Raw genomic sequence first — 57,671 nt, forward strand, 5'->3', positions numbered from 1 at the left:
TTAAAGGTTATGAAGAGATCGTCTGTTCTCTGTTATTTATATCGTATTTATCAGTGTTAAAGCCCGGTTCCTGATATCGCCTGAGCAGCATAATCATGATGGCCTTCCAACTATTCCCTTGAAATTCGAATTTAAGTAATACTTTCTCATTCTTCAATTTCTAAACTTAAAATTACACGGAAATAGAAATCTCAATAAATAATTCCGATTATCAGTTTCCTTGCATTATTATTGCATAGAGCGAATAAGAAACGATTTCAATTTTTAATGGCGCACAGAATATACTTATACAACTTAAATAAAGACCTGCTTCCTGAAAAGATGTCTACCACCACAGCAGACCAGGACTTTTTAGCAAACATCCTGGCTGGAATAGGTAGCAATACTGAAGACAATCTGCTTATGGTAGAATGGAATTATGAATTTCCAGTCTTTTTACACCCTTTATTTGCTCATCAGCCCCTGATTTCAACACCTGTATTTAATGGAACTGATGGCGGAATCTATGCACCCGCAGCGTTGGGAATTCAGCGCATTAAAGCATTTTATGAATTTATAGACAAGCATAAAGCACAGCTCATCGATGACAAGCCGGCTTTTGACATCGCAAAACAACGCATCTTTAAATTTCTTGAGGAAAGGGTTATTCATGATTTTTTTCATCTTGATGCCTGGGATGTCTTTAATATGGATGATGTTCCACATAAAATACAGGCCATTCAGCTATTGAATGACATCAATACCACCAATGCCATTCTACAAGAAGCAATGGAACGGGATGACCCCTCCTTGCTGGACAACTGCCCGGAATTTAACCAGGGTCCGCTTCAATTTCAAAGCTTCAAACCTTACCTAAACCACTCTGGTTATGACTATGGCTGGGAGGTCATCAGTTCCGGTATATACGACGAAGACGAAACGGAAGACAATGAGTTTCCAGATCAGATTTTCTACATGGAAAACGGCTGCAAAGGAATGAAAGATGATTCCGGACAAATTCTGATTCCCGCACGTTACGACGAAGTCTATTATTTTCCAGAGGGAGAATCGCTCGCGCTCGTGCAAAAGGAGGATAAATACGGATACGTTAACCGTCGGGGAGAAGAATGTGTTCCCCTTCAATATGATGATGCCTTCGATCTGAGCAAAGGAGTAGCCATTGTAAAATTGAACGACAAATACGGTTTCCTTCAGCCAGACCAAAATATGGAGGTAGCCTTTCTCTACGACGACATTACCGATCTCAGTCTCGAGCCTCACTATTTTAACGTGTGCAAAGAAGAAACCTGGGGAGTAGCCAATGCCAGCAATGAGATCTTATTGCCTTTTGAATATATACAGGAAATCATTTGCCACGAATTTGATGGTTATAACTATTACTCCGGTGTTCTCAAATCAAGCAAACAAAAGCATTTCTTTTTACAGGATTTCAAAAAAATAGGAACAAATAAAGTTATTGAGGTACAATGGGCCGGCTTTGAGCAACAACAACATTTTTTCGTACCAACCGAGATCCTGTCTGCAGGCGATAAAAAAAAACTAAAACTACAATCACTAATCAGACAGGACGGAGAGATCATCCTACCTGCTGAATATGAAGAGATCAGCTATTGTAGTGGAAGCCAGGTGTACATCCTGAAACAAAAAGGAAAATTCGGATTGTTCCGCATCACCGGAGGCACCTTACTCCCCTGTATCTATAACCGCATAGATGAGCTCAATGAGGCTTGTTTCCGTATTTTTCAATCCGGAAAAGTTGGCTTTTTTGACAGTATGGATGGAAGAAACATTTTCATCAGTCCGCAGTTTGACTCCATGCGGGATGATGTCCGTAGAAATAAGAACGGCAGTTGGGAGATTCTGGGTTTCCTTGAAAACAGCGCATTCCTCATATCCAGCGATCAGACAACAAAGCCTGTAGACCATGAAATTGCTGCCAAACAGCTCTCCATAGGTTATTATCCGGAAAGCCTTGCTGAGGAGCAAAGGAAAATACTGGCTGACCTGGCAGGAACAAATGCGCCGGCACTTGACCTTTACCGCAAAGGATCAAAAGCACTGGATGAAGGAGATCTGGACAATGCCTTAAAATACCACTTGCTCGCAGCAGAAAAAGGAGATGCCGACTCCATGAACGATCTGGGTTTTATTTACAGCAGTAATGGCCCCCACTACGATGCCAACAAAGCTTATTTTTGGTATCGAAGCGGACAAAAAGCTGGCTCCATAGATGCCATGAATGGATTCGCCATCTGTCACCTGAATGGGATAGGTGTGAAACAGAATATTGATCAGGCCATCCGCTGGTACGAAAGGGCCGCAGAATATGGAAATGGCAGGGCACATGCAAATCTCGCCGACCTTTACCTGGATGGCATATGGGTCCAGCAAAATCTGGACAAAGCATTAAAACATTATCAGCGGGCGGAGCAGCTCAATTTCCCCAGTTATGGCAGGCATGGCTATGTACTTTTCCTGAAGGAAGACTATGAACCGGCGATCAATTATTACAAAGCAAGTGCAAAAGAAGGTGATGGTCAATCCGCCTATAACCTCGCCACCATGTACGAACTTGGGCAGGGCTGCAGGCCGGATATCCATAAAGCACTATCATTTTATCATCGGGCGCTGGAACTTGCTCAGACAGACAGTTATCTGGAACTAATCAGGCTCTACCGCCATAATGATGAAGTAAAAGACGAGGCGAAAGCGCTGGAAATGATAGCGCTGGCCAAGGCAGCGGGGATTGATCCTCCGGATGAGGACCCTCCAAAAAAACGGGGATGGTTCAGTTAATTTCTAAAGAATCCAGATAATCATTAACAATAGGAATATCCGCAGCTGCCCAGTCGCAAGCCGGCAGCGCGGATGTTTCCAACCAGCTATAGGAAGCATGTTCCCTTAAAACCACATCGCCGGCAATAATCCGGCAAACAAAGGGAATCAGGCGAATAGAAAATTCGGGATATACATGTTGGTGAGCTGCTCTTTCAGACAGAATCTGAATCTCGACATTCAGTTCTTCTTTTATCTCCCTGATCAGACAAGCCTCGGCACTTTCTCCCGGCTCGATTTTCCCTCCTGGAAACTCCATCTTCAGCGGCAATAACATCCTTGCACTCCGCTGAGCAACCAGGATTTTTCCTTCTTCACTAACAATAATCGCACAACAAACATCAATCATAGCCGAAGATAATTTTTTATCCCTACATTCGCTTCATATTACTTCTTAATACATATCTAAACAGGATTTTTAAAAACCCGACCTTGTAGACAGGAAAGCTACTAAGCCAGTCAAAAAAGCTGGCAGTAAATTGCTATACCCTTTTTTTTCCTGTCTTAAATTTTTCAATAATTAATTAGATGTAATCAATTTTGTCATTAAGAACAATATGAATGTTCCTATAAAAGTCGCCCTGATCGGCGCAACAGGTAAGGTAGGAAAACCCCTGCTTAATCAATTACTAGCGCAAGGATATCAGGTAAAATCCCTGATCAGAAAACCACAATCTTACCCCATTACACATCCTTCCATGGAAATTGTAGCGGGAGACATTAAGGACCTGGAAACCGCCATCGAACTCGTTAAAGGCTGTGATGTTGTAATCAGTGTGATCGGACAGCTCAAAGATGAACCCTTGATTTCCAGCCTTTCCGCATCCAATCTGATCCATGCGATGAACCAGGAGCAGATCAGCCGGTATATCTTCTTAACGGGATTAACCCTGGATATACCGGGAGATGAAAAAAGCGCAGCCAACCAACAAGGCTCAGCATGGATGAAACAAACCTTCCCCATCGTGGTTGCCGATAAAGAAAAGGCAGTTGAACTGTTACAACAGAGCAATATCGACTGGACCATTGTAAGGCTTCCATGGATCGAAGAAACGGAACAAAAGAAACAGCTGTTGGTTGACCTTCAGGATTGCCCGGGAGAGAAAGTAAGCACCACCGGACTTGCCACCTTCCTGATTGAACAAATCAGTGATCCTACGTTTATCAAAAAAGCACCCTTTGTGGCGAGTATCTAAAATAATCCGGATCTAAAACAAAAGGAGTCTGTTGCGAAACAGGCTCCTTTTTACATCAGGTATATACAGAAGCTAAGCCATTTCAAACAATCCCGGATAGGAACTGACCAGGTCAAATCCATCAAACTCTATCAATGCCTTAAAATCGTTTTCCGTATTTTCATATTTATACCGGTGTTCCGCTAACCTGGTATATACTTGTTCTACCCGTCTTACCTCAAATTTCAGCAGGTCAAAATACAACACGCTGATGTGCTGACTTTCTCCCAGCTTCATTCCTAACCGTTTTACCGGAAGCGAGTTGGTAAAAGGACTGAGCATGATATCGATTTCAATGCATCCTTTAAAGTTACTAAGTTCCAGCCCCTCTGCATCGAACCAGTTCCCTGCGCCATCGCTCGTATAGACCAATTGTTTAAAATCCCTCCCCATCCTGTTCTGTACGGATACCTCTAAAGTTCTCCAATTGGTATCGACATGGATTCGGTAAGAAAAATCCACTTCCCTCCCATCTACTGTACCTTCAATTACGGCAGATACGATCGTCTGATCCTTCTCCAGCAGCAACTCGCAATATTCAATGGTTTGGAGGCTGTTTAATCCTTTCCAAATGATGCTTTTCTTCATTACAACTCTAACTAATCACGATTTCACCCCGGTGATGGGTAACCTCTCCTACTGTATGCTGGATCATTTCATATCTCGACATCTGAAAATCTCCATGTCCGGGAATATCAAATGTAACCTTTTCTTTTAACCGCTCTTCTGATAATTCAGATACATAATCAAGTAGATTTTCAGATTGAATTACCAGGTCTTTAAGCAAGGCATCAATGGCTCCTTCAAATACTTTTTCTTCGGGAGAGCGGTCTTCCCGGCATTGTATTTTTTCCATCCATTGTGCTTCCGCAGTTAAGAGCTTCGATAGTTTTTGGTTGATATGGGGCAGTTCAGGAGAAACAGCTGCAGTTCCTTCCTTTCTTTCTGTCAGCCGGATAACCAGCTCATTATTTGCCCATAAATTATAGGCACATAAGTCTTTTGTCAGGGTTTGCAAATTCATCTTCATTTTGTTATTTGTTTATGAATCAAATTTCAATACCGACACTGACAACCCTATGGCAGTCCAAAAAATTATAATACTATCTTTGAAAAAAAGACAACTATGCCGATTACTTTCAGAACCATCGAGGCCCGCGACAATGAGCAACTTGCCAAAATCATCCGTACTTCTTTAGAAGAATTTAAGGTCTCTAAAATAGGAACAGTATATTCTGACCCCACAACGGACAACTTATATAAGTTATTTCAAACGGAAAGAAGCATCTATTTTATAGCTGAGGAAGACGGTCAGCTGCTTGGAGGAAGTGGCATATATCCTACAGAAGGACTGCCGGAAGGTTGTGCAGAGCTGGTAAAATTCTACTTATCAGGAAATGCAAGAGGAAAAGGAATTGGCAAACAACTTTTGGAAAAATGTTTTGAATCGGCTGAAGAGCTGGGTTATAGCGAGCTGTATCTGGAAACATTCCCGGAGTTGGCACAGGCGGTGGGTATGTATGAAAAGGCCGGGTTCAAGGCATTGGATGCTGCACTGGGAAACTCCGGCCATTTTGCCTGTAATATCTGGATGCTTAAAACACTGGATTAATCCAAAGAAACGAATAACTCCGACTGTGTGAGCCAAACGCCGTTAATTTTTCGCCACATGGCGGAGTAATTTCCTCTGAAAGCCTCAGTCTTATAACTCCAGCTGCCACTTTCCCAGGCCAGAATACCGCTATCACCAATCACAATCGAACTAGGTAAACGCTCAAATGAGGGTGCTTTTTTCGAAAACATCTCTTTCCATACTTTCAATAACTTTGCTTTTCCGGAATACTGGCCTCCTTCGCCGGAAATCACCACAATATCTTCCATCCAGTATTTGGCTACTCCAGCCACGTCCTGATTTGAGATCGCCATATTTGAATCCATCCTTGACAGGCGGATTGCTTCTTCTTCTTGTCTTTTAAAAAATGAGGTATTGTTCAATGAATTCATATAAAATCAGGTACCGGTTAGGGGTCAATTACTGGTTGCTAATATGAGAAAAAATTTGGGATTTACGCTCCAATAATGTTCTCCAGGCAATCATCAACAGGGCCATCAGCCCAAAACACATCCCTACCCAGGGGCTCTGTTTCACACCCATATCCGCAATCACCCAACCACTTAACATCGTTCCGACAGATACGCCGAGGTTCCCGAAAGAAGTAGACAAACTGTTGGCAAATTCCAGCGCATGAGGGGCTGCTGAAATCAGGTAAGCAGAAGCATTGAGAAAGGTTGGCGCATACAGAAAGCCCCAGATGGCGATCACCAGAATCGTACTCCAGCCATTCCCTCCGGAGTACTCCAGCATAAAAGGAACAAGCACCGTTCCGGCAAGAAAGAAAGCGGTGGTTCCAGGAATACTGATACTCAGCATTTTTCCAGCCAGCCAGTTTGCGAAAACACCGGTTATACCAAATAAAAACAACATATAACTGATCATTTCCGTATCCATTCCTTTTACCTTTCCAAGGTAGTCAGCAAAATAGCTATAGGTAGAAAACCAGGCAGCCACCATTAGGAAATTCATCGTTGCACTGATCAGAAAAGCAGGCTTTTTCAGGATTTTCAATTGACTGCCATACGACTTCTTTTCCCTGACCGGCATCGGGGGCATTCCCTTAAATATGGCGAGCAGTGCCAGGCCACTAACCAGCCCCTGCACGACAAATGAAGCCTGCCAGTTAAACACACTGGCCATATAAGTGGCAAAGGGTACGGTCGTCACCATCGCAATTGCAATCCCACCCAACACGATTCCCATCAGTTGGTGTGCTTTATTCTGCTCTGCATGGGCAAGGGCCGCTGCGATCGCGGTAGAGATGTAAACCGGCTGTAAAAAGGCCGGCAATAAACGCACAAGCATCAGTAGCCAGAAAGGTGGGGCCAATGAAGAGACCACACCGGTTAATAAAAAAATAGCAATGCTGAGCATCATGATCTTTTTGCGGTCAAATCCGGAAGACAGGAGCGTCATAAATGGCCCCGTTAACGCAATGACCAATGCAAATGCACTTAGGAGGATCCCTGCTTTGTCGATGCTGATCTGATAATGTTCCGCGACCTGAGGTAAAATCCCAATAACACCAAATTCCGTACTGATGATACCAATCATTCCGAGGCATCCGATATAGGCAATTTTCTTCATCTATGTATAATATGAGCAGCAAAAGTAAAAGCTAAGCATTAGATTTGTCCGCCGTACTACCCATTGTACGGAACTAACAAAAAAGTAAGTATGGCCGAAAGAAAAGAAAACTCCACCAACAGCCTGAACAGGAAGTGCATTGTCGAAAGCAATGACCTCAGTTATGCGATAGATATGGTTGGCGGTCGCTGGAAGCTACTCATTCTCGTCAATCTGGAAAAGAAAAAGCTAAGGTTCAATGAAATCCAGAAAGCGATGTCCAACATTACCGAGCGGATGTTGACCCTACAATTGCGGGAACTGGAAAATGATGGGCTAATCAGCAGAACAGTATATGCGGAGGTTCCTCCGAGGGTAGAATATGAATTGACAGAAATCAGCACAGAACTCATTCCAATATGGAAAAAGCTCTGTGCCTGGGGAGCAAAACACAGAAAGACGAGGGTTTAATTATTTACCCTGTTTTTTTCGGCTTCTGCACCGGTTTGGTTGTGTTTCCGCAGATCAGAGAAGGTTTTACCGAAACGATAGCTAAAACTCAGCAACACTGTCCTGGAGTCGGAACGGTTGCGCCAGCCTGCCGTAGTCAATGCCAGGTTATTAATTTCTCCGTTGATGATCCTGGTATAAAAGATATCACTGGCATTCAGTTTCAGCGTGGTACTAGGAGATAATTTCTTTTGGATACCCGCATTTACCGCATAAAGTTTGCCGATGGTAAACTGGGCATCATTGATCTTTGTACGGTACATCCCTCCAAGCTCGGTGCTCCAGCTCTGACTCAGCTTAAATTGAAAAGTATTGGTCGAAAAGAAAAAAGTGCCTTTGCTATTTAATACGCCATTGTAGAAGTCACTGCTCTTTGAATTTAAATTGGTCAGCTCTCCATAAAACTGCCAGTTCAACCAAGAAGTAAGGTCAAGACCTGCATTTACACTCAGGCTCTTCACAATCTTGCGGCCAATATTACCCGGCCTGCTGTAGTAAAGTCCGTTTTTGATTTCAATCGTTTCATTCACTTCATCCTTGGTGTCACTATAGCTAAAGGTGGTCGTAATCTTATTTTTAAAAGTATGAGAAAGCTCGATGCTATGGGTAAACGAAGGGTTCAGAAAGGGGTTTCCAAGATAGTAGGTAAACTTATCCAGGGGCGAAATAAAAGGATTCAATTGCTGAAAGTAAGGACGGTCTACCCTTCTGCCATAGTTTAAACCGATCTGATTATTGCCTGCTGTATCGAGTTTATAGGAAAGGTACAACGTCGGAAACAGATTGGTATAACTCCTGTTGAAAGCAGAGTCAGGCTTTAGCGGGTTCCCCATCTGGTGCCCATCTGAATTGGTATGCTCCAGACGCAGTCCCATTTGAAATGACCATTTCCCTGCCTCCTTATTCATATTCAGATAACCTGAATTGATGTTCTCCTTGTATATAAAATGATTGCTCTTTTCGTAGTCAGGTTTGGTCACCTGATTAATCGTATAGCTATAGTCCCCAACATTGTCGGTCTTTGTATAACTTGTCTTAGCGCCCAGCTCCATTTTCCAGTTGTTTTTAAAAGGCTTACTGTAATCGGCTTTCAACGTATAGATTTTAATATTAGAAGGCAATTTTCCCATCAGGATATCTTCCGATTTTAAACTTTGATCCGGTAAATAGGAAGAATTGCTGATCACCTGGTCATTCTTCGTATTGTACACGAGATAATCGGCATCAACAGTTAACTGCTGACCTTTTTTATCAAACTGATGCCGGTAATTCAGGTTAACCCCCAGGTTCTTAAAGATCTCGTTCTCCTTAGTCAGCGCTTTCACAATAGAATCCAGTCCGCGTTGCGCATTTAAAAGATTGCTGACATTGTTATTTGTTTCCGGTGAGGTTCTGTGCATTCCTGTAAGTACCACTCCCCAGGTTGTTTTTTCTGTCTGGTAATAATCCATCCCTACTTTACCATTAAAACCTGTGCCTTTTCTGCGGATATAACTGTTTTGTTCAAAATAGGATTTCGTACTTCCATCTTCGTTTTTATACTTGCGGAAAAGGTCCAGATCAGTAAAATTATTCTGAAAGGTATTGCTCAGGCTTCCAAAGAAATTCAGTTTATTATGGCGGTAGTTCAGGTTAAAACTATTGTTGCTTCTGGCGAGTTCTCCCTGGGTATAAGCGAGGTTCAATCCTCCGTTAAACCCTCTGGAATTGGTCTTTTTTGTCTTGATGTTGATCACCCCTGCTTTTCCCGCAGCATCGTACCTTGCCGGTGGGTTGGTCATCAGTTCTATCTGGTCCAATGAAGCCGAAGGCAGGGAACGCAGGTAACTTTCCAGATCCGCACCCGACAAATACGTAGGTTTATCGTCAATAAATATGGTGACCCCCTGTTTTCCTTTCAGGCTGATTACCCCGTTCTGATCCACAGACACACCTGGAGATTTTTCGAGCACATCCATAGCTGTGGTTCCTGAATTGGCAATCAATGCATCAACGTTGACTACCGTTCTGTCGATTTTTCGTTCTACAAAAGCTTTCTGTCCGACAATAGAAACTTCTTTCAGGTTTTTTGTTGTCGCCATCAGGCTGATGTCGGGAAGTAGCAGACCCGGATTCATCGCAGTGATGTGAAGCACTTCTGTCTGGTAATTCTGATAACCCATCGCAGAAATTTTTATACGGTAATCTCCTTCCTTCAATTGCTCAAAAACAAATTTGCCGTCCTGTTCTGTAAAACTGCTCTTCAGCAAGGTACTGTCCTGAACCCTGAATAAGCCTACTGTAGCGAGGTCAAAAGCTTGTTTTTGTTCGTTTAACACTTTACCTGAGATCTGTCCTTTGCCTGTACTTTTAGGCGTTACAGCGGACTGAGCAAAGGCAAAATTTGAGGCAATAGCTGCCCATGTGACTAAAATAGCCACGATATGTAGTTTCATTAATTTAGGTTTAGGGGCGTTAGGAGATCAGGCTAAAGTATTTCTGATTATTTAATTTCATAGTTATAGGCCAGGATCCAGTCGGGACGCTTCAGGTATTTCTTTGCGTATTTTTTATGGGTAGCCTCCGGTAAGGTTTTTCCATTCACCACAAATTCGTTCTTATCGATTCTAAAAGAAAGTTTTTCATTTTTCCAGATCAGGCCATCTTTGGTTAAATCGTTGGCGATATAGGTAGAAGTATTGTCATCAAACTCCCCTTTGTTCAGATAATCCGCCGTAATTCCAGTCTTTAAGGTTACTTTCCTTTTTTCAGGATTGTCGTCACTCTCCCTGACTATAGTTCTGGTCGTCTTGCTGCTCGAGGTTTTTACTTTTGAATCTTCTTCCGCTCTCAACCGATCCCTTTCTGCAGCAGATTTATCTCTTTCCGAAGCCAACTTATCCCTTTCCAAAGCAGATTTATCCCTTTCCGCAGCCAGCCTGTCCCTTTCCGAAGCCCATGCATCCTGGCCTTTCGCTAAGCGGTCTTTCTTTTGCGCCTGCAGGTCCCGTAAAGCAGCCTGTTTATTCAGCAAGATTGCTTGCTGGTCCCGCAAAGCAGCCTGCTGGTCACGTAGACTGGCTTCCCGATCACGTAAGGCAGCTTGTTGATCACGTATCGCAGCCTCCTTGTCTTCCAGCGTCTCCTGCTCATTGCCAGGACGATTTTCAACAGGAACAAGCCCCTTATCGGTTTTAACCGAATGCTGCTCTGATTTTGTTAACGAACTCTTCTGAACGGTAGAGTTCAGCTGTTTCTTCTTAACCCGTGTTGTATCTTGCAAAGCAACATTATTTTTCGGTTCCTTTCCTGCAGGTTGCGGCCCTGAAAAGGCAGCGGTTAAAGTAACTGCAGCAACCAACCCTACTGCAAGTATCCCTTTCTCAATCCTATTCAAACTGGGATTATCATTGGAAACCATTCTTTTCACCCGTTGCACCAAATGATCGTTCTTTCCCGAAATCGCCATGGCATACTCCGGATTTCCTGGCTGAAACTCCTGGCAGGAAATTAATGCACTGATGTAATTGACTTTATCATGAGTGCTGGAAATCGTCATGTCATCGCAGCAGCTCTCTCTTTCTTCCCGGATCAGCCTGCTAATCCACAATACCGCAGGGTTAAAGAAGAAGACAATCTCCATCAGGCTTTGTAAAATATTGACCAGGTAATCCCTTCTTTTGATGTGCGCCAGCTCATGGCAAATGATGGCTTCCACTTCTTTTTCTGACAGGCCATTGATCAGTCCTACTGGAATCAGGATTAATGGTTTAAGATGCCCGACCACCATAGGTACCTTTACAATCCCCGACTGGACAATCTGTACCACCTGGGTAATTCCAAACTGAAGCGCCAATGCTTTCAGCCTGTTTTCCCAGTATGCTCCAGCCGGGCTGATCTGTGTATTTCTGATTCTCTTAATGCTGTAGAGTCCCGCAAAAAGCTGGATACTTCTGGCGCAGATGACCAGGAACCAGATCAGCACGATGGTAGAAGCGTAACTGCTAAAATAACCAACCGTTTTTTGAAGCAAATTTACCGGCTCCGCTCCGTTAAGGGAAACATTTGCCTGAATTTGTTGATCATGCACAAATGGCGCAACTACACTCAGGGTTTCAAAATCGGTCTGTGCTGATTTCTGCCATTCGTAGGCAAAGGAAAAACTGCTGCTGAGTGCAAACAACATCAAACATGAAATGAGCAGGTTATAACGCAGTTTAGCACTGGATTTACTGGTAAATACCAGAATCAATGCCGTAATTAAAGCAAGTACAAGTCCTTGCCAAAGCGAGTGTAATAAGGTTTTAAAAATGATCGTTTCCATTCCTGTGGTTCTTTAAGGATGAATTATTTTTGTTCCAATTGATTCAATAGAGATTTAATCGTTTCCAGATCTTCTTTCGAAGTTTTTTTATTGCCCATCAGCTGCATCATCAACCTGCTGGCAGAACCATTGTACATGGTATCAATAAACTTCTCCAATAAAAAATCCTTGGTGGTCTGCTCCTTCTCTGCAACATGATAAATGTGCTTCATCTGACTTTCATCCCGGGTAAGGATTCCTTTATCTGTCATGATCTGCATGAGCTTTAGCGTGGAGGTATAATTTACCTCGCGGTTTTCATTTAACTTATCGTTCACAAGGCGAACTGTTAGCGGTCCCTGCTCCCACAATACCTGTAAGATCTCCAGCTCGGATTTCGTAGGTTCTATTTGTCTGTTATTTTCAGTACTCTGCGCTTTCATAACCTAAAGGTAGGAAACTTTTCGTACGAAACAATACTTAGGTTAATTATTTTTATTTATTTCTCCATAAACGCGCTTAAAACCACCTATCATACTGATTAATAAAGATTAACAAAAGCGATATCACTATATAAAATTACCCTCAAAAAATACAATATCATTATTATATCAAAATTATTACTAAAAACATAATGTATTTTATAGCTATCTTTCGTTATAATTATTAACGTTTTTTATGAAGGATAATGGCTTTATGATAGATTCGGATGGAATCTGCCTATTCATCACCCTCACACTCAGAACCTCTTTAGCCGGGAGGCTGGTCCTTATTTTCCTGAACATGATGTGTACAGGTATTATTGTTCTGGCTGCAGCAGAAAGAATTACGGCACTGATTCTGGCATCAACGGTGATCTTTTTATTGCTGATCAGGTACTCTCTATGGAACTTTTACGGTAAAGAATACCTGACCATCAATACAAAATCCATACGTTACCAGCACGATTACGGATTCTTCAAAACTACTCCTCAAATCAATAAGATTGGCACAAGCCTGATGGTGCAGGCACAAAACATTTACCAAACGGGAAAACCGAAACAAGTCCGCCTGGTTTTCATCTCACATAATGAGCTTGACTTCCCGGAGGAGGTGTATCATGTTGCGATCCCCATCACACAAAAAAATGCCAATGCTGTGATCAGGGGGATCAATCTCCTTTATCTGGACAAAGTAACTGACGATTATTCCTTACCGCCAATACACATGAATTAATGTTTACGCGCTAAAATTGCACGATAAGCACCATCCCACAGTCCGATTCGTTTTCTTAAAGATGCCATGCTCATCTCTTCCGCTGCTTTCCAGTGAGCTTCATTGTCGCCGCAAAGGTCTGCTGTCATTTCTAAAGCCAAATGGCTATGGTGATCACCATCTACCTCAATATGCCTGTCCAGATAATACTTAAATAAAGAGATCTGCTCAGGGAATTTCTTATTCAGGTCGCTTACGATGGATAAAAACATATTGGGAATCAGGTCTTCTCTTCCGAAAGTAAAGGTGCTTGCCTGTACATGATGTTGCCCGCTGTTAATCACACTGAAAGTAAAATCAACAAAGTCCATCGCTTCCTGAGGAGTTCCTGCCGCCTGATATGCTGCATTCAAATCTGCTCCGTTTTGTAAAGCATTAATGAACCTGCCGATCTCCCTGGTATCTGCGCCACATTGTTCCATGGCATCCAGGTACATCTCAAAATGACTCTTCTTATTTCCATGTGCATCCACATCTGATTCCTCACCAGCCACAATCTCATTGATCAATGACCTGATGTTACCTGATCCTACCGGAAACCAGGGTAAACTCGTGCAGGTCAGGTTAATTTGAAGGGCTTTCAGTAATGACATAAAGTCCCATACCGCATAGATATGGTATTCCATAAAGATCCGGAGGTCTTCCAGGTCATTAATTACGGAATATACTTTATGGTTGATGATCTCCTGTCTTAAAGGCTCGATATCGTGTTGAATTTGTTCAAGGGTACTGCTTATTCTGTTATCCATTATCATAAAAATGCAAATGTAAACATTCAGTATGATTGAATATTGTTATCTTCCTCTAACTTATTTAAATATGACAATACTTATCATTACCGGTATCGCACTATTGCTCCTGATTGGCAGCATTTTAACTTACAATCAGCTGGTTAAAAAGAGAAACCTCATGAAAGAAGGCTGGAGTGGAATTGATGTTTATCTTAAAAAACGATACGACCTCATCCCAAATCTGATTGAAACGGTCAAAGGGTATGCTACACATGAGCAGCAGCTGATGGAAAACATTACCCGGTTGCGCAGCAATGCCATACAATCCGGCAGCAGCCAGGAGAAGATCCTTGCCGAAACGGGGTTGACACAATCCATCGGACAACTGATGATCGTTGCAGAAAACTATCCCGATTTAAAGGCAAACACCAATTTCCAACAGCTTCAGTCGCAATTGGAAACCATAGAATCAGAGATAGAAATGTCCAGAAGGTACTATAATGGAACGGTAAGAGAGAACAATATCCTCATTGAATCTTTTCCATCCAATCTTCTGGCCACTGCTTTTAACTTCCAGCAAGGCAGTTTCTTCGAAATACAACGCCCTGAAGAAAGGGAAAATCAAAAAGCATCCTTTTAAAATAACGTCATCATGATCCACAAGTTTTTCCGATACTTCAGTTTCCTGCTCTTCCTTATTCTGCTTCAGTTTTCTCAACAGCTATTTGCACAAACAGAGCGGATTCTTTCTTTCCATTCGGACATTAAGATTGACAGCTCAGGATTGGTCAGGATCACCGAGCTTATCAAAGTAAATGCCAACGGAGATCAGATCAAAAGAGGCCTGGTAAGAACCCTGCCCCTATATCGAAAAGATATTTACAGCACCAGGAAAAAAATGGACTTTTTAGTGGAACGTGTGATGAAAGATGGCGCCGAAGAACCTTTTTCCACGAAAGAAGCCGATGGCATGAGGTCAATTTATATCGGGCGCGAAAGCGTTTTGCTTGAACCCGGCATATACGAATATCAAATCGTTTACAGTACCAGAGGACAGGTCGGATTTTTTAAAGATTATGATGAATTGTATTGGAATGTAACCGGAAATGAATGGGCCTTCCCTATTGATGCCGCCTCAGCCAGCATTCACTTTCCTCTTGGCGCTAAAGGTGGAAACACGGTTTGCTATACAGGAATTGCAGGCGCTAAAGCCCATGATTGTACTTCTTTTAACGAGAGCGATGGCAGTGTCACCTTTAAAAGCAATCAGTCTCTTTCTCCAGGTGAAGGCTTTACGGTTGCCGCAGCCTTTAGCTCAGGATTCATCAAAAAACCATCATTTACAGAAAAGCTGTTTACAGAATATAAGGAAATAGCTATTACTGCATTACTTTTGATCGCGCTTGGGGGATATCTTTTCTACACCTGGCAGCGCTATGGAGTAGATCCGGAGAGCCCAACAGTAATCCCCAGCTTTAATGTTCCAGGTGATTTCTCGCCTGCCATGCTCCGCTACTTCAATAAAAGGAAACCAGACCAAAAAGGTTTTGCCACTTCTGTTGTCAATATGGCCGTTAAGAAAGTCATCAGGATTCGAAAAGAGGAAGGCGACTATGTATTGGAACGTGCTTCTGAAGACATTAGTGCACTTAGTCCCGAAGAACAGCAGCTCTATAAACACCTGCTGGGTACGAGGTCAAAAATTTCCATCGACCAATCCAATAACAATACCATATCTGCTGCAAGAAGAGCCTATGAAACCAGTGTAAAAGTAAAGCTGGACTTTGAGAAATACTTTGTTAAACATAGCAAACACCTCATCAAAGGCATCCTGGCAACCATCGCCGCATTTGCTTTATTTATGTATTTTGTTGGCGGAGGTTATCCCCTTGTTCTTCTTTTCTTTGCCCCCTTTCTTGGGGCCGGATTATTTTGCATTTATCTTGGAATTAAAGGGCTGCGCTCCACCTATGGGATCTCTTTTTTCTTAATTTTATTCGGACTTGGCTTTACAGGTGCACCGGGCTGGATGCTTTTCCAGTTCATCGGAAAAATGGAACCTACCAGCGCGGTTTTTATCATCCTCGCGACACTCCTGTTCCTGTCTTTTATTTACCTGATTAAAGCACCAACAGTCTATGGAGCAGCCATGCTCAGTGAAATAGCAGGATTTAAAATGTACCTGGAAACTGCAGAACAGCATCGCCTGAACCTGTTGAATCCACCGGAGCTCAGCCCGCAGCTTTTTGAAAAATTCCTGCCTTATGCCATGGCACTGGATGTAGAAAATGCCTGGGGAGCTAAGTTTGAACAGGTCTTTGATGGTACGGACTACCAACCCGAATGGTATTCCGGCGACAATTTCGCATACCGTTCCTTCGGCTCAGGATTCGCAAAACCTCTGAGCTCTGCCTTTGAAAATGCAACGCCATCGATCAGTACATCTTCAGGTTCAGGCTCTTCTTCCGGATCTTCCGGAAGTTCCAGCTGGAGTTCCGGAAGCAGCAGCAGCAGCGGATCTTCCGGTGGTGGCGGAGGCGGAGGTGGCGGCGGAGGCTGGTAATTACCTTAAGATTAATTCGTAACTTGCTCCCGGGATGCCCACAAACATATTTAATTAACTATCAACACTGTATGTTAATTCCCGGTATAGTGAGCAACTTATTTCATCATCCACCAGGAGTTAATTTAATAAAACAATGACAGGGTTAAATCAGTTGCTTTTCTTTTTTAGTGCATTAGGTGCTTTTAATGGTTTCATACTTTCCTTATATTTTGCGATACATGCTAAAAAGAAAATTTTTACCAACTATTTTTTATCCCTGCTCCTGCTGGTTTTAAGCATCAGGATTATCAAGTCTGTATTTCTGTATTTCAATCCCGGTTTGTCCAATATTTTTATTCAGATCGGACTTTCTGCCTGTGTCCTCATTGGTCCATTTCTCTTTTTATACCTGAAATCCTACACAGAAGATAAAAAACCAAACTGGACAAGACATGTGATCCCCTCTATGGCAATAGTTACCGTTTTAGGAATTCTCTATCCATATGTTGAATATCGTCCTGTTTGGAGCAGATGGATCATAAAAGCAATATATTTCCAATGGTTCATTTACCTTATTTTATCCCTAAAATGCCTTCAGCCGATTATTCAAAAAATCAAGGGAAAAGAAAGCCTGGCAAAAATTGACATCTGGTTACTGAGCATCTATCTGGGCGTTGCCCTGATATGGCTGTCGTATATGACCGCGGCTTACACTTCTTATATTGTCGGTGCTTTGTCCTTCACCTTTATTTTGTACGTCATCATATTGCTTTTAATCTTCAGGAACAGTAACGGGACGACTTTTTTTCAAGAAAAAGAGAAATATAAAAACAAAGAAATTGACCAAAGCACGCTGGACATCATTGAGCAAAAACTATCGATCATCATTGAAAAAGAGCTCTTTCTTAACCCAAATTTCACGCTTGAAGAAGCGGCAAAAGAGCTGAAGGTAACCAAGCACATCTTGTCTCAATATGTAAATGAGATATTGGGCAAATCTTTCTCAAATCTCATTAACGAATATAGAATTGAAAAGGCAAAAAGGCTATTGGAAACCGAGAAAAACTATACCATAGAAAGTTTAGGCTATGATAGCGGTTTTAACTCAAAATCGACCTTCTTTACCACGTTTAAAAAAATAACGGGCCTAACCCCTGCGGCCTATCAGAAATCATACTCCAAATGAGTTCGACATTATAGAATCAGACTTCTACTTTATAAACTAAATCCCTTATCATAAGGGCATCCCGGAAATTTACGCTTATTATCAAATTTAAAAAAAATGAGAAAAGCGTTTTTATCTATTGGAATCAATCTGTTACTGAGCCTCTCCTCTGCGGAGAGTTATGCGCAGAAAAAAATCTTATTTGTCACCTCAAACCAGGATTTTTATGGAAACACAAAAATAACCACGTCCAACCACTTTGGAGAAATCGTAGTTCCATATGATGCATTTACAAAGGCGGGATACACTGTTGATTTCATCAGTCCAAAGGGTGGTGCCATTCCCATTGGTTACATCAACTCGTCAGACAGTATTCAAAAAAAACATCTTTATGACGGCTGGTTTATGGACAAACTGGGGCATACAAAGAAACCAACCGAAATTATTGCCGGTAACTACCTAGCCATTTTTTATAGTGGCGGCGGTGCTGCAATGTATGGCGTGGCAGAAGACAAAGCCATTCAAAAAATTGCAAGGGAAATTTACAACAAAAACGGGGTGGTTTCAGCATTGTGTCACGGGACTGCCGGAATCGCATTTTTAAAAGATGAAAACGGCAATTCCTTATATAGGGGAAGGAAAATCACGGGTTACCCGGACAAATTTGAAAACAAAGAAATGGAGTATTACAAAGCATTTCCGTTTTCAATAGACAAAGCAATCAAAAACAATGATGGAAATTTTGTTTACGCTGAAAAAGGCGGAGATGGCTTCTATATTGTTGATGGCAGATTTGTAACCGGACAAGACCCGAGTTCCGCGTCCAAAGTAGCAAATGAAATCATTACCATTCTCGATACCAACTTTAAGGACAGGAACAAGACAGCTGAAGAAAGCGATTTAACTCAAATTACAGCAGTACTTTCTGACTACATAGAAGGTACAGCAAATGGACAACCTGAAAGACTACGCAAAGCCTTTCATCAGAATTTCAATCTGTACACCGTTGCAAAAGACACACTATGGATACGTTCAGGCGAGCAATACATTTCCAATATAAAGCGCGGTGAAAAGTTAAACAGAATAGGACGTATTGTTTCAATTGATATTGAGAAAGATGCTGCAATTGCAAAAGCAGAAATCGTAGTTCCCAATTCCCGAACTTTTACAGATTATTTTCTACTGCTCAAATACCAGGGCGCCTGGAAGATTGTACATAAAAGCTACAGCTGGCAGGAATTGCCGAAAGCAGAAAAAAGATAAAGACAGATCCGCCAATATGCGCTTTCGTGATGACGGGCCAACGAAACCTGCCCGGGCCTGCTCATCCGGAAGTTCCGGCTGGAGTCTGCAACAATCGCAGCACCAGTGGAGCTTCCGGAGCTGGCGGAGCCTGATTCAGGACTCCCGAGCTATTTTCCGGCAGCAACGATCACAATGTCCCGCTGCACCGCTGTCCCTAAATTACTTTGGGTATGGTCTTTTTCTTCGATAATATCAAGGATATGAAAACCAACCTCTTCCAGCAGCTGACTTAGCATCTGAGCGGTATAAAGTTGAAATTCCCATTTTGTAAAGGGCAATTGCTCCATAAATTCCTTAGCGGCAAATGCGATACAGAATCGGCCACCGGGCTTCAATACCTTGTAAATCTCGGCTGCATAAGCTTTAGGATCTTTCCAGAAATAGAGGGTATTCACCGTAAAGATCTTTTGAAAAGTATCCGCCGGAAAATCCAGATGCTCCCCGTCAGACAGCTCGAAAGAAACGCTTCCTGAATTAATAAGGGCCGCGTTAATCCTCTTTGCCTCCTCGATCATCGTCATAGAGATGTCCGTTCCGGTATACAGCAGATCCTTTGCCTTGTCCATCAGCAGCCCTACATGGCTGCCGTTCCCCTGCCCAATCTCCAGCACCTTTTCATCATCGCTAAGCGCCAAAGATTCGATCGTTCTGGTAATCATATTTTCATTCGAAAGTGCCATCCGCTCGCCGGTTTTTATCCCCGCTTTACCTTTAGGCTGGCTCAGCTGACTGGCCACTTCTTTCAATTCTTCTTCAGTCCATTCTTTTTTCATTATAAGTATGTTTTTATTTAGCATGAAACCTATATTTCTTACCTTCTGTAAGCGATGTTCCGATAGGAATGTAAATTTCCGAAAAATAACATCAGGTCTTCTTCTTCTCCGGAAATTTACATGATTAAAAAATCGTTAAGGCAAATAAATATGTCCGCTAAAAGATAAAATAGGCTTGGTATTTCCAGTACCCTTACCCAAAGAATAAAAAGCACCCATATCCGAACCTGCTACAAACAGAATTCCGCCATTGCTGTTTTTTCTGATCACAGAAAAGTTAAAACCAACTACGGCATCTGCTACAGAAGATTGCCCTGCAATTTGTACCGGACTAAGGATGGTTTCTGCCACCTCTGAACTGGGATTGATCTTTCCATTTCCAAGCTCACCGTAAACATTTTCTCCCCATCCCCATAGGCTGCCATCAGTTTTTGTCGCCAGTACCGTTCTGGCAAACAGACTTACCGTATTCCAGTTTTTATCGGTACCTACCTGCACCCAGTTGGCCTGGGTATCCATATTTCCGATGCCAAGTTCTCCACGGCTATTTCTTCCAACGGCCCATAAAGTTCCGTCCGTTTTGATGGCAAGTGTTCCCCTGGCCCTGCCATAACTCACCATTTTATATTTTGAGCTACCACCAACCAATACCGGGCTCAGCTGATTGCTGGTATTGCCATTGCCCAGCATTCCGTTCTGGTTTACACCCCAGGCGTATAAAGTTCCGTCTTTTTTGATCGCAAAAGAAGCTCCCCAGTTGTTACCGGTGAAGATCTTGTCCCAGTCGCTCTCTGCACCCACCTGAACCGGTGTTAAGGTTTCCCCTGTACTTTGTCCATTTCCCAGACGTCCGCTGCTATGGGTTCCCCAGCTCCATAACGTATTGTTATTTTTGATGGCGATGGTATAATTTCCACCTGCAAGAACCATTTTCCAGTCCGTATCATTGCCTACTCTTGTTGGAGTATTTACTGCCGTCCCTTTAGTGCCGATCCCCAGCTCTCCGGAAGTATTTTCTCCCCATGCCCATAAGGAACCATCAGTCTTAATGGCCACCGTATGCCCATAACCGGTATTGATAAATTTCCAGTCCCTTTCTGCGGACAATAATGCCGGCGTCGATATGCTGTTCGTATTACCTGTTCCCAATTGCCCTGTAGCATTATGGCCCCAGCCCCAGATGCTTCCATCGGAACCCAGTGCCACGGTATGTGATTGTCCGGTGCTCATCGACACCCATTTATTTTCTTTTACTTCAGGCGTTACCGTTTCGGTTGTAGTTTTTTCCTTTTTACAGGAACTGATTCCGAGCGATAAGGAGATCGCAAATAACCAAACACCTTGTGTCTTTAAGCGCTTATATTTTCTGTTCATTTCAAATAATAATTTAAATCGTTTCTTAATTAAGATTTACCTAAAAGACGTAAGCAGCAACAACTGGGGTGAAGAGCAGAGGAATTTATTTTATTTACACACTCATTATCAGTGAAATAAAAAAAATTAAGACGAATACTTCACCCTCTCCTGCTGCTTTCCCGTCATTCCTGTAAACAAGCGCTTAGCTTTATTTAGATCCCTTAAAAATTGGAAGAGCAGAACAACATTAACTTTGATCCCAAAAAAGGCTGGGAACGTTTCTCCGGCCGCGTGGAAAGAGAACAGCAGCTACAACAGCGAAGATCCAGATGGATCAAATATGCCGCTGCCCTATTCATTCCTGTCCTGCTGGTTTCAGGATTACTCCTAACGAGGCATTACCAGCAGGCCCCGGAGAATGAGGCCCTGGTTTTCATTTCCTCAGGTATCGGGGAGCAAAAGGAAGTACAACTCCCGGATGGATCCAGGGTATGGCTGAATGCGGCATCCGAAATCAGTTATAACTTTAAGAACAAAAAGGAAAGGGCAGTCAACCTGCTTAAAGGAGAAGCTTATTTTGAAGTGAGCCATGATCAGAAAAAGCCTTTCATGGTAAAGGTCAATGCGCTTTATATAAAAGTATATGGGACCGGGTTTAACATTAACAGTTATGATCCGACCGTAAAAACCACCCTTATCCATGGTAGCATTGGTGCCGGTTGCTCCGGTCAGCACCTGATGCTAAAGCCAGGGCAGGAAGCTTCATTTGATGCACAGACTAAGGCTTTCAAAGTCAAAAATGTGACTATAAATGATTTTGCAGCCTGGCGCAATGGTCTCCTGAATTTCGAAAATGCCAGTCTCCGGGAAATCGGAACAATTCTGGAAAGACAATATGGATACACCTTGTCTTTCTCTTCCAGTCAGATTGCAGAAATGCGTTTTACCGCAACAGCAAAGATAAAAGACGGGCTTCCTCAACTGCTCGGATTCCTGAATAAAGTATCAGGACTTCAGTTCAAAATCATCAACAAAACAGTATTGGTAAGTCCATAACCTGTTAAATCACCACCACATGTTAAGAAAATATTTAGTGATCTTCAGCTGTGTCCTCTGCAGCTTTTCTTTAATCAGTAACAGTTTTGCCCAGCAACTCGACCAAAAAGTCCCTTTGCTAAGCATCAATGTTAAAAACATCAGCCTGATCGAACTGCTGGCGCTCATCAAAAAACAAACCGGATTAAACACTGTATACAACAATGATCTGCTCAACAAACAGGAAAAAGTAAGCCTGAACGTCAGCAAACTTCCGGTAAATGAAGTGATGAAAAGGGTATTAATGTCCCGTCCCCTTTCTTTTAGCATTGAAAAAAACACGCTTTTCATTATTCCCGGAAAGAACAACATCACGACCAATCCGGTAGATATTCACCAAAAACAAACCGTAAATGGTGTCTTATATGATGCGGATGGCAGCAGCCTGCCTTTTGCCCGTATTACGGCACTGGAAACCGGACAAGCAATCTATACACAGAACAATGGAAGTTTCAGCATCAGCCTGGATAAGGTTCAGAGGAGTGCTTTAACCCTGCAGTTCAGCTACATTGGCAAGCAGAGTAAAAACCTGATGATCCATCCGGATTCTGTTTATAAAAACCTCAAGATCAGTTTATCCGACAATTCGCTGTACCTTTCTGAAGTGCAGGTAAATGCCAACAGGGCGATGTCCGGCAATTCCAACTCTTCGATCTTTTTTAACAGAGAGGCTATAGAACTAACCCAGGCCTTATCTCTGTCTGATGTCCTGAACATGCTGCCAGGAAAATCTGTAAATGCACCCAACATTACCAATCCAAATATCCTTACCCTCCGTTCTGTAGCGGGAGACAGCTGGAACAACGACGTGTTTAGTCGCAACAACGCTTTTGGCGTTACCTACATTATGGATGGTGTCCAGATGAGCAATGATGCAAATATGCAAAGTACAAATCCCGGAGTAAATGGCTTCCTGAGTCCTTACATCAAAGGAGAATATGGACTGGGATTAAACAACCGGAATACCACTACCGGCGACAATGCCTATTCCGGAATAGACATGAGACAAATCTCCGTAGACAACATCGAGAGCATAGAAGTCATCTCCGGAGTGGCATCAGCAAAATACGGAGACTATACCGACGGCGCAGTGATCATCAACAGACAGGCAGGAAAATCCCCGCTTTCCGCACGGGTATCCCTCAGAAACGGTACCACCCAATACAGTCTGAGCAAAGGCATCGCCTTAAAAAAGAATGGCTCCGGACTTAATTTCGACCTCAATTACCTGCGGGTCAATAACGACCCCAGAGACAACCTCAAGGCCTATTCCCGCATCAGTGGAAGGGTGATGCATACCAGTAATTTCGGAAAAGCGAATCAGTTCAGAAACAACCTCTCTATTGGAGGTTCGGCAAATCTGGATGGAACAAAACTGGACGTAGACGATAAAGCAGAGCGAAAAGCCAGGTTTGAATATACCAATCTGAACCTGACCAACCGGCTCTCCTATACTTTCCCGGAATCTTCCTTCTTCAGTAAGGCAGACTGGAGCCTGGGCTTAACCACCGGAAGACAATACTCTTCTATGCAGTATAAAGTGGCAGGAGAATCCTTCCCCTATGTAGATAGCGCAAATGAAGGCGTCAATGTAGGTGATTATGCCAATGGCTATTACCTCGGACAAACCATTGTTGAAGGAAAACCACTCACCGCAAACACCAATTTTAGCCTGTCAGCGGATTACCATACCGGAAAAATTGCGCACCGTATGAACCTCGGTGCGAACCTGTACTATTCAGATAATTTTGGAAGAGGCCAGATCATTGACCCGGCGCAGCCTCTTTTCTCTTCTAACAATGAACGTTCTTACGATTATAAACAACTGAAAGGCCTGCTAAACTACGGTGCTTTCCTGGAAAACAGTTTCGCCATTCCCATTTTTAACAGAGACCTGAACATCAGAACAGGGATCAGGCTGGATCAGCAAAGCGGCGCTGTTAACCTCTCCCCAAGGATCAATACCAATTACAGGCTGAACGATAAAATTACTTTTGGCGCTTCTTACGGCATCGCCACAAAATCGCCTTCGCTAGCCCACCTCTATCCAGGCCCGATCTATTTTAACACCCCACTCATCAGAGCCAATAACGAGGATCCGGATAAACGCCTTTATCTGGTCTATACCCATATCATCCGGCCGGACAATGCAGACCTGAAACCTTCCAAATCCAACACTTTTGAGCTTTCCTTTAATTACAACGGAAACGGAACCAATTTCTCTGCCTCCTACTACCGAAAAAACACTTCAGATGGCTTTTCCACCAAACGTCTGGTTAAAGAAATGATCGTACCAAATTACACTTATTTCATCGACGAGAATGGAAAAGCGGCCTATAAGGCAACCGGAGGAATCAGTAAAAAGCCGATCAGCTATTCTCAAATGATCAATAGCCAGAATACCAGCAATAACGGAATCGAGTTTATGGTCAGCACACCAAAGATCAGCGCCATTGCAACCTCATTCAACATCTCGGCAGGATATACCAATTCTTATTTCTACGATACGGCACCTTCCATGAACATCGTCAATCTGGACAACGTAGACTTTACACAGGAAGCTGTATTTGCCGTATTTCCTCCCGAAAACAGAAGAAATATTCAATGGAGAACCAGTCTTTCTTCCAGCACTCATATTCCTTCACTGGGCCTGATGATCAATTTGATCGGCGACCTTCCGGTGAAGACAAAGTCCATCTATTACCAGCGTTCTTCAACCCCTATCGGTTATTATGACCTCGCGTTTAACTACCATCCGATTGACAATTTTGACCCCAACAGCCCCGTTTACGGACACCTGGCCAATCTCCCTCAATCCTCTTACAGAGATACCGAAAGACACCCTATATTTTATGGAAATGTACACCTGAGGTTGAGTAAAGATGTCGCAAAAAAGCTTCGTTTCTCTTTCAATGCCTACAATATGCTCAACTGGAGACCCAGCTATACCGTTGCCAGTTCCGGCAATAAGGTCGTACTCAATGAACCGCCATCCTTTGGTGCCGAAATCAGTTTAAAACTCTAATCCTTTAAAACTCATGAATAAAAAATATACTTTTTTACTGGCTGCCTTATTCCTCAGCAGCCTCTGTGCCTGCAGAAAAGAGCTCATCACAGGCCTCAGGCCGGTTAATGTGACCGTTAAACTGGATTTTGATCCTGAAATTTCCGCTTTCAACATTCCCATGAACGACCTGGAAGTAAAACTCAAAAGCCTGGGAACCGGCGTAGAGACCCTGGTTAAAACCAATGCCAAAGGCGAGGCTGTGTTTGAGAAAATCAGCTCCGGAAGTTACGACTTCATGGTCAGCAAACGCTTCAGTCCACAGGAATATCAGCGCCTGACGGGGATCAGTGTAGAGAGTGATATGGTTTTCAATTCCGGAAAAACCAATTACACCATCAAAACCAATGAAGGAAATTACCAGATTCCAATGACCCTCAAGCGTGGTGTTCAGGGAAAATGGGTCATCAAGCAATTGTATTATGCAGGCTCAGACCTCTATGATGGTGCTTCCCTGAGGGATAATTTCTTCGAAGTGTACAACAATACAGGAGAGGTACTATATGCCGATTCACTCTGCATGATGTTCGTGTATGGCCGCTTATCCACCACCTATAACCGGACCGATTTATTACAACCGAACGGGCAGTTCGACTGGACAAAGGCGGCCGGAACGGAGCCCTCACCTGCCAATGCCAATGAGGATTACCTCTATGCTCAGGCGATTTATCGTTTCCCCGGAACAGGCAAACAATATCCGGTACAACCCGGACAAAGCCTTGTGGTGGCACGAAGTGCCATCAATCATCAGCAACCCTTTACCAATAAAAACGGGAAAGTATATGAAGTAAAAAGACCAGACCTGACCGTAGACCTTAGTAAAGCAGATTTTGAAGTTATCAGTACCCCTGCTCTTGCCCCCGGCGAAAAAGGTTCAGAGATCGACATTCCTACACCTGGAAAAACAAGCCTGGAGGTGATCCAGGTATTCGGAAAGAACATGATGATGGACAACATCGGCAGAGTCGGTTATGCTCTATTCAAAACATCCGAAGACATCCGCAAATGGCCTAAATATGCCGAAGTCAAAGAAACCAGTATCGAAGGAAAAACCCTGTATACCAGAGTTCCAAAAAAATACATCATTGATGCGGTAGAAACTCAGCCCAGCACTGCCGGAAGAAGAATTCCTAAAAAATTAAGTATGGAACTGGATGCCGGTTTTGGCTTTGTTCCCGGAGGTTCCTACAGCTCCCAGGCGCTGATCCGCAGGGTGGAAAGAATAGAAAACGGAAGAAAAATTTTAATGGATACCAATAACTCAAGTGTGGATTTCGAATGGATCATGCCAGCAATCCCCGGAGGTTTTAAACAATAATTATGCGTTTTAAAGCAATAAAAATATACAGTGCAGCTTTGCTCCTGACCGGCAGCTGTTTTTCTGTCATCGCCCAGGATTCCCTGAACGTATGGAACATTAACCGAACTGTCAGTCAGAAGCAGGATTATCAGCTGACCATTAGTTCCGGTCTGTTTCTTTTGCAAAGCCCGATAAAACGGACTTCTTTATCTACCATCAGTTACGAAAGTTTTGGAGGAGGCTTCAAACTGGCACAACAAGGGAAGAGCAACAACCGGATCAGCTTTCAGTCGGAAGGCATCAGGACCATAAAAAACCTGAAACTCTGGGGCAGTTTCAAATACCAGTCTGAACAGAATGAAAGCATCCGTTTCAGTCACCGGACAGACAATACCGACCCGGCCCCTTTTTATTATGGATCGGAAAAAGCTGTTCATTACAGTCGCACAGATTACCAGCTCAATGCACTTGCTGCCTATCCCCTGCTAAAAAACACCGCCATTGCCCTTGCCCTGGATTATGGAATGGGCGACCATTACAGCACCAACGACCCAAGAGCAGTGCTTAAACATTTCCGACTCATCCTGAAACCCGAACTGATCTACAGAAAACCAGGTTTTGCCATTGGCATCAATGGAACTTATGGCTACGGTCAAAACGAGTATCAGGTTGATTACAGAAACAAAGAATACTATGAATCAGACTCCTATCCGGAGTATGTCAATTACCTTGTAAATGGCTACGGGGTGATCAGAGATGCCCTGGACTTCTCTGACCGGGTTTTTATGATCAATAGAAAATGGAAAGGTGCAGGACTTCAGGGTACTGCAAAAGCCTTTGACGGAGAATTTAAAGGCAGTCTTTCTTATCTCCTGCGCGGGGAAAAATTTGAGCGGGGCAACTCTTCCGGAAAATATGCCAATAAAGAGAACTATGGAATATTCGATTTAAAAAAATGGGAAGCCATGCTCAGGTACATCAACGGTCAATGGGCTGCAGGCCTGTATTGGGAACAGGAAGAAGGAAAGGAATACAATGTCCGCCTGGGTGGCAACAACTATTTATACCATGCGCAAAAACTGCAGTTCAGCCTGATCAATACCCTGCTCCTTCAACAGAAAAAACTCGAACTGGGCATTCTCTTATCTGCCCGAAATGCCAATCAGGTAGATGGAAATTACGAAATCGGAAGAGACCGCTCCCTTGCCGGTGCTGGGATTCTTGTCGGCAGGGAATGGCTCCACAAAGCGCAGCAAAACTTCAGGACCCTCTTTTCTGCGAGTTACTATCTTCCCTACCAGACCCGGTTTGACTTTAACCCCTCAAAGACCAACAGCTTTATCAAACAAGTAATTGCTGCTGATGCCGCAATGGACCTGCAACATTACCTGGAACTCAGCGCATCCGCACATTATATGATTCGTTTAAAATCATTTAACTGGCAATTTGGGATTGAAGGTAAAGGGGTTCTTGCCAACGCTTCCCGTCCTCTGCCTTCCATTGACAGCTACCTTCCGGGAAGAACAGCTTACCGTGCAAACCTCAGCGCCTCCCTCTTTTTCTAAACACATTACCGATCATGAAATACAAAGTTATAAGCCTTCTTTTTTTGTCCTACATCCTGCTCATCAGCATTTCATTTAAGGCAGGGGTCCCGGAAGAATTTCTGAAGTCGCTGAGGGCCCAGTATGAGAAAGACCCGAAGGAATGGCCAAAGCCAGAAGTAGATTCAGGAATTGTCTGGAAAGAGCTTGCCGCGATGACTTATCCAGGAAACAGTGGCAGAGACAGCAGCAGCATAAAAAAAGCACAATTGGGCAAACTTTTATTCTTTGATCCCCGCCTCAGTTCCTCCAATCAGATTTCCTGCTCCAGCTGTCATGATCCGGAGATGAGCTGGACCGATGGCAGAAAACTGGCCATAGGGCACGACCATCAGTCTGGGATCAGGAACACCCCATCCATTCAGAATCTTGCTGAAAACCGTTTATTTTTATGGGATGGCCGCCGCAACACGCTTTCTGCTCAGGCCAGAGAAGCGATGGCAAATCCGGTAGAAATGCATGTAGACCTGGATCAGCTCCCTGCAAAGATCAGGAAGATCAAGGGCTATAAGGTTTATTTTGAACAAGCTTTTGGAAAAGGCAGCAAATACGGAGAAGAACAGATCCTGGAAAGTATTGCTGCCTTTGTGGCCGGGATCAGCAGCAGACCTACACGATTCGATAATTTTATGAAGGGCCGTAAAAGGGCCCTATCGGATCAGCAGATCTGGGGACTTCACCTCTTCCGGACCAAGGCCAGGTGTATCAACTGTCATAACGGGGCGATGTTTAACGATGGAGAATTTCACAACCTTGGTTTCAGCAACTATGGAAAGCCAAACCAGGACCTCGGCCTTTACAACATCAGCGGGAATCCGGCAGATATCGGCAAGTTCAAGACGCCTTCTCTTCGGGATGTGATGCGCACAAGCCCATGGTTTCATGATGGCCGTTTCAATGAGATGGAAGCATTGATCAATATGTATACTGCCGGAATGCCGCAGCCAAAACCACGAGTCGCACAGATCCAGGATCCAAACTACCCGAAATCTTCTCCCCACCTTAAAAAGCTGGACATCAACCTGGAAGAAAGGGCAGCCATCATTTCTTTTTTAACAGCAATTACAACTGCTCCTCTGGAATTTAAAAGACCAGAACTGCCCTCAAATGATCTAAAACAATAAAAACTTGTATAGTCAGCCCAGATACCGTAATATTGCATTTTATTTTTAATCAGTCTAAATAAGCTTACTATATGAAGGGGAATACTATAGAACTTAAAGACATCAGGCAGCTGTTTGATCAACATTACAGTTCTTTATGTAAGGTAGCTTATCATGTTGTTTCAGATGCGAATCTGGCAGAAGATATTGTACAGGATTTTTTCTTTGAAATCTGGAAGAAGAAATCGGCAATCCATCTGGAGGGAGAATTTTACCATTACGCCTGTCGTTCTGTAAAGAATGCAGCCATTAGTTATTACCGGGATAAGAAAAACTACCTGACCATTGTAACCGACGAACTGCCGGAAGAACGCACTGATGATCAGGCTTATAACCATGACATAGATGAGCGTGTAAAAAAGATTTACGCCATAGCAGAGCTAATGCCGACCAGGAGAAAGAAAATTTTCCTGCTTAATAATGACGATAAGCTAAAGTATTCCGATATTGCGGCTTTATTAGGCATCTCTGTAAATACCGTAAAGACACAGATCAAACTTGCCTATCAGTTTATCAGACAATACAACAATACGAACTAACAACAATGATATTTGCACTAGTCGCCATCAATACCTTAATCTTTATCTTCCTTTCTTTGTTGCACATTTATTGGGTTTTTGGAGGAACCTGGGCTTTAAAAAATGCTTTACCGGTAAGAGTTAGCGGTGAGCAGGCCATGAAGCCGGGTAAGTTTGGAACCCTGATCGTAGCATTGGGACTTGCCTTATTTGCGTTCATCACCCTCGCAAACATTGGCATTGCTGATTCGCTGGTCGACAGAAGGTATATTCACATTGGCACTTATGTGATTTCCGGAATTTTCTGCCTTCGTGCCATCGGAGATTTCAAATATATAGGGTTGATGAAAAGCATCAAGGGAACCAATTTCGCAAAAGAAGACACCAGGACTTATGTTCCGCTCTGCCTTGTGCTTTCTTTATTCAGCTTATCGATCCCATTGATGACCTGCGGACAATAAGCAGGTCCCTACCACCAGAACCCCTGTACTTTTACCGCAGCATCAAAATCCGGCAGGTTCCTTATTTTTTGTTTCAGGCCAACCACCATGGGTACATTTCCGGCGATGTATATCGCATTGCTTCCCCATTGCTGTTCTTTAAGCCAGTTGTGCAGGTTATCAATGTTACTGCTCAGCTTTTGAGGAATCGCTTCGAGTAAAGTATCAAAATAACTGGCAAATTCTGCACGGTGGTTTTCTTCTTTGATGACCAGTGCACCGGCCACATTTCCTTTCCCCACCAATTGCTCCAGGGCCAGAAAATGCCCCACACAGGAACTGTCTCCGAGACACAGGATTTGCTTTCCATCTACAGGTTTGGCATTCGTCCCTCCGATTCCAAGGTAACAGATCTGATCGCCTTTACGCAATTGAGCAACCCATTTGCTGCCATCTCCATCATGCGAAGCATCGATATAAAGGGTGCAGGTCTGTGTTTCCGCATCCCAGCTTGCAGGAGTATAATCCCTGTACACGTATTCCGCAACCTTTGTTTTCATATGTTGTACGGAAGTCCATTTGTCCATATCTACCCCCGGGAGGTGCAGGTCTACCTCGTAAAAGGTAGAAGGGTTCCAGCTTCTGACTTCCAGAACAATCCCTTTTTTACCCAATTGACGTTCGATTAATTGCAGTGCTTTCTTCTTTAGCATATTCATACCTCTATCATTTTATAATCCATTACAAAACAACAGCAAAAAGAAAACAACCACAATGCAGGATCAAGGGTAACTATTGGACGATTAACGGTAACTCTTCCTGAACTTCCCCGCAGAGATTCCGGAAACCTTGGTAAACAATCTCGAAAAATAGGTGTGATCGGCGAAACCCAATGAGAATGCAATCTCCTTCAAACTTAGATCAGTATGGTATAATAAACGTTTTGCTTCCAGTATAATCTCATGATGAATCCAGTAGCTCACCGGAAACCCGGTATTGGACTTTACGACTTCATTGAGGTAAGTGAGGGAAATATTAAGCCTGGCCGCATATTCAGCTGGTCCCTTAACCGTTTTAAACTCCTGAAGCAATAATGTTCTGAACTGCCGGGTCAGCTGCACCGGCCTGGTATTTAAGGCTTCACTTTTAGGCTTAGTCAGAAGGTAAGCTTCGGTCAGCATCCCGATATAGGAAGAAAGCAGGGAATGAACGATCTGTTTACTCAGCGGCTGATGCATATCCAGGAACCTTTCATGCACCAGATGGATACATTGCTTAAACTTATTGTTGCCGGTCTCGTCCAACAGCAGCGGTTCCTGCTCCAGAATCACATGCTCCAGAATCTGACGGTATTCTTCCGCAACCAGCAGCGTTTCCACTGCAAGAAACCAACCTGAGGAGTTTTTTGTATTCAGAATATGGTGTACCTGTCCGGGGATAATATACAGTAAGGCACAGCCCTCCACATCGATCGTCTTAAAATCGAGCATGACCTGCGTCGTCCCCTCTTCCTGAAAAATGAAAATATAATGATCATCCCGATGTGCCCCCAACAGGGTTGCACGGTTCTTATCTATGCTTCGGAAGTAAATCATTTCCAGGCCTATACCATTGCGTTCGGCCATTTTATGGACAGGTATATGTTGTTTCATTTGTGTTCTGTTAAATTATAACGCTCAATTAATCAAATATTCAGAGAAAAAAACATTAAGGGATTAAGGAAGCGATGATCTGGATTCCCCGTTCCAGTTCCGCTTCGTCCAGTGCTGCATAGCCCAGACGCAAGGCATTTAAAGCTTCTCCATTGAAAGAAAACCTTTCCGTAGAGATCACCTGGACACCATGTTTCAATAAAAGTTCTGAAAAGGCAACAGTGTCAACCGGCTTTTTAAAGCGCAGCCAAAAGGCCAGGCCTCCCTCAGGAAGCTGGTAATCCGCTTTTTCTTTTAAATAACGGTCCAGGTATTTACTCATCAGGGACCTTCTTTCTCGATAAATCCCCAATGCCCGTTTCGCATGTTTGTTGACAATCCCTTCTTCCATCAATTCCGCCACTGCATTTTCCATCACCGGATCGCCCTGCCGGTCTATGGTCATTCTCAAAGCTGCCAGGGAATCAATAAAAGAGGCCGGACCAGCGACATAGCCTACCCTTACCGCCGGAGCGATGAGTTTACTCAGGGAACTGATATAGATCACATTCTCTGCACGATCATAACTGGCCAGGGGCAACAAACTCCTCAGTCCAAAATGGTAATCATGGTCATAATCATCTTCTATAACTGCAAATCCATATTGATTGGACAGCGCCAGCAGTTGCAGCCTCCGGTCGGCTTTCATGCTAACTGTAGTGGGAAACTGATGATGTGGGGTAACATAAACCGCCTTTAGCGGACCTTTCTTACAAAGTTGCTCCAGCTTCGCAATTCGGATCCCCTGTTCATCAATCTCCACAGGTGCAATCGTTGCTCCTGCATGTTTGAATGCTTCAAAAGCGGGCCTGTATCCCGGTGTTTCCATCGCTACGATATCCCCAGGTTTGATCAGAATCTGAGCCGTAAGGTACAGTGCCATCTGGCTCCCCCGGGTAATACAGATCTGATGAATTCCAAAACTTAAGCCACGGTCCATAGTCAGCATGGTGGCAATAGCGGTACGCAGTCGCTCTTCCCCCCTTTCATTGGCATAACCCAGCATTCTCCACCTTGCCTTTTGCTGAAAAATCCGCTTATATGCACGGGCCAGTTCATCCAGGGGGGCCAATTTTACATCCGGTAATCCATCATTAAAAACAATCAAAGGAACTTCGGCATTTACAGTCGATGGCATTCCGGAGCCAAATGCAGTAAAGGAAAAATTCTTTACCGAAGAGATGCTTTCCTCATTTCTTTGTCGGCGCCGTTCTTTTTGTTTCGGCAGCTTTTCAGAAACAAAGGTTCCTTTCTTATAAGCGGTTTCCAACCAGCCCTCTGCCATCAGTTCCTCATAAGCAAGAACCACCGTTTTACGGTTTACACCAATGTCGGCAGCCAGGATCCGGCTTCCCGGCAAGGACATTCCCGGTTTTAGCCGTCCTTTTTTGATCTCTCCGATGATCCCGTCGGCAATCTGCTGGAACACAGATTTATGACTTCCTAATTCGATGTTCAATATGGTTTTCCAAGGTCTCAGCATCTGGCCCATTAGTTTTAGTAAAAACTGGATGATTTTAGTCAGCCAAAAATACACAAAATTTGTCCTGTCAAAAGGAATTGACATTTAATAATTTCTCCATATTTAAAATTCAATATCATGAAAACAACAGCAGAAAAAACAGCACAACTATCTTCAAAAGATTTCCATCAAACCTTTGCCCGCCCAAACTATGTAAGACCTGAGAAGTTCATACACAGGAATGTAGAACAGGCAGGTGTCCATAATCAGTTCTCTACTGAAAGAAAACATCCGGTGTTTTTTGTAGACCTTCCTACCAGAAATGTAAGCATGACCATCGGCGGACTTTTACCGGGACAACTGACCAATAAACACCGCCATACCTATGAAACCGTATTGTTCGTCATTGAAGGTAAAGGCTATACCGAGATCGAAGGTGAAAAAGTAGAATGGCAGGCAGGAGATGCGGTTTATATTCCGGTATGGGCATGGCACCGTCATCAAAACCTGAGTGATACTGAACCGGCAAAATACATCGCCTGTGAAAATGCACCACAATTACAACACCTGGGCGTAGCCTTAAGAGAAGAAGAAGGCAGAGACCTGTAAGCACGTTAACGCTCTCTTTTAAAAACGTTCTCTCTCTTTCATTTTTAATTCAAACTCCAATACACATGAATAACCATACATTTAAGGGCATCATCGCCTATCCAATTACCCCTTTCAATACACAGCAGCAGGTAGATCTTCCATTATTCAAAGCACTCGTAGAGCGCCTGGTTACGTCTGGTTCCCATGGTATCGCACCTCTTGGCAGCACAGGAGTGATGCCTTACCTCAATGACGAAGAAAAGGAAGCCATTACAGAAGCCACCATTCAGCAGGTAGCCGGAAGACTTCCCGTAATTACAGGGATATCCAATCTAACGACCGAAAGGACCATTTACCATGCTAAATTTGCAGAGAAAGCAGGAAGCAACGCAGTAATGATCATTCCAATGAGTTACTGGAAACTAACGGACAACGAGATTTTCAGTCATTATGAAGCCGTAGCAAAAGCGATCTCGATCCCGATCATGGCCTATAACAACCCGGCTACAGGTGGCGTGGACATGTCTCCGGCCTTACTGAAAAAGCTATTGGAAATCCCCAATGTGACGATGATCAAAGAAAGTTCGGGAGATCTGCAGCGCATGCATACCCTCCGCAGGGATTTGGGAGAAGACGTTGCTTTCTTTAACGGTTCCAATCCCCTAGCCCTGGGTGCTTTTGCAGCAGGAGCATTGGGATGGTGCACCGCAGCGGCGAACCTGATTCCTGAATTGAATATCGATTTATACGAGGCCATTCAAAAGAACGACTTACATGCCGCTCAAAATGTCTTTTACAAACAACTTAATTTGTTAAAGTATATTTTGGCAAAAGGTCTTCCAAGAGCCATTAAATCAGGGTTGGAAATTCTTGGTGAAGATGGCGGAGAACTGAGGGGGCCATTAAAACCACTAAACAGCCAGGAAGTAACAGAATTGGCTACTTTACTAAATGCACTAAAAGCATAGATCCGGGATTCTTAACCCGGGCCTCCCTGCCTGGGTTAAGAATTCTCATGAATTTCGATCAGCGGGATTACCATTGAAAATCTTTAAGACTTACAGTTCCACTCATATTAATGCTGCTCAGCTGAGTATAGCTGCATTCCAATGATTTCAGCTTTCTAAGCCCCGTCACATTCAGCGAAACAAGCGGATTCTCCCTCAAAGAGATTTCTTCTATTTGCTTAAATGCCGTTAAATCCAATGCGGACAATAAGTTTTCATCCATTCTCAACATCCGAAGTTCAGGACATCCCGTTAATTTAAAATCTGACATCATATTTCTTTGAAACTCCAGGGCTTTCAGATTAGGCATATTGCTGATCGCCAGCTTCCAGAGTGCATTGTCGTGCATCTTTATCTCTTCAAGCTTTACCAGTCCGGTCACATCCAATGCTTTGATCTTATTTTGGTGGAGGTACAATAGGGTCAAATTAGTTAATCCTTTAACATTGACGCTTTCAATAAGATTGCTGTAACCAAAAACCTGCTGTAAGTTTTTCATTCCCTCCAGGTCCAAAACCCTCACTTTGTTGTTCCAAAAGCTCAGTATCTGTAAATTTGTAAAGCTCTTAATACCGGTCAGAGACCCGATTTCAGCCTGATCAAGCTTCAACTCTGTCGCCTTTTGTGCTTCCGAAACCTGGATTTCCCCATCCCCGTTTAAATCCAGACCAAGGTAAATCAATTGCTTTTTAAAGTTCGGATCCGGAATTTTGACCGTTTGGGCTAGCGAATATTGAACTGAAAGTACCGCAGCCAGAACCAGGATAAGATATGTTGTTTTCATTTTTTTTCTTTTTTAATTGCTCAGCACTACGTTCGTCACTGCTCCTGCATCTTTAACCTCCACAAAAACACCCAATTCATTTTCAACATCTACATTGTATAAATAATCTTCATAAATTGGTGAGGAGCCAAGGGCATAACCATAGACATTGTAGGAAGTCACCGTTCCCGTTTGCACAGCCTTTGTCTTGGTTTTCTGGTAGCCGATCCAGGTCATGATATAATATTTACCCGGTTTGATATGGGCAAATTCAAAATGTCCCTGATCGTCGATATACCTTCCCTGGACCCGATAAGTAAAAGCATCATTGCTCATCGTCGCTTCTTTTTTTGAACCCCGGTACTTTTTCTTAAGTTCCAGAAATTCTGTAAAATAGGGCGTAACGGGAAACAAGATGATCTGTCCTCCTTTCCCGTTGAAGTGATCCTTTCCTTTCTTTTTAATGACACCAACACCACGAATGGTTGCAGTACCCGGTTCCATTAATTTTGAGGTTTCGGCTTCGTTAAAAGCTACAGTGGGGAAAATCCATTCTTTGGTTTTTTGAGCATGCGCAGGAAGGAATATGGCAGTTATGAATAGGAAACAAACCGATACCTTTAATATTTTATGGATCATGAAATTCTTTCTAAGCCCAAATAAAGCGAATAAAAAAAAGCAATACAATACCAGGAAACCGGTATTTTCTACAGAAGATCCGGAATTTTAAATCAGCTCAGGACTTAAGCAGGATCATTCTTTTTGCTGACATGTTCAGCGAGCTCATAGCCCCCTGACTCCCCTTTATCTTCCAGAAAAAGCAATATAATCAGGGAAATGATCGGAATCAGAAAGGAAATGAAAAACCAGAAAAAAAAGCTTCTACCCATGCTTTTCGCAAGAATTCCAGCCACGGTCTGTGGAATCAGCAATACACATATTAACAGCAATTCTGGCATATTTGAAACACGTGATTACAGGAAATTACGTGTTTCAAATATAACAATTAGTGGCTAAAAGAACAGAACGATTAGCGGCCTAAAGCTAAAAACTAATGATCATAACTGATCACCCTTGTCATTTTCCAAACGCCGTCTTTAAGTTCCCAAACCTGAACAAACTTAAAAATGCCGATTTCTTCTTTTCCATTCTCTGTATGGGTAAACTGATGTACCCCTACTTCTATCGCCCCAAAATCTTTAAGCGGATACACTTCAATGCTGCCAATCAGCTTTCTCTTCAGCGGAGAAGCGCTATTACTGGCAAACATCTTTTTAAAGCTCTCCATCGTCTGCTGGTAATTGGTCACCTTTCCACCATCGTTATAAAACTCTACGTTCTCTGCAAAAACATTGCTCAGTGTTTTCAAATCCTGGGTATTAAAAGCATCAAAGCAAACACTGTCCATATGTACAATAGCACGATACAGCTTCTCATCTTTCACCACATAGGCTTTCCCCTGAGCTTTCAGGCCGGAACTAAAAACAAGACTGCTGAACAACAGGACTGCTGCGCTAAAAAAATGAATGGAGGTTATTTTCATCGGTATATATTTTTCTTTTATTGGTTTAAGGTTGTTTCATTTCTATATCAATAATCTTTTGGTCTTTCTTTTCCGCGGATTGCCAAATAATGCCTGCATATGTTTTTGACTTTGACCTGTAGCGAGAGTCGAATGCAGTAAGCTCATTAGCAGCCAGCGAATTGCCTGTTAAATAAGTTCATCTTTATTCTGCTTTAAGACATTTAATCGGATCTGCAGCTGCAGCTTTTATCGATTGTATCGCGACCGTAAGCCAGGAGATCAGTAATGCCAGAAGACCGGCAGCAACAAAATACCAGACCTGCAATTCTATTCTGTAGGCAAATGTATTGAGCCAATACTTCGTCATGATATAACTTAGCGGAAGCGCGATCAGGATCGCCCCGACGACCGGTTTCGTGAAATCCTTTGATAAAATGACAACCAGACTCAGTTCAGAGGCCCCCAATACCTTTCTGATACCGATCTCTTTAAGCCTTCTCTCTGCGGTAAAGGTAGCCAGTCCGAATAAACCAAGACAAGAGATGATCACTGCCAATGCAGAGAAATAACGGGATAATATCGCCACCCGATTCTCTGAAACATATTGCGCCTGAAAATCCTGATCCAGGAATTTATAATCCAAAACGAAACCCGGGTTAAAACTTTTATAGAATTTCTGAAGATCTGCTACCGTCTGTTTTTCCATTCCTGCTTTGATCTTAATCATCACTCTGGTTAAATTATTGGGTTCAAATCTAAAGAACATCGGCTTCACCTCTGTATGAAGAGATTCAAAATTAAAGTCTTTCAGCACCCCAACAATCTGGTAATCTTTGCCCCATAAACCAAAGATCTTCCCTACCGGATCTTTCATTCCGGTTACCTTGATTCCAGCTTCGTTGATCAGAATTTTGGTGCTATCCGATCCGTATTGATCGGAAAAACTGCGACCGGCAACCATGGTCATCCCCAGCGTTTCGATCAGGCCGGTTCCGATACTTCCCTTTTGAAATTTAACCAGTTCTTTAGGATTGCGTCCCTCCCAGTTGAAATCACCGGTAGTTGAACTCAGGTCACCCAGCAGATTCCGGTCCATTCCTGCGGCATTCAGCACCCCCGGAACCTTTTTCACCTCCGACAAAAAAGCATTTACATTTCCTTTCAACCGCCCTTCAGTTTCAAAATACAATACATTGTCTTTTTTAAAACCCGGGCTTTTGGTCTGTACAAATTCTATTTGTTTATAGATCACAAAAACGGATACAATCAAGATGACTGAAAGGGTAAACTGGAATACGACCAGGCCTCTCCTGGTCCACAACTCGCTCAGGGTAGATCCTAATTTCCCTTTTAATGCTGCAGCCGGATTAAAACCCGAAAGATACAGTGCAGGATAACTACCAGACAACAAGCCCGTAAATAACGCGATCCCGAGAAAGGTCAATACCATACTCAGGTTGAAATTTAAAGACAGGTGTTTATCCGTAATTGAATTAAACTGAGGCAAAAACAATTCTACACCCAGTAATGCCAGAAATAAAGCCAAAAATGTCAGCATCACAGATTCCGACAGATACTGCATGATCAATGATTTCCGGCTTGCACCCATTACTTTCTTAATCCCCACTTCTTTCATCCTTCTGGAGGCTTTGGCGGTAGATAAATTCATAAAATTGATACAGGCAATTACGAGAATGAAGACAGCGATCAGTGAAAACAGCCGCACATAATCGATTCTTCCTCCGGTCATTATGCCATTTTCATATTTACCATACAGGTATCCATCAGCATATGGCCGGATAAACAATTCCCGGTAAGGGTGGCCTTTACCTCCCATATAACCTTTGATCTTTTTAGCAAACTGATCAGGATCTGCCCCATCCTTTAAAACAACAAAGGTATTCGGTCCACGGTTTCCCCATTTCAGATAGTAAGAGGCTTTAAACAAAATTTCCGTGGTTACAAGAAAATCAAAATGTTCTGAAGAATTACCTGGAAGGTTTTTAAAAACACCGGAGATCAACACCTGATTTTCGCCTTTTAGTTCTGAATTTATCCAGGCCATTTCCCTTCCAACCACATCGGTTGTATGGAATAATTTCTTTGCCAGTTCTTCTGAAATCACAATATTGTTGACGCCTGTCAGGATCTGATCTATATTTCCAGAGATCAGTGGATAAGAAAATACTTTAAAAAAGTCTTTTCCCGCGAATTTTCCCGCAGCTTTTATGGCCCTTCCATTTCCCGTATATACTTTACTCTCTTCCAGCCAATAGGTTGGTGAAGTGGTCACCGCCAGCGCTACTTCCGGCATTTCTTTAGCAAATGACTCGGCAAGCAAGCCCGCAGTACCGTCACCAGTGCTGATTCCGATACTGGTCTTTTCATTTTCCATCACCTGAAAAAGCCTGCTGTTATTCGTATGGAACTTATCCATCTTCAGTTCATCTGCTACCCAGAGGTAGATCATTAAAGCGCAGCAAAGCCCGGCAGAAAGCCCAAACAAATTGATTAAGAAAGAGCTCTTATATCTTTTGAAGTTCCGGTAAATCAGTAACAGGTGATGTTGAAACATAATGATCGTTTTTTATCCTTCAATGCCAATCACATGCCATAGCCAAAAATCTTCATTAACTCCACGTAAAAGCACTTTTCAAATATAAGTGTTCACATCCGGACAGTATTGCTGTACAAATTCGGACAGGAACTGTTCCGCCGGGGCCATATCCTCAGCTTGTTTTGCTTTGATTCTCTTTTGCCTGATTAAATGCATTCGAACCTCCTCTTGGAATCGACAAGGAAGTCCAGTTTTCCGAGCACATCATTTTACCTATAAATACAATTTGTCCGATATGGTAAGGATAATGGGCCAGCTGCCTGTTAACTGCTTCAGTTACGGAGAGGGCCTCATGGCGGATCAAAATTTCTCTGCTAAGATCTGTGTCTTTTAAATCATAGATCACCTCCAGAAAACACTTCCAGCCCGCATCCCAGCAGCGCAATAGTTCTGCTCTTGATTGCAAGTCGTTGTCAAATTCTGATTCCCGGTTTCTGTTTTCCTTTTCCCCATCTGTGGTAAAGAAATCCGTCCACCTGGAGATCATATTTCCGGAAAGGTGCTTCACAATGGTTGCGATGCTGTTGCTTTGAGGATCGTATTGCCAAAACAGCTGTTCATCAGAAAGCTGGGCAAAGGTTTTCTCCCCCAATGCCTTATAATACTCCAGCTGATGTTTCACACTTTCCAGATAGTTTTTAGCCATCTGATAAAATTAGAGAATTATTTAGCTAAAATCATCTTTTTATTTCTGCTGATCAGCATCCAGGCAAAAAGTGCACCTGTTAAGGCCATTACCGTTCCTACCCATACCGGCGAGGTATAATCATACCCAGCAGCCAATGGTAATCCACCCAAAAACGCACCCAGTGCATTTCCGATATTAAAGCTCGCCTGACTTACCGAAGCGGCAATCATTTCAGAGCCTTTGGCCGTATTGATCATCAGCATTTGAATCGGTGCAGCAAGTGCAAAAGCAACCGCACCAGTAACAAAGGTCATCACAAGAGAAAGTACCTGATTGCCGGAAATATAGTGAACGATAAATAAAGCGATGGCCATGGCAATCAATAGAGACACAGAAGCTTTTGCCGGAGAAAAGCGGTCTGCCAGTTTTCCGCCGATGAAATTACCAACCAACATTCCCAAACCTGCAAGAACAAGAATATAGGTAATGGAATCCGGAGAAAATCCGGAAACATCGGTTAACAATGGTGCGATATAACTGTACCAGGAGAACAGCCCTCCTGTTCCGATAGCGATCATCAGAATGATCAGCCAGGCTTCAGGAAGCTTGAAAAAAGCAAGTTCTTTTTTTAAATCCCTGTCTTTTGTTGCAGAAAGATTCGGCATCCAGAGCTTAAGGCTCAACAAAGTAATCAGTCCTACGATGACGATGATCACAAAGGTATATCTCCAGGAATAATGATGTCCGATATAAGTTCCCAGGGGAACACCGATCACATTCGCGATCGTTAAACCCGCAAACATGAGTGATACAGCTTGTGCTTCTTTTCCTTTTCCGGCGATGCGGCTGGCCACAACAGAACCTACCCCAAAGAAGGCGCCATGTGGAAGACCGGCCAGAAAACGGGCGGCAAGCATCGTGATATAATCAGGAGAGAAAGCAGAAAGGGCATTAAATGCAGTGAACATCACCATTAAAGCCAAAAGGATCTTTTTCGGAGGATAACTTCCGGCAATGGCAACCAGCACCGGAGCGCCTACCACAACACCAAGCGCATAAGAAGAAATCAGGTGCCCTGCCTGAGGAATGCTAATGTTCAGGTCTTTGGCGATATCGGGCAATAAGCCCATCATCACAAATTCTGTGATCCCGATCCCCAGTCCGCCAAGGGTTAATGTGAGTAAACTTTTCTTCATAATCTGCCAAAGTTAGTGTAAAAAATACACCAGGCAAATTTAGGAAAATTAAACAGAGAGATTCGTCGTACTTAGGTCATATCGAACCCTGGAAACACTCGGTTTCTTTTTCTTTTTTCTCTTTTTCCACCAAATGACAAATCCGGTAACCGGCAGGCTTGCAGAGATTAAGCTGGCAAAAAAAGCAACAATTTTACCAAACCATCCGAAGAGTTGCCCCGTATGCAGGTCATAATTCGTGGCCTCATAGAAATCGGCTCTATTAAAATCCTTGTACAACTTGGAACGCAGCAATTGTCCGCTGGCCTCATCAAAAAAGAAAGAATTCTGATTTCTTGCCCAGCGGTAAGGATACATGGTTCTCAACCGGAGTTCTCCGTTTTTCCTCACCGATATCGAGGAAGAAGTTACGCCCGGATACTGAAGCAATATAGACTGGTATATCTGGTTATAGCGGCTGGCAAGCGGTTCATGATTTTCCTTTTGCAGCACATTTTTCTCTTTCTTCCCCTCGCTTAGTTTGGTTCCTGTAAAAAAGCTGACCCCTGTTTTCACCTCTTTAAAAGCAAAATACAACCCTGATAAGGAGACTACGATCAAAATTCCGGAGGCATAAAAACCCAGTACGTTATGAAGATCGTAATTGACTCTTTTAAAGGAAGCCTTCCATTTGATAGAAAGCGATTGCTTTAGCAAACGCATCTGATTTGGAAACCATAGCACCAGGCCTGTCAGCAACATAAGCACAAAAATCACCACAGACCACCGTTGAATCACTTCTCCAACCTCTCCTAAAAGCAGGGTTCGGTGTAAATCCAGTACCACACTCAGCCAGTCGGCCCCTCCTTTATTAACCAGCTGACCATCATAGGGGTTAAAATAATAAACTTTTTTTTTCTTACTGCTGACTGCAACTGTGGCATTGGGCTCAGACTCCGTCATCCTGATCAGGGTAATCTTTTCTTTGGGTGCCAGCTGTTCGAAGTTCCTGATCACCTGATCGAGTCCAACAAATGGCTTCTGCTGAACCGGAACATATTTATATTCCTTTTGCGTTAAATCTCTGATCTCTTCTTCGAAAACATACAGACATCCCGTCACACTGATGATAAAAACCACCAGCCCGGTAGCTAAACCGAGCCAGAGGTGTATCTGCCTTATTGCATTTTTAAATTGCTTCATTCTTTTCATTAAAAGGCGTATCCCACAGAAAGATTAAATCTTCGTCCATTGCCTCTTACATAGTTGATGTCACTTCCGTAGAACTGAGATATACTTGGGTAATAGCTTTTGTTCAATAAGTTTTCAATTCCAAGGTTTAGGCTCAAAGCCTGATTTACTTTATATGCCGCTGCAAAATTAAACAAATCGTACGCTTTTACCGGACCTTCGCCAATTAAATACTTTCCTGTTTTTTCATTGCGTTTGAAGCGGTCCCTGCTGCCCACATGCATCCAGTTCAGGTCGACACTCAAGCCCTTAACTCCTGAATACCTCAGGTAAGCCGTTGTTTTAGAAGGAGGAATCCGGGTGGTATTCAGGTAAACATCTGTAGGCCCGTCAAATTTACCATCGTCGTCCACATCTCCTTTACCTTCCACTTTTGCATAGTTACCACCGATCAGTAAACCATCGACGATTGGATACTCTGCCTGAATTTCAAACCCATACACCCTTTCCGGGATTCTTTGGGAAATGTACCTTCCATCTACTTCCAGCAGGTTTGCACCTAATTTGGAAGTACTTAAATAATACGCAGCGCTTAAGTTTAATTTCCCTAATGTACTGCTGAAACCTGCCTCATAGTTATTTACGATGATCGGTTTTGTTTCCAGTTGGGACAAAGTATTACTCGTGGCCACCCTAAGGACCCTTCCCACTTCAAATACAGAAAAAGACTGGGCATAACTTACAAAAGGATTGAACACTTTCCAGGCAGAATACCTTGCTCCTGCATTAAATACAAAAGCATTATAATTTAAAGTTCCGCCTTTTACCGCGATGTTTCCCGTTCCGTTTGGCCCGGCCAGTGTGGTAAAATCATTCACCTTAATGTCCATATTTTCGGACCTTAAACCTGCTTTTATGGTCAGATCTCTGAGGATATTAGCTGTGGCCTGAACATAAGGTGCCAGGTTGAGCATGTTCATTTTTGGGACCCATTCCCGGCCATCTACCAGGTTCTGTGCCGTTTTATCATTCAACAGGTCCAGGCCATAATTCACCTGCATCAACACTGAAGGAGAAAGCGTAAAAGGGGTGTTTAAGTTTAAACGTGCTCCCTTTTTTGTAGATAAAAGGGCCGATTGTCCGCCGCCCAAAAAGGAGGCACTATTGGAATAGATGGTATAAAAATCCTGATAATACACGTTTGCCGTAAGGTCTGTATTCCCCACTATTTTCTGATTGGTATATTGAAGGTTTGCATTGTGGTTAAAACGGGTTCCTTCATCCACACCTGGTCTGATCCCCCGGACACCAATAGCCGGTGAACTTCCATAAACGCCTGCCTTCGTTACATAACGGGAATCCTGTCTGGAACTGAAATAGTTGTACATCAGGTCCAGGCGTTGTTTTTCAGAAATGTCGTAGCCCAGTTTTGCATAACCATTGTAAGACTTGGTTTCTCCAAGACCGTACTCCGGCGAGATCACCAATGCTTTGGCATCCCGGTATACCCCTGTTTTTTCATACATACCGCTAACGATATAATCGAACTTCTTCAGTTTACCATAGAACTGCTGCGTTGCCCGGTAGCCAATGGTACTATCGCCTTTTGTATTACCGGTGAGGCCGATTTGTGAATACCCGCCAAATGTCTTTCCTGAATTGCCTTTTTTAGTGATATAATTGATCAATCCGCCTTCTGCACCATTTCCATAAATGGCCGTCGCTCCTTTGATGACTTCCACGCGTTCAATCACAGAAGGATCAATGCTTCGGATATCTCTTCCTCCTGCCCTTAATGGCGTAGACTGAGGAATTCCATCGATCAGGACAAGTACATTTCTACCACGCAGGGTTTGTCCGGAATTTCCGGTTTGATTAGTAGCCATTCCAAGTCCCGGAACGCTGTAGGACAGGATATTTGCAAGATTAGGGCTGATGATGGATTGTGTACTGATGTCTTTTGCCGTCAGGATCGTTACGGAAGATGGGGTCTGCGACAAAGATTCTGCCCTTCTGCTGGCAGAAACGATCACCTCCGACAAATCCGCAGGTTGTTCCTTCAGCACGATCTGAAGCTCTGTACTTCCCCCTGCCGGAACCGACACTTCTTTTTGTTGCTTTTCGTACCCGGTGATCGAGATCGTCAGGATATAATTTCCCGCCGGAATCCCCGTAAAGCTAAACTTACCGTTCTTATCTGAGCTGGTTTTAAGACTCAGTTTCTTAATGCTGATGTTAGAAAAAGGGATATATTGATTTAATGAATCTGTTACTGTTCCTGTAATTGTTGCTTTGCCAGTCTGGGCAAATAGATTCCAGGGTAAAAAGAGCACAAAAAGTGCAGTAAATAAAAGTAAAGGTTTAAGCTTCATGTATGGAGGTTTTGAGCGGCAAATATAGACTAATTTAGATTAATTACAAATAGAGCAAGCCGCTGCTCTCCATCCCATTCTTTGAGCTAATTCATTTTTTTTCAAACACTTTGAAAAACCAGGTGTTGCTATACCAAAGGGTAACTCCCCGATTATATGTGATCTACAAAAAACATAACCTTATGAAATACAATAATTTTCGAAAAGCAATCTCTTCTTTAACGACTCAGAAATCGGATTCAACTTTGCCTGTAGTGGCGCTTTTAACCGGACTTGCAGTGGGCGCTGTTATCGGTGTGCTGTTTGCACCTGAAAGAGGAGCTGACATCAGGACCAGGATTTCGGATAAGGCAAAAGACCTTTCCGATAATGCGAAAGATAAATTGCAAACGGTGAAGAATAAACTCCGGACAAATGGCCAGGAATTGTCTGAGCTGAAAGAAGAAGTAGTGGATAAAGTAAAGTCTAAAGCCAAAGAGGCAGAAGACCTGAAAGATGAAGTGGTTGAGGAAACCAAGTCCAAAGCTAAAGATTTGGCAGCGGATGTGAAGTCAGCGGCAGATAAGGTGGCAAACAGTTAAAATAACCGCGTATCAACGCTAATCTAAAATATAAACAAGGCCGGAGATTTCTTCTCCGGCCTTGCTCGTATACCATCAGACATGAAATTTAAGTCCATTAGTTGTTAACCTGATCCGTCAGCTTTTGATGGTTAAAAAACAACCTCGTGATTGGAATCAGCAACAGTCCACACAATGCAAAAATGATAAAAGAGACCCTTAAGTTAAAGGCGTGTGCGAGGTAGCCGATCAATGGCGGCCCTAATAACATTCCTGTAATGGAATAAGTGGCAATTATAGAGATGGCCATTCCGGGAGAGTATTTTTTCGAAGCTCCCGCCAGTGCATAAGACATGGGAATGATAGAAGCAGTACCAAAGCCTACCAAAGAAAAACCAGCCATGGCCGTCCAGAAAGTAGGAAAAATAATGGCAAGACTAATTCCGGAAATGATAAATGCCGCACTCATAATATAGGTTTTTGGCATTCCAAATCTACCAATAATAAAGTCCGACAGAAATCTGGAAGCTGCCATAAAAGTCATAAAGACCAGGTAGCCATAAGTAAAGATCTCCACCTTAATGATCTCCTGAAAATAGATCCCACTCCAGTCGAACATCCCTCCTTCGCAAATTGCGCATAGAAAAACAACAATTCCCAGGTAAAAAATATAAGGATCCGGTTTGCTCAGAATCAGTTTATTTCCTGTTTTTGAACGATCACCACCAAGCAGGAACTGATAAGAATATAGCGTTACCAACAGCATAATGCAGGCAACAATAGAAAAATGGAGGTGAATAGATACGTTTAAGCTCAGCAATAAGGTAGAGAGCAAGATCCCCGCGATTCCTCCAATACTCCAGTACCCATGAAAAGAGCCAATAATTTTCTTTTCAAATTGCTTCTGTAAAGTCAGGGCCTGCGTGTTCACAGAAATGTTAAAGATCCGCGTGGTAAAAGCGAACATAACCACCGCCGCAACAAGGCTATAGATATTTTGTGCAAAGCCAATCAATGCCAGGGAAAAAGCATTCAATGCATATCCCCCCGCCAACGGGACCTTACTATTGAATCTGGAAATCAACCAGCCTGAAATGGGAAGCCCCAGCAACGATCCCACAGGAAGTGCCAGTAAGATGCTCCCCAGCTCCGCCTCATTAAAATCGAATGTTGTCTTTATTGTCGGAATTCTCGATGCCCAGGTGGCAAAGCTAAAACCTGAAATAAAAAAAAACAGACTTAAAAAGAAACGGTGCTTTTGCTTGGAAATCATTGGGGTTATTTTTATTCCGCAAATTTAGCAATTCATTTTGGTCCCTCCCTTCAATCAGGCATAGAATATGGATTTCATCTGCCGAATATCAATAATGGTGTAATCGTATAGAGATAAAACGTTCCGTAGGTCCCAAACAAAAATATACCTAAACAGACAATCAGGAGCCTAATAAACTGATAACCAACCCAATTTACCCAAAAAACTGTCATTTATACCCGGAAACTGGTATTCTTATCAGAATAACACCGTTTCGTTTAAAAAAAGTAAAATTATTTTTACATTGCAATATTATTAACTAACCTTATTTTTATGAAAAAAATCTTACTAAGCTTGTTTGTTTTCATGCTCATTGCTGGAACAACGGTTGCGCAAAACCGGACAATTACAGGTACAGTTACAGATCAATCAGATGGCAAACCGCTGCCAGGAGTCAGTGTACGCATCAAAGGCGGAGTGGGTGGATCTCAAACCAACTCACAAGGAAAATATTCACTAAGTGTTCCTCAGGGGGCCACTTCACTGGAGTTTTCTTACATAGGATACACCGCTCAATCAATAGCCATTTCCTCAGAAAATGTAGTTAACGCGGTGCTACAAGCCAATGCAACAGAACTCGGAGAAGTCATCGTTATTGCTTACGGTACCACCACCAAGGAATCTTTTACTGGTTCCGTAGGTACTGTAAAAGCTGCAGAACTTAGAGACAGGCCGGTAACTTCGGTAGATAAAGCACTACAGGGTACAATTCCTGGCCTGGTGGTTAAAAGTAATTCAGGACAACCGGGATCAGCCGCTCAGGTAAGGGTCAGAGGGGTGGCATCCATCAACTCTAATGCTTCACCTTTGTATGTAATTGATGGGGTTCCAATGAATACTCAAGACGACATCAGTATGCTGAGTATTTCGAATAATCAAAGTACCAACGTTTTATCTTCCTTAAATTCAGAAGACATTGAGTCTGTCAACGTACTGAAGGATGCGGCATCGGCAGCCCTATATGGAGCAAAAGCTGCAAATGGGGTGGTGATTATTACTACCAAAAAAGGTAAAGCTGGCAAGACTAAAATTCAGGCTGGTGCAACGTTTGGATTCTCCGATCTTGCGGTAAAACAACATGAGCTGTTAAATGCTTCAGAATATTTTGGTGTTTATTGGGATGCCAACTACAAAAAATACATTGATGCAGGACAGGCTCCAGCGCTGGCCACAACAAATGCCAATAAAGAAACCATTAGAATTCTGGGCGTAAATCCATACAATACTGCAAATCCTTATTCTGCTCAAGGTGTATTGAGTAGTGGTGCCGCACTTAACTATGATACCGACTGGAGAGATGCAGTATTACGCACCGGTAAAAACAAAGATTACAATGTGAGCTTTAGCGGAGGAACTGAAACCACTAAATTTTATGCATCAGGAGGATACTTCGATCAGGAAGGTATTGCTTTGGCTTCTTCCTTTAAACGTTATTCAGCTAAGTTAAATTTGGAAAACAAAGCTACAGATTTCCTAACCCTGGGAATGTACAATACGCTATCCTATACAGATCAACTAGCGCCTTCCGGAGGTACCAACGGATCCAGTCTCTTAGGATTCACAAACAATGTATCAAATGTTTATCCATTATATGCGAGAAACGCTGATGGCTCAATTAAGTACGATGTAAAGGGAAACCCAGTTTATAGCTTTGACAATAAGATGTTCAAAGATTACAACCCTGTTTTTTTAAGTGAAAATGATAAATTCTCGACACAAACTGCCAGGGTAATTTCTTCAGCCTTTGCAGAAATTTCTTTCCTTAAAGACTTCAAGTTTAAATCTATGTTCACTGTAGATTACCTCTCAAATCGTGAGTTGTTATTTTATAACATGGAACATGGTGATGGTGTTGCAGTTGGTGGAAGGGCATCACGCTTTGCTGCAAGAAATTTAAGTTTGACCATTACCAATACATTAAACTACAACAAAACAATCGGAGCTCACGTTTTTGGATTTCTTGCAGGTCAGGAAGCATCAAAAACAAATTATGACATGGTAAACGCTGTAGGAACAGGCTTTCCTTTTCCGGGAGTATCTGAACTCAGATCTTCTTCTAAAGCAGCTGGTGCAGATTCTTATCAGACAGATTACCGTAGTTCAGGATATTTCTCCCGACTTACCTATGCTTATGACAATAAATACTTTCTTTCTTCAAGTATAAGAAGAGATGCCTCATCTGTTTTTGGAATTGACAGTAAATGGGGTACTTTCTGGTCTGTGGGCGCTGCATGGAGATTGAAACAGGAGTCATTTTTACAGGATGTAGATTGGTTGACTGAACTGAAACTGAGATTTAATTATGGAACAGTTGGAAATGATAAATTCATCTCTACAAACACAGAATTATCCAGATATGCTTCTTTAGATTTATATGAACTTGGATTTAATTATGCAGGTGCAGGTGGAACCTCCTACAGTCAATTAGGAAACGCGAAATTGCAATGGGAGAAAAACACCAATACAGATTTTGGTTTGGAGTTTCGCTTATTTAACCGCATCAACGGAGAGGTCGTTTACTACAAGCGCGCTTCAGATGGTTTACTGTTTGCTAAACCATTATCCATGGTAACAGGTTTTAAAGACATTAATACCAACCTTGCTTCTATGAATAACAAAGGTATAGAGGTAAGCCTTAGCGCGGATGCGGTAACAACAAAAGACTTTAACTGGAATGTCGGAGTAAACTTTGCAAGGAACACGAATGAAATCACCAAACTAAGTCAGAATGAAGTTGTTGTCGGCTCAAAAAGATACAGAATTGGCGGCGATCTTTACCGTTATTTCATTCAGGAATATGCTGGTGTAGATCCTGCAGACGGAAGGGCATTATGGTACAAAGATCAGACTGATGCCAACGGGGTAACCACTAAGGTGAAAACCAATGTTTACACTGATGCAACCAATTATGAGCAAGGCTCTGCCTTCCCGAAACTGACCGGCGCATTCAACAACAGATTCACCTATAAAGACTTCGATCTTGGATTTATGGTTTATTTCAGTCTTGGAGGAAAAATCCTCGATAACAACTACCAGACTTTAACCGGAGATGGTACAAGCCCTGGAAAACAACTATCGAGAGATGCGTTGAATGCCTGGAAAAACCCTGGAGACAACACCAACATGCCACGATTCGTCATCTCCAATAACACCTTTAGCTCCAACCGATCAACACGCTATTTATTTGACAATACCTACGCAAGGTTAAAAACTGTCTCCTTAGGTTATACCTTACCTAAAAGCCTGATGAACAAAACCGGAATCCTTCAAAATGCAAGGGTATATGTGATGGGTGAAAATGTATTAACCTGGGCCAAACACAAAGGAGTAGATCCGGAGTTTGATTTTGATGGAGTTGCTGGAAATGAGATTCCAAATGTAAAAACATTCTCTTTTGGTCTTAATATTGGATTTTAGTCTTAGAAAAATGAAAAACAGATATATAACAATTTACATGTTCGGATTACTGATGGTATCCGCAACAATATTTAACGGATGTAAAAAGAGCGACCTCAGTCCAACACCAACAACCGCAATTGACGCAAACGATGCTTTTACAAGTCCTGGAAAAGTTGAAGCTGCTATGGTGGGTTTGTATAACCTGCACGCTTCAGGCAGGTATATGAATGCCATGCTTTTGCAGGCAGATATCAAAGGGGAAGACATCTTTGTCAGAGAATCTGGTAACTATGGAAGGTTTGCTCAGGCATATAGCTATGCTGAAATTCCTACGAGTATTCAGCAGGCATTCTGGGAAGCTGGTTATCAGTTGATCGCAAATTGTAACCAGGCTATCCAAAAAATTCCTTTGGCCCCACTTACTGATGCCGATAAAAAGAAATATCTTGCAGAGGCCAGAGCAATAAGAGGCAGTACTTATTTTAACCTGATCAGATGCTATGGAAAGCCGTACACGCTTGATCCGACTGCACCGGGGGTACCAAAATCTGAGTTACCTCTTAACGCAGATTCAGAAACACTTGCAAGAGCATCAGTTAAAGACATCTATGACTTTATCCTTGCAGATCTGAATTTTGCTGAACAAAATATGTCCGCTTCCCTAACAAAAATATCCAGGCTGACCTTACCGGCAGTTCAGGGTCTTTTATCAAGAGTATATTTAAGCATGGGCGACAAATGGGTGGAAGCCAGCAAATTTGCAAAACTTGCAAGAACAGGTCACCCTTTAGATGATAATGCTACATTACTGAATGGTTTCTATAAAGCTTCAGGAGAGTGGATCTGGGATATGGAATATACTGCAGATAATAATCCTGGCTTTGTGGGTGCGGCTTCATTCCACGAACCTTATGATATTGGCTATAGTACTTTTAGAGCGGATATAAATTTTCATGCCCTATTTGGTGCTGATGATATTCGTAAGCAACAATTTCTAATCTCAGATGCTGGCTACGATGATCCCTTACTTCGTGATGAGGAAGTAGAAGATGCAGGTGGTTTTCTAATGAACAAATTTTACTTTAAAGATGGGTTCGACGCTTCAGTAGTATTAATGCGTTCTGCTGAAATGTTTTTAAATGAAGCGGAAGCAGAAGCGGAACTAGGAAACTCAGGACCTGCTCAAGCGGCTTTATTTGAAGTACAGCGTCGTTCGATCCCGGGAGCTGTAATCTCCACGAACACAGGTGACGCCTTAAAAAGCGAAATTCAGATCGAAAGAAGAAAAGAGCTTTATGGTGAAGGTTTTAGAATCTTTGATATCCTGAGGAGAAAAGAGACCTTGAAAAGAACCAGCACTTCTCATTGGCACAAAGTAAACATGGCTCCTGGCGATAACAAATTCCTGATGCCTATTCCGGTGGAAGAAATCAATGCCAATCCAAAAATCACACAAAATCCACGATAAGGATTTGACACGCGAATAAAATCGAGGCAATCAATATACTCAACCGGCAATTTTCAAATGAAAATTGCCGGTTTTTTCTTTTATAAAAACAAGTTTTGTCAACCACTCCCCTTCTTCTTCTCTCCGGACATTCAAGTAAGGGACAGAGATCCCCCCTTTATCTCATTTTTATTACAAAGCCGTTTATTAGATAGAATTATTCTAAATAACTTGCATAGCTAGTGTAAAATCTACACTTTTGCAGCAGGGATTAGAATCAGTCTAAATTGAAATTACTTTACAAACACGTACCAATCATAGCATTATGCATGCTTAGTCTGCATAGCTATGCACAAAAGTCATCGGTAAACATACGCGGTTCGGTTAGGGACGAGCAGAACAAACCATTAGATTTTGTAACTGTGAAGCTAAAAGAAGCAGATCGGGTTACGTACACAGATCAGGAGGGGAAATTCAATTTTAACCTCAATCCGGGCGAGTTGAAAACCCTTTCTCTTTCCATTGCAATGGTAGGAAAGGCCGGCAAAGACACGACAATTCTGCTCGCCAATTTCTCAAAGGAGCTCAATATCATCCTCCAAAATTTAACACTGAAACTGGAAGAAGTCCAGATCACCGAAGAAAGAAAAATCCTTTCATCCAATTCTTCGATTTTGTTTGGAAGACAAGCCATAGAACAAATCCAGGCATTTAGTCTGGCAGACATCCTCAATAACCTGCCGGGTAAAACGATTACGCCTCCCGATCTTCAGAAGCCACTGAGCATTACTTTAAGGGGCCAGGCTTCAGGCCTGCATAGCCTGAACAATTCCATGGGCGTTGCCATTATTCTGGATGATATCCAGCAATCAAATAATGCCAACATGCAAAACTTAAATGTTGGAAAATATGGCATGGCCGGTTCGGGAATTACGAGCAAAAACTATGGAGGCTTTGATGTTCCATTTTCAGGCATTGACATCCGGGAAATTCCTGCAGATAATATTGAAAGCATCGAAGTCATTTCCGGAGTTGCCCCGGCAAAATATGGAGACTTAACTGATGGCGCAGTAATCATCAACCGGAAAGCAGGGAGAACAAATTATCAGTTTACTTCCAGAATCAATGCTTCAACAACCAATTTTTCTTTATCAAAAGGCTTTCAACTACCCGGAAAGTCCGGCGCATTAAACCTGTCACTAAACTATCTGCTCAGCGAACAGGACCCCAGTGACCCCCTAAAATCCTATAAAAGAATCAGTACCGGTTTAATGTGGACCACAAAGCTGTCCAAAGCGATAAAAAATACATTTTCAATCGATTACAACACCCGTCTTGACAATGTTAAAAAAGACCCTGATGTAGGACAGGACTACATGACTTATGCAAAAACAAGAAATTTGTCGATATCTAACAGAACTTCCATCCAAATTAATGGGCCTCTGGTCAAATCTTTAGATTTCAGCGCCGGGTACAGTTCGGCTTTTCAGGAAACCTATGACCAACAATACCTGAATGGTGCACCAAAAGCAATCGCTGATAAAGACACCATAGGTTTATATCAGGGGTATTTTATTCCGGGGAATTATGTAGCTGTAGATCATGTAAAAGGCAATCCTAAAAATCTGAATGGAAACATCAGCTTAAATAATGAATTTAACACTGGCAACCTCGTTCACCGGCTAAGTTTGGGTGCAAACGTTTATTATTCCGCAAACAATGGGCAAGGTGTTATTGTAGACCCCACCACTCCCCGTTGGGCAAACCAAAAATATCAAAATGAAAGGCCGTATGACTACGAATCTCTTCCTGCGGTATTCAATTACAGCATTTATTTACAAGACGGCTTTCAATTTGACTTTCTAAAAAGGCCGATGAATGTAAATGCAGGACTACGGTACGACATACAAAATAACATAGGAACCTTACAGCCCAGAGTAAACATGAATTACGACCTTGCGAAAAATTTTGGTATCAATGCAGCATTCGGCTTATCAACCAAATCACCCGGCCTTTCCCTCAGGTACCCTGCCCCGGTTTATTTTGACATTCCGGTACACAACTCCTATACGGGATACGATATTGAAAGTCTGTTCCTGGTTTACACAGACAAAATCGTTCCGGACAACAGTAAGCTAAAACCCGGCAGATCCAGTCAGCTTGAATTTGGCCTGACTTACAAGGATAACTTCTTCAATACCTCACTAACCAGCTATTACAAACAAAACAAAGATGGCTTTACTAACCGGAACAATTACAAAATCTATACAACAGATGAATACACTTATGTTTACCATCAGGGACAGCGTCCGGACTATTTCCCAAATGGAAAGCAGAAAGATTGGATAACCAGCTACAGTAGTTCTGTCAATGACCTGAGCAGCAATAATTTTGGGATAGAATGGATCATTAGTACCAAAAAGATACCTGCAATTCAAACCAGTTTTAACCTTAGCAATTCCTTCGGCTATTCGAGCTCAAAATCAGCACTGGAATACACTCAAAAAGCAAACGAGAACTACACTAATGACAACTATAAAGCTTGGTTTGGGGTCTATAAAGGAAAAGAAACAGACAACTACACGATCACGAGCAAACTATCAACCACCACACACATTCCAAAATTAGGTTTTGTGGTGAACCTTCGGGCGGATATTTTCTGGCAGAGCTACCAAAGAATATTAAACGATAGCTACCTTCCAATCGCATGGCTCGACAAAAAAATGGTAAGGCATGAAATACCGGTCTTTTACAACAACAATACAGACTATAATTACCTGGCACTGAACTCAAAAGCAGAGTCCGCGACAAGACAACCATTCGTTTATTCCAATCTAAGCATGTCTGTCGCTAAAGAAATAGGCAAGAACATAAAAATGTCGCTAAGTGCTAATAACGTATTTAATATAAGAAACAGATATTATAACCCAAGAACAAATACGGTAACGAACTATACTTACCCGGTAAGTGTAGGCGCAGAACTTTCTGTTAAATTTTAAAATCAATAAAATGAAAAAAAAACAATTACTTTCTATTCTTTTCCTATCCATAGCGTTGCTCAGCGCCTGCAAAAAAGACAATCCTGAAGCCGAAGCCATCTCCATTTCCTTCCATGTAAAATTCGATGAGCAGGCCGCTGCGTTGGGACTTTCTCCTGTAAATACGGAAGTAACCATTACCAATCAAACCAATGGCCTTTCCAACAAGGCAAAAACAGATGCCAGTGGAAATGTTAAATTCGACAGCATTATTCCCGGAAACTATACCGTAGTTTCGAGCCTAACCATCAGCGCAGCCGATTACAGCATCGCATCAGGTTCACTTACACAGGAAGACGTGGTATTTAATGCCAACCTGAATCAATTCCTTAATAAAACCACAGGCAACTTAGAACTGGTCCTCAAAACCGGCCGCCTTGGCGATTGGTTGCTAAAACAAATTTATTACGGTGGCTCGCACAACATAAACGGCGCAATATTCAGAGATCAATTTTTGGAAATCTACAACAACTCAAACGAGGTGATGTATGCAGATAGTCTATATATCGGACTGGTAGTTGGCGTTGGAAATACCAATTCTGACATCAGCAGATCCTGGTTTTTACCTTCCGGGCAGTACAACTGGACAGATGCACTAAACATGAATAATGCAAAAGCAAATACCGATTATGTATACCTGACTACCGCAGTAAGAATCCCTGGAAATGGGAAACAATATCCTGTACAACCCGGAGCGAGTATCATTGTTGCACAAAATGCCCTGAACCATAAGGTACCTTATACAGATGCCAACGGAAAAGCCATCAGTGTCAAAAATCCAGAGCTAACTGTAGATTTAAGCAAAGCTGACTTTGAAGTTTACTATGGTGACCTGGCCGGTGTCAACCGTCTTGCATCTGATATTGATAACCCTTTGGTTCCTAATTTAGATGTCGTACACCGTATTTCAGACAGAGATTTTATCTTAGACAACAATGGAAGAGAAGCGATTGTATTGTTTAAAACAACAGCGAACCTTAACAGCTTCCCTAAATTCCCGACACCGGATGTAAAAACAATAACCAGCACCACTTCACAATATATTCAGATGCCAACATCAATCCTGACCGATGGAGTAGAGATTGCTTATACTTTAGAAACCAAACGTGTTCCACACAGACTTCCGGCAACCATTGATGCAGGTTTCACTTTTACTGCAGGTGGACCATACAGTTCTCAATCTGTAATCAGAAAAACAAGTAAAACTGTAAATGGCAGAAGAATCCTTAAAGATTCGAATAACTCTTCATTGGATTTTGAATCATTAACCATGGCCGATCCAAGTAAAATGGCTTTTAAATAATAATGAGAGCACAATTATTAATTATATTATCCCTACTGTCTGCCGACTTATTTTCTCAGGAAACTAAGTCGGCAGACAGTGTGTTTTTCTATGAACAGCGACAGCGGCACCTTGAATTCAGCAAGCAAAATGCAACCCTCCTGCTGAAAAACACCGAAAATCAGATCGGAAAAGTATCATTGATCTACGACTATACATCGGGCAATCTGAAAAACGCACAGATGCCTGCCAGCAATTCCAACATTCAGTTCAGCTCGGATGGAATTAGAAAACTTGGCCGGTTAAAACTTTATGGGGATTTTACCTATTCCAGAATTAAAGATCATGGACTGGGAAATTCATTAAGAGGAGAGGAAATCGATGATCAGCCTTTCTATTACTTTGCGGAAAAAGAAAGTGAGGTCCAGCGACAAAAGTATCATGCCAATGGAATCATCAGTTATGAATTGATCCGGGATAAAATCTACCTTTCCTCCGGCTTCAATTACATCTATTATCTTGCTGACCGTTCGATTGACCCCAGAATATCACTCAACTGGTTCGATTTTATTGCCAAACCCGAATTGACCTGGATAAATAAACATTTTCATCTCGGATTAAGCGGGCTGTGGGGCTATGGCGTTGAAAATACAGCTCTCAAATACAAAAACAAAGACTATTCTAATGGAGTTGCTTATCCTGACCGAATTACTTACCTTAATTATGGTTATGGTTATACCCGAAAGATGTATGACAATTTTTCACGCAGAAAACAGTACAAAGGATTGGGAATTCATTTGGCAACAACGCTTGATTCCTGGAACACGTTGCTGAACCTGGACTACAAAGTGTCTGAGGATGCCAACGGAAGATCCTTAGAGTCTTCCTTAAAAAATCAGGTATTTAGCACTTACCAAAGTGATCAGCTGGAAGGACAACTGCTCTTAACCAAACAAAGAGGTCATCAGCTTCAACAAATAGAGGCAGCTTACAGTACCCTCATCGGTGAAGATTACCTGGAAGCCCTTGCGGCTAAGAATTACACTGCTAAAAGCCAAATGGCTTATTTATCGTTTTCCAATATGAAAAGTAAAGGAAATCACTCTTTTGAATGGGGATTACATGCCCGGTACCGCTCTGCCTTTAAAAAAGATGCGGTCACCAGCCATTTGTTCGAATACAGTTACCTGCAGCCGGGATTAAAAGCCGGATACTATCAGGCGAATCCCGGAAAATACAGGTTCTCTGCCATAGT

At 42.6% G+C, this 57,671-nt stretch carries 48 protein-coding genes (1 of these 48 cut by a window edge); 24 read left to right on the forward strand and 24 right to left on the reverse strand.

What is annotated here, in order from left to right; translation table 11 throughout:
- The first annotated feature begins 267 nt into the window (after positions 1 to 267).
- Positions 268 to 2,796 carry an SEL1-like repeat protein gene (locus DBR43_RS01155; protein ID WP_124577115.1) on the forward strand — a complete coding sequence of 843 codons (2,529 nt, stop codon included), beginning with the start codon at positions 268 to 270 and terminating at the stop codon, positions 2,794 to 2,796.
- On the opposite strand, the gene DBR43_RS01160 is transcribed toward DBR43_RS01155, so the two are convergent.
- Positions 2,789 to 3,184 (reverse strand): (deoxy)nucleoside triphosphate pyrophosphohydrolase, encoded by a 396-nt coding sequence (locus DBR43_RS01160; RefSeq protein ID WP_124577117.1) that lies wholly within the window; start codon positions 3,182 to 3,184, stop codon positions 2,789 to 2,791. The two genes, DBR43_RS01155 and DBR43_RS01160, sit on opposite strands and share 8 nt — an antisense overlap.
- Positions 3,185 to 3,392: 208 nt before the next feature.
- On the opposite strand from DBR43_RS01160, the gene DBR43_RS01165 reads away from it, so the two are divergent.
- Complete coding sequence (locus DBR43_RS01165; protein ID WP_124577119.1) at positions 3,393 to 4,031, forward strand: NAD(P)-dependent oxidoreductase; 639 nt, start codon at positions 3,393 to 3,395, stop codon at positions 4,029 to 4,031.
- A 72-nt stretch (positions 4,032 to 4,103) separates the two neighbouring features.
- Here DBR43_RS01165 and DBR43_RS01170 read toward each other — a convergent pair whose 3' ends face one another.
- The gene (locus DBR43_RS01170; protein WP_124577121.1) at positions 4,104 to 4,658 is read right to left on the reverse strand and encodes a putative glycolipid-binding domain-containing protein; all 555 of its coding nucleotides are present in this window, start codon (positions 4,656 to 4,658) and stop codon (positions 4,104 to 4,106) included.
- A gap of 7 nt (positions 4,659 to 4,665) precedes the next feature.
- Positions 4,666 to 5,094, reverse strand: coding sequence for a DinB family protein (locus tag DBR43_RS01175; protein WP_158622394.1), 429 nt, complete (start codon positions 5,092 to 5,094; stop codon positions 4,666 to 4,668).
- Positions 5,095 to 5,196: 102 nt separating this feature from the next.
- On the opposite strand from DBR43_RS01175, the gene DBR43_RS01180 reads away from it, so the two are divergent.
- Entirely contained in the window at positions 5,197 to 5,682 is a 486-nt protein-coding gene (locus tag DBR43_RS01180) for a GNAT family N-acetyltransferase (protein ID WP_124577125.1), read from the forward strand.
- Here DBR43_RS01180 and DBR43_RS01185 read toward each other — a convergent pair.
- Entirely contained in the window at positions 5,679 to 6,074 is a 396-nt protein-coding gene (locus DBR43_RS01185; RefSeq protein ID WP_124577127.1) for a YybH family protein, read from the reverse strand. The genes DBR43_RS01180 and DBR43_RS01185 overlap by 4 nt on opposite strands.
- A gap of 28 nt (positions 6,075 to 6,102) precedes the next feature.
- Positions 6,103 to 7,272: an MFS transporter gene (locus DBR43_RS01190; protein WP_124577129.1), complete on the reverse strand. Its 1,170-nt coding sequence runs from the start codon at positions 7,270 to 7,272 to the stop codon at positions 6,103 to 6,105.
- 90 nt (positions 7,273 to 7,362) lie between these two features.
- Between DBR43_RS01190 and DBR43_RS01195 the strand changes: the two genes are divergently transcribed.
- Positions 7,363 to 7,722 carry a winged helix-turn-helix transcriptional regulator gene (locus DBR43_RS01195; protein WP_124577131.1) on the forward strand — a complete coding sequence of 120 codons (360 nt, stop codon included), beginning with the start codon at positions 7,363 to 7,365 and terminating at the stop codon, positions 7,720 to 7,722.
- Here the strand turns inward: DBR43_RS01195 and DBR43_RS01200 are convergent.
- Genes DBR43_RS01200 through DBR43_RS01210 form a run of 3 tightly spaced genes read right to left on the reverse strand, consistent with a single transcriptional unit; the run spans position 7,719 to position 12,486 of the window.
- Positions 7,719 to 10,196 carry an outer membrane beta-barrel family protein gene (locus DBR43_RS01200; RefSeq protein WP_124577132.1) on the reverse strand — a complete coding sequence of 826 codons (2,478 nt, stop codon included), beginning with the start codon at positions 10,194 to 10,196 and terminating at the stop codon, positions 7,719 to 7,721. The genes DBR43_RS01195 and DBR43_RS01200 overlap by 4 nt on opposite strands.
- A 47-nt stretch (positions 10,197 to 10,243) precedes the next feature.
- Entirely contained in the window at positions 10,244 to 12,064 is a 1,821-nt protein-coding gene (locus tag DBR43_RS01205; RefSeq protein ID WP_124577134.1) for a M56 family metallopeptidase, read from the reverse strand.
- A gap of 23 nt (positions 12,065 to 12,087) precedes the next feature.
- Positions 12,088 to 12,486 carry a BlaI/MecI/CopY family transcriptional regulator gene (locus DBR43_RS01210; RefSeq protein WP_124577136.1) on the reverse strand — a complete coding sequence of 133 codons (399 nt, stop codon included), beginning with the start codon at positions 12,484 to 12,486 and terminating at the stop codon, positions 12,088 to 12,090.
- Positions 12,487 to 12,721: 235 nt separating this feature from the next.
- On the opposite strand from DBR43_RS01210, the gene DBR43_RS01215 reads away from it, so the two are divergent.
- Positions 12,722 to 13,258, forward strand: coding sequence for a hypothetical protein (locus DBR43_RS01215; RefSeq protein ID WP_124577138.1), 537 nt, complete (start codon positions 12,722 to 12,724; stop codon positions 13,256 to 13,258).
- Here DBR43_RS01215 and DBR43_RS01220 read toward each other — a convergent pair.
- Positions 13,255 to 14,046: a DUF3050 domain-containing protein gene (locus tag DBR43_RS01220; protein ID WP_233602798.1), complete on the reverse strand. Its 792-nt coding sequence runs from the start codon at positions 14,044 to 14,046 to the stop codon at positions 13,255 to 13,257. The two genes, DBR43_RS01215 and DBR43_RS01220, sit on opposite strands and share 4 nt — an antisense overlap.
- Positions 14,047 to 14,116: 70 nt before the next feature.
- On the opposite strand from DBR43_RS01220, the gene DBR43_RS01225 reads away from it, so the two are divergent.
- The 4 genes from DBR43_RS01225 to DBR43_RS01240 all read left to right on the forward strand — a co-directional run bounded on the left by DBR43_RS01225 (position 14,117) and on the right by DBR43_RS01240 (position 19,001).
- Positions 14,117 to 14,668 carry a LemA family protein gene (locus DBR43_RS01225; protein WP_124577140.1) on the forward strand — a complete coding sequence of 184 codons (552 nt, stop codon included), beginning with the start codon at positions 14,117 to 14,119 and terminating at the stop codon, positions 14,666 to 14,668.
- A 12-nt stretch (positions 14,669 to 14,680) separates the two neighbouring features.
- Positions 14,681 to 16,591, forward strand: coding sequence for a DUF2207 domain-containing protein (locus DBR43_RS01230; RefSeq protein ID WP_124577142.1), 1,911 nt, complete (start codon positions 14,681 to 14,683; stop codon positions 16,589 to 16,591).
- A 136-nt stretch (positions 16,592 to 16,727) separates the two neighbouring features.
- Positions 16,728 to 17,759, forward strand: a complete 1,032-nt coding sequence (locus DBR43_RS01235) for a helix-turn-helix domain-containing protein (protein WP_124577143.1) — start codon at positions 16,728 to 16,730, stop codon at positions 17,757 to 17,759.
- A gap of 96 nt (positions 17,760 to 17,855) precedes the next feature.
- A complete protein-coding gene (locus tag DBR43_RS01240) occupies positions 17,856 to 19,001 on the forward strand; it encodes a nuclear transport factor 2 family protein (RefSeq protein ID WP_124577145.1) in 1,146 nt (381 codons plus the stop codon).
- Between the two features lie 149 nt (positions 19,002 to 19,150).
- Here the strand turns inward: DBR43_RS01240 and DBR43_RS01245 are convergent, their stop codons facing one another.
- Both DBR43_RS01245 and DBR43_RS01250 read right to left on the reverse strand, forming a co-directional pair.
- On the reverse strand, positions 19,151 to 19,816 hold the full coding sequence (locus tag DBR43_RS01245; protein ID WP_124577147.1) for a class I SAM-dependent methyltransferase: 666 nt from the start codon (positions 19,814 to 19,816) through the stop codon (positions 19,151 to 19,153).
- 135 nt (positions 19,817 to 19,951) lie between these two features.
- Positions 19,952 to 21,190: an RCC1 domain-containing protein gene (locus tag DBR43_RS01250; RefSeq protein WP_124577149.1), complete on the reverse strand. Its 1,239-nt coding sequence runs from the start codon at positions 21,188 to 21,190 to the stop codon at positions 19,952 to 19,954.
- 210 nt (positions 21,191 to 21,400) lie between these two features.
- Between DBR43_RS01250 and DBR43_RS01255 the strand changes: the two genes are divergently transcribed.
- The 7 genes from DBR43_RS01255 (at position 21,401) to DBR43_RS01285 (ending at position 30,377) form a co-directional block, all read left to right on the forward strand.
- The gene (locus DBR43_RS01255) at positions 21,401 to 22,228 is read left to right on the forward strand and encodes a FecR family protein (RefSeq protein ID WP_124577151.1); all 828 of its coding nucleotides are present in this window, start codon (positions 21,401 to 21,403) and stop codon (positions 22,226 to 22,228) included.
- A gap of 19 nt (positions 22,229 to 22,247) precedes the next feature.
- Positions 22,248 to 25,292 (forward strand): TonB-dependent receptor, encoded by a 3,045-nt coding sequence (locus DBR43_RS01260; RefSeq protein ID WP_124577152.1) that lies wholly within the window; start codon positions 22,248 to 22,250, stop codon positions 25,290 to 25,292.
- Positions 25,293 to 25,305: 13 nt separating this feature from the next.
- Positions 25,306 to 26,649, forward strand: coding sequence for a DUF4876 domain-containing protein (locus DBR43_RS01265; RefSeq protein WP_124577154.1), 1,344 nt, complete (start codon positions 25,306 to 25,308; stop codon positions 26,647 to 26,649).
- A gap of 2 nt (positions 26,650 to 26,651) precedes the next feature.
- Positions 26,652 to 28,196, forward strand: a complete 1,545-nt coding sequence (locus tag DBR43_RS01270) for a DUF6850 family outer membrane beta-barrel protein (protein WP_124577156.1) — start codon at positions 26,652 to 26,654, stop codon at positions 28,194 to 28,196.
- A 14-nt stretch (positions 28,197 to 28,210) separates the two neighbouring features.
- On the forward strand, positions 28,211 to 29,359 hold the full coding sequence (locus tag DBR43_RS01275; protein ID WP_124577158.1) for a cytochrome-c peroxidase: 1,149 nt from the start codon (positions 28,211 to 28,213) through the stop codon (positions 29,357 to 29,359).
- A gap of 71 nt (positions 29,360 to 29,430) precedes the next feature.
- On the forward strand, positions 29,431 to 29,937 hold the full coding sequence (locus DBR43_RS01280) for a sigma-70 family RNA polymerase sigma factor (RefSeq protein WP_124577160.1): 507 nt from the start codon (positions 29,431 to 29,433) through the stop codon (positions 29,935 to 29,937).
- A 5-nt stretch (positions 29,938 to 29,942) separates the two neighbouring features.
- A complete protein-coding gene (locus DBR43_RS01285; RefSeq protein WP_124577162.1) occupies positions 29,943 to 30,377 on the forward strand; it encodes a DUF3995 domain-containing protein in 435 nt (144 codons plus the stop codon).
- 8 nt (positions 30,378 to 30,385) lie between these two features.
- On the opposite strand, the gene DBR43_RS01290 is transcribed toward DBR43_RS01285, so the two are convergent.
- The 3 genes from DBR43_RS01290 to DBR43_RS01300 all read right to left on the reverse strand — a co-directional run bounded on the left by DBR43_RS01290 (position 30,386) and on the right by DBR43_RS01300 (position 33,530).
- Positions 30,386 to 31,075, reverse strand: a complete 690-nt coding sequence (locus tag DBR43_RS01290; protein WP_124577164.1) for a hypothetical protein — start codon at positions 31,073 to 31,075, stop codon at positions 30,386 to 30,388.
- 84 nt (positions 31,076 to 31,159) lie between these two features.
- The gene (locus tag DBR43_RS01295; RefSeq protein ID WP_124577166.1) at positions 31,160 to 32,008 is read right to left on the reverse strand and encodes an AraC family transcriptional regulator; all 849 of its coding nucleotides are present in this window, start codon (positions 32,006 to 32,008) and stop codon (positions 31,160 to 31,162) included.
- A gap of 55 nt (positions 32,009 to 32,063) precedes the next feature.
- Positions 32,064 to 33,530 carry a PLP-dependent aminotransferase family protein gene (locus DBR43_RS01300; RefSeq protein WP_158622395.1) on the reverse strand — a complete coding sequence of 489 codons (1,467 nt, stop codon included), beginning with the start codon at positions 33,528 to 33,530 and terminating at the stop codon, positions 32,064 to 32,066.
- A 117-nt stretch (positions 33,531 to 33,647) separates the two neighbouring features.
- On the opposite strand from DBR43_RS01300, the gene DBR43_RS01305 reads away from it, so the two are divergent.
- Positions 33,648 to 34,118 (forward strand): cupin domain-containing protein, encoded by a 471-nt coding sequence (locus DBR43_RS01305; RefSeq protein ID WP_124577169.1) that lies wholly within the window; start codon positions 33,648 to 33,650, stop codon positions 34,116 to 34,118.
- 65 nt (positions 34,119 to 34,183) lie between these two features.
- The gene (locus DBR43_RS01310; protein ID WP_124577171.1) at positions 34,184 to 35,068 is read left to right on the forward strand and encodes a dihydrodipicolinate synthase family protein; all 885 of its coding nucleotides are present in this window, start codon (positions 34,184 to 34,186) and stop codon (positions 35,066 to 35,068) included.
- 67 nt (positions 35,069 to 35,135) lie between these two features.
- On the opposite strand, the gene DBR43_RS01315 is transcribed toward DBR43_RS01310, so the two are convergent.
- From DBR43_RS01315 to DBR43_RS01355, 9 genes are all read right to left on the reverse strand, one after another.
- Positions 35,136 to 35,891: a leucine-rich repeat domain-containing protein gene (locus tag DBR43_RS01315; RefSeq protein WP_124577173.1), complete on the reverse strand. Its 756-nt coding sequence runs from the start codon at positions 35,889 to 35,891 to the stop codon at positions 35,136 to 35,138.
- A gap of 12 nt (positions 35,892 to 35,903) precedes the next feature.
- Positions 35,904 to 36,509: a hypothetical protein gene (locus DBR43_RS01320; protein ID WP_124577175.1), complete on the reverse strand. Its 606-nt coding sequence runs from the start codon at positions 36,507 to 36,509 to the stop codon at positions 35,904 to 35,906.
- 104 nt (positions 36,510 to 36,613) lie between these two features.
- The gene (locus tag DBR43_RS01325) at positions 36,614 to 36,829 is read right to left on the reverse strand and encodes a hypothetical protein (RefSeq protein WP_124577177.1); all 216 of its coding nucleotides are present in this window, start codon (positions 36,827 to 36,829) and stop codon (positions 36,614 to 36,616) included.
- Positions 36,830 to 36,921: 92 nt separating this feature from the next.
- Positions 36,922 to 37,413 carry a nuclear transport factor 2 family protein gene (locus DBR43_RS01330; protein ID WP_124577179.1) on the reverse strand — a complete coding sequence of 164 codons (492 nt, stop codon included), beginning with the start codon at positions 37,411 to 37,413 and terminating at the stop codon, positions 36,922 to 36,924.
- A gap of 184 nt (positions 37,414 to 37,597) precedes the next feature.
- A complete protein-coding gene (locus tag DBR43_RS01335; protein ID WP_124577181.1) occupies positions 37,598 to 39,970 on the reverse strand; it encodes an ABC transporter permease in 2,373 nt (790 codons plus the stop codon).
- Between the two features lie 154 nt (positions 39,971 to 40,124).
- Positions 40,125 to 40,658, reverse strand: coding sequence for a DUF1572 family protein (locus DBR43_RS01340; RefSeq protein WP_124577183.1), 534 nt, complete (start codon positions 40,656 to 40,658; stop codon positions 40,125 to 40,127).
- A gap of 17 nt (positions 40,659 to 40,675) precedes the next feature.
- Positions 40,676 to 41,836 carry an MFS transporter gene (locus DBR43_RS01345; protein ID WP_124577185.1) on the reverse strand — a complete coding sequence of 387 codons (1,161 nt, stop codon included), beginning with the start codon at positions 41,834 to 41,836 and terminating at the stop codon, positions 40,676 to 40,678.
- Positions 41,837 to 41,884: 48 nt separating this feature from the next.
- Complete coding sequence (locus tag DBR43_RS01350; RefSeq protein ID WP_124577187.1) at positions 41,885 to 43,018, reverse strand: PepSY-associated TM helix domain-containing protein; 1,134 nt, start codon at positions 43,016 to 43,018, stop codon at positions 41,885 to 41,887.
- Between the two features lie 8 nt (positions 43,019 to 43,026).
- Complete coding sequence (locus tag DBR43_RS01355; RefSeq protein ID WP_124577188.1) at positions 43,027 to 45,378, reverse strand: TonB-dependent receptor; 2,352 nt, start codon at positions 45,376 to 45,378, stop codon at positions 43,027 to 43,029.
- 182 nt (positions 45,379 to 45,560) lie between these two features.
- Here DBR43_RS01355 and DBR43_RS01360 point away from each other — a divergent pair, with 182 nt between their 5' ends.
- Positions 45,561 to 45,959, forward strand: a complete 399-nt coding sequence (locus DBR43_RS01360; RefSeq protein ID WP_124577190.1) for a YtxH domain-containing protein — start codon at positions 45,561 to 45,563, stop codon at positions 45,957 to 45,959.
- A 97-nt stretch (positions 45,960 to 46,056) separates the two neighbouring features.
- Here the strand turns inward: DBR43_RS01360 and DBR43_RS01365 are convergent, their stop codons facing one another.
- Positions 46,057 to 47,211, reverse strand: coding sequence for an MFS transporter (locus DBR43_RS01365; protein ID WP_124577192.1), 1,155 nt, complete (start codon positions 47,209 to 47,211; stop codon positions 46,057 to 46,059).
- 312 nt (positions 47,212 to 47,523) lie between these two features.
- On the opposite strand from DBR43_RS01365, the gene DBR43_RS01370 reads away from it, so the two are divergent.
- The 5 genes from DBR43_RS01370 to DBR43_RS01390 all read left to right on the forward strand — a co-directional run.
- On the forward strand, positions 47,524 to 50,667 hold the full coding sequence (locus tag DBR43_RS01370; RefSeq protein ID WP_124577194.1) for a SusC/RagA family TonB-linked outer membrane protein: 3,144 nt from the start codon (positions 47,524 to 47,526) through the stop codon (positions 50,665 to 50,667).
- Between the two features lie 10 nt (positions 50,668 to 50,677).
- Positions 50,678 to 52,117, forward strand: a complete 1,440-nt coding sequence (locus tag DBR43_RS01375; RefSeq protein WP_124577196.1) for a RagB/SusD family nutrient uptake outer membrane protein — start codon at positions 50,678 to 50,680, stop codon at positions 52,115 to 52,117.
- A gap of 308 nt (positions 52,118 to 52,425) precedes the next feature.
- Complete coding sequence (locus tag DBR43_RS01380) at positions 52,426 to 55,095, forward strand: TonB-dependent receptor domain-containing protein (protein ID WP_124577198.1); 2,670 nt, start codon at positions 52,426 to 52,428, stop codon at positions 55,093 to 55,095.
- Between the two features lie 10 nt (positions 55,096 to 55,105).
- Positions 55,106 to 56,437, forward strand: coding sequence for a DUF4876 domain-containing protein (locus DBR43_RS01385; RefSeq protein WP_124577200.1), 1,332 nt, complete (start codon positions 55,106 to 55,108; stop codon positions 56,435 to 56,437).
- A gap of 2 nt (positions 56,438 to 56,439) precedes the next feature.
- Positions 56,440 to 57,671, forward strand: the 5' portion of a protein-coding gene (locus tag DBR43_RS01390) for a DUF6850 family outer membrane beta-barrel protein (protein WP_124577202.1). It continues 298 nt past the right edge of the window; 1,232 of the gene's 1,530 nt are visible here — the first part of the coding sequence; it begins with the start codon at positions 56,440 to 56,442; its stop codon lies beyond the right edge, outside the window.

The sequence above is a fragment of the Pedobacter sp. KBW06 genome (genome assembly GCF_003852525.1).
Lineage (GTDB): Bacteria > Bacteroidota > Bacteroidia > Sphingobacteriales > Sphingobacteriaceae > Pedobacter.

Excerpts from the sequence above, each read along its gene's own strand:
- DBR43_RS01245 (WP_124577147.1), bottom strand. The coding sequence starts at position 19,816 with ATGAAAAAAGAATGGACTGAAGAAGAATTGAAAGAAGTGGCCAGTCAG.
- DBR43_RS01210 (WP_124577136.1), bottom strand. The coding sequence starts at position 12,486 with ATGAAAGCGCAGAGTACTGAAAATAACAGACAAATAGAACCTACGAAA.
- DBR43_RS01330 (WP_124577179.1), bottom strand. The coding sequence starts at position 37,413 with ATGAAAATAACCTCCATTCATTTTTTTAGCGCAGCAGTCCTGTTGTTC.
- DBR43_RS01230 (WP_124577142.1), top strand. The coding sequence starts at position 14,681 with ATGATCCACAAGTTTTTCCGATACTTCAGTTTCCTGCTCTTCCTTATT.
- DBR43_RS01290 (WP_124577164.1), bottom strand. The coding sequence starts at position 31,075 with ATGAATATGCTAAAGAAGAAAGCACTGCAATTAATCGAACGTCAATTG.
- DBR43_RS01170 (WP_124577121.1), bottom strand. The coding sequence starts at position 4,658 with ATGAAGAAAAGCATCATTTGGAAAGGATTAAACAGCCTCCAAACCATT.
- DBR43_RS01155 (WP_124577115.1), top strand. The coding sequence starts at position 268 with ATGGCGCACAGAATATACTTATACAACTTAAATAAAGACCTGCTTCCT.
- DBR43_RS01365 (WP_124577192.1), bottom strand. The coding sequence starts at position 47,211 with ATGATTTCCAAGCAAAAGCACCGTTTCTTTTTAAGTCTGTTTTTTTTT.
- DBR43_RS01165 (WP_124577119.1), top strand. The coding sequence starts at position 3,393 with ATGAATGTTCCTATAAAAGTCGCCCTGATCGGCGCAACAGGTAAGGTA.
- DBR43_RS01360 (WP_124577190.1), top strand. The coding sequence starts at position 45,561 with ATGAAATACAATAATTTTCGAAAAGCAATCTCTTCTTTAACGACTCAG.
- DBR43_RS01285 (WP_124577162.1), top strand. The coding sequence starts at position 29,943 with ATGATATTTGCACTAGTCGCCATCAATACCTTAATCTTTATCTTCCTT.
- DBR43_RS01200 (WP_124577132.1), bottom strand. The coding sequence starts at position 10,196 with ATGAAACTACATATCGTGGCTATTTTAGTCACATGGGCAGCTATTGCC.
- DBR43_RS01235 (WP_124577143.1), top strand. The coding sequence starts at position 16,728 with ATGACAGGGTTAAATCAGTTGCTTTTCTTTTTTAGTGCATTAGGTGCT.
- DBR43_RS01340 (WP_124577183.1), bottom strand. The coding sequence starts at position 40,658 with ATGGCTAAAAACTATCTGGAAAGTGTGAAACATCAGCTGGAGTATTAT.
- DBR43_RS01310 (WP_124577171.1), top strand. The coding sequence starts at position 34,184 with ATGAATAACCATACATTTAAGGGCATCATCGCCTATCCAATTACCCCT.
- DBR43_RS01345 (WP_124577185.1), bottom strand. The coding sequence starts at position 41,836 with ATGAAGAAAAGTTTACTCACATTAACCCTTGGCGGACTGGGGATCGGG.
- DBR43_RS01355 (WP_124577188.1), bottom strand. The coding sequence starts at position 45,378 with ATGAAGCTTAAACCTTTACTTTTATTTACTGCACTTTTTGTGCTCTTT.
- DBR43_RS01305 (WP_124577169.1), top strand. The coding sequence starts at position 33,648 with ATGAAAACAACAGCAGAAAAAACAGCACAACTATCTTCAAAAGATTTC.
- DBR43_RS01225 (WP_124577140.1), top strand. The coding sequence starts at position 14,117 with ATGACAATACTTATCATTACCGGTATCGCACTATTGCTCCTGATTGGC.
- DBR43_RS01295 (WP_124577166.1), bottom strand. The coding sequence starts at position 32,008 with ATGAAACAACATATACCTGTCCATAAAATGGCCGAACGCAATGGTATA.
- DBR43_RS01325 (WP_124577177.1), bottom strand. The coding sequence starts at position 36,829 with ATGCCAGAATTGCTGTTAATATGTGTATTGCTGATTCCACAGACCGTG.
- DBR43_RS01160 (WP_124577117.1), bottom strand. The coding sequence starts at position 3,184 with ATGATTGATGTTTGTTGTGCGATTATTGTTAGTGAAGAAGGAAAAATC.
- DBR43_RS01385 (WP_124577200.1), top strand. The coding sequence starts at position 55,106 with ATGAAAAAAAAACAATTACTTTCTATTCTTTTCCTATCCATAGCGTTG.
- DBR43_RS01380 (WP_124577198.1), top strand. The coding sequence starts at position 52,426 with ATGCTTAGTCTGCATAGCTATGCACAAAAGTCATCGGTAAACATACGC.
- DBR43_RS01370 (WP_124577194.1), top strand. The coding sequence starts at position 47,524 with ATGAAAAAAATCTTACTAAGCTTGTTTGTTTTCATGCTCATTGCTGGA.
- DBR43_RS01275 (WP_124577158.1), top strand. The coding sequence starts at position 28,211 with ATGAAATACAAAGTTATAAGCCTTCTTTTTTTGTCCTACATCCTGCTC.
- DBR43_RS01315 (WP_124577173.1), bottom strand. The coding sequence starts at position 35,891 with ATGAAAACAACATATCTTATCCTGGTTCTGGCTGCGGTACTTTCAGTT.
- DBR43_RS01270 (WP_124577156.1), top strand. The coding sequence starts at position 26,652 with ATGCGTTTTAAAGCAATAAAAATATACAGTGCAGCTTTGCTCCTGACC.
- DBR43_RS01335 (WP_124577181.1), bottom strand. The coding sequence starts at position 39,970 with ATGTTTCAACATCACCTGTTACTGATTTACCGGAACTTCAAAAGATAT.
- DBR43_RS01175 (WP_158622394.1), bottom strand. The coding sequence starts at position 5,094 with ATGAATTTGCAAACCCTGACAAAAGACTTATGTGCCTATAATTTATGG.
- DBR43_RS01260 (WP_124577152.1), top strand. The coding sequence starts at position 22,248 with ATGTTAAGAAAATATTTAGTGATCTTCAGCTGTGTCCTCTGCAGCTTT.
- DBR43_RS01300 (WP_158622395.1), bottom strand. The coding sequence starts at position 33,530 with ATGCTGAGACCTTGGAAAACCATATTGAACATCGAATTAGGAAGTCAT.
- DBR43_RS01190 (WP_124577129.1), bottom strand. The coding sequence starts at position 7,272 with ATGAAGAAAATTGCCTATATCGGATGCCTCGGAATGATTGGTATCATC.
- DBR43_RS01320 (WP_124577175.1), bottom strand. The coding sequence starts at position 36,509 with ATGATCCATAAAATATTAAAGGTATCGGTTTGTTTCCTATTCATAACT.
- DBR43_RS01195 (WP_124577131.1), top strand. The coding sequence starts at position 7,363 with ATGGCCGAAAGAAAAGAAAACTCCACCAACAGCCTGAACAGGAAGTGC.
- DBR43_RS01180 (WP_124577125.1), top strand. The coding sequence starts at position 5,197 with ATGCCGATTACTTTCAGAACCATCGAGGCCCGCGACAATGAGCAACTT.
- DBR43_RS01215 (WP_124577138.1), top strand. The coding sequence starts at position 12,722 with ATGAAGGATAATGGCTTTATGATAGATTCGGATGGAATCTGCCTATTC.
- DBR43_RS01240 (WP_124577145.1), top strand. The coding sequence starts at position 17,856 with ATGAGAAAAGCGTTTTTATCTATTGGAATCAATCTGTTACTGAGCCTC.
- DBR43_RS01205 (WP_124577134.1), bottom strand. The coding sequence starts at position 12,064 with ATGGAAACGATCATTTTTAAAACCTTATTACACTCGCTTTGGCAAGGA.
- DBR43_RS01280 (WP_124577160.1), top strand. The coding sequence starts at position 29,431 with ATGAAGGGGAATACTATAGAACTTAAAGACATCAGGCAGCTGTTTGAT.
- DBR43_RS01265 (WP_124577154.1), top strand. The coding sequence starts at position 25,306 with ATGAATAAAAAATATACTTTTTTACTGGCTGCCTTATTCCTCAGCAGC.
- DBR43_RS01220 (WP_233602798.1), bottom strand. The coding sequence starts at position 14,046 with ATGGATAACAGAATAAGCAGTACCCTTGAACAAATTCAACACGATATC.
- DBR43_RS01350 (WP_124577187.1), bottom strand. The coding sequence starts at position 43,018 with ATGAAGCAATTTAAAAATGCAATAAGGCAGATACACCTCTGGCTCGGT.
- DBR43_RS01250 (WP_124577149.1), bottom strand. The coding sequence starts at position 21,190 with ATGAACAGAAAATATAAGCGCTTAAAGACACAAGGTGTTTGGTTATTT.
- DBR43_RS01185 (WP_124577127.1), bottom strand. The coding sequence starts at position 6,074 with ATGAATTCATTGAACAATACCTCATTTTTTAAAAGACAAGAAGAAGAA.
- DBR43_RS01375 (WP_124577196.1), top strand. The coding sequence starts at position 50,678 with ATGAAAAACAGATATATAACAATTTACATGTTCGGATTACTGATGGTA.